The 57,671-nt window shown below is 46.6% G+C and carries 47 protein-coding genes (1 of these 47 running past the window's edge); 24 read left to right on the top strand and 23 right to left on the bottom strand.

Features of this window, described 5'->3' with window-relative positions:
* The first annotated feature begins 74 nt into the window (after positions 1-74).
* From folE to mglC, 6 genes are all read left to right on the top strand, one after another.
* Positions 75-737 (top strand): GTP cyclohydrolase I FolE, encoded by a 663-nt coding sequence (gene folE, locus M988_RS13295; protein ID WP_004096103.1) that lies wholly within the window; start codon positions 75-77, stop codon positions 735-737.
* Between the two features lie 86 nt (positions 738-823).
* On the top strand, positions 824-2,035 hold the full coding sequence (gene yeiB / locus M988_RS13290) for a DUF418 domain-containing protein YeiB (RefSeq protein ID WP_278426750.1): 1,212 nt from the start codon (positions 824-826) through the stop codon (positions 2,033-2,035).
* A gap of 224 nt (positions 2,036-2,259) precedes the next feature.
* On the top strand, positions 2,260-3,258 hold the full coding sequence (gene galS, locus M988_RS13285; RefSeq protein WP_008812887.1) for an HTH-type transcriptional regulator GalS: 999 nt from the start codon (positions 2,260-2,262) through the stop codon (positions 3,256-3,258).
* A gap of 358 nt (positions 3,259-3,616) precedes the next feature.
* Positions 3,617-4,615: a galactose/glucose ABC transporter substrate-binding protein MglB gene (gene mglB / locus M988_RS13280; protein ID WP_008812888.1), complete on the top strand. Its 999-nt coding sequence runs from the start codon at positions 3,617-3,619 to the stop codon at positions 4,613-4,615.
* Between the two features lie 145 nt (positions 4,616-4,760).
* A complete protein-coding gene (gene mglA / locus M988_RS13275) occupies positions 4,761-6,338 on the top strand; it encodes a galactose/methyl galactoside ABC transporter ATP-binding protein MglA (RefSeq protein ID WP_074388451.1) in 1,578 nt (525 codons plus the stop codon).
* 33 nt (positions 6,339-6,371) lie between these two features.
* Positions 6,372-7,382, top strand: a complete 1,011-nt coding sequence (gene mglC, locus M988_RS13270; RefSeq protein ID WP_004096093.1) for a galactose/methyl galactoside ABC transporter permease MglC — start codon at positions 6,372-6,374, stop codon at positions 7,380-7,382.
* A 726-nt stretch (positions 7,383-8,108) separates the two neighbouring features.
* Here mglC and sanA read toward each other — a convergent pair.
* From sanA to puuD, 10 genes are all read right to left on the bottom strand, one after another.
* Entirely contained in the window at positions 8,109-8,855 is a 747-nt protein-coding gene (sanA, locus tag M988_RS13260; RefSeq protein WP_008812890.1) for an outer membrane permeability protein SanA, read from the bottom strand.
* Between the two features lie 178 nt (positions 8,856-9,033).
* Positions 9,034-10,731, bottom strand: coding sequence for an NAD-dependent malic enzyme (locus M988_RS13255; protein ID WP_064574507.1), 1,698 nt, complete (start codon positions 10,729-10,731; stop codon positions 9,034-9,036).
* Positions 10,732-10,945: 214 nt separating this feature from the next.
* Positions 10,946-11,830: a cytidine deaminase gene (gene cdd, locus M988_RS13250; RefSeq protein ID WP_039189573.1), complete on the bottom strand. Its 885-nt coding sequence runs from the start codon at positions 11,828-11,830 to the stop codon at positions 10,946-10,948.
* 200 nt (positions 11,831-12,030) lie between these two features.
* Entirely contained in the window at positions 12,031-12,723 is a 693-nt protein-coding gene (locus tag M988_RS13245; RefSeq protein WP_039189576.1) for a CidB/LrgB family autolysis modulator, read from the bottom strand.
* On the bottom strand, positions 12,723-13,130 hold the full coding sequence (locus M988_RS13240) for a CidA/LrgA family protein (protein ID WP_064574505.1): 408 nt from the start codon (positions 13,128-13,130) through the stop codon (positions 12,723-12,725). Before M988_RS13240 ends, M988_RS13245 begins: the two co-directional genes overlap by 1 nt.
* A 136-nt stretch (positions 13,131-13,266) precedes the next feature.
* Positions 13,267-14,478 carry an MFS transporter gene (locus M988_RS13235; RefSeq protein ID WP_039189644.1) on the bottom strand — a complete coding sequence of 404 codons (1,212 nt, stop codon included), beginning with the start codon at positions 14,476-14,478 and terminating at the stop codon, positions 13,267-13,269.
* A 792-nt stretch (positions 14,479-15,270) separates the two neighbouring features.
* Complete coding sequence (locus tag M988_RS13225) at positions 15,271-16,551, bottom strand: NAD(P)/FAD-dependent oxidoreductase (RefSeq protein ID WP_039189578.1); 1,281 nt, start codon at positions 16,549-16,551, stop codon at positions 15,271-15,273.
* 5 nt (positions 16,552-16,556) lie between these two features.
* Positions 16,557-18,053, bottom strand: a complete 1,497-nt coding sequence (gene puuC / locus M988_RS13220) for an aldehyde dehydrogenase PuuC (protein ID WP_061060236.1) — start codon at positions 18,051-18,053, stop codon at positions 16,557-16,559.
* A 92-nt stretch (positions 18,054-18,145) separates the two neighbouring features.
* Complete coding sequence (gene puuR / locus M988_RS13215; protein WP_008812899.1) at positions 18,146-18,703, bottom strand: HTH-type transcriptional regulator PuuR; 558 nt, start codon at positions 18,701-18,703, stop codon at positions 18,146-18,148.
* Between the two features lie 12 nt (positions 18,704-18,715).
* Positions 18,716-19,498 carry a gamma-glutamyl-gamma-aminobutyrate hydrolase gene (puuD, locus tag M988_RS13210; protein ID WP_008812900.1) on the bottom strand — a complete coding sequence of 261 codons (783 nt, stop codon included), beginning with the start codon at positions 19,496-19,498 and terminating at the stop codon, positions 18,716-18,718.
* A gap of 216 nt (positions 19,499-19,714) precedes the next feature.
* On the opposite strand from puuD, the gene M988_RS13205 reads away from it, so the two are divergent.
* The 4 genes from M988_RS13205 (at position 19,715) to M988_RS13190 (ending at position 24,549) form a co-directional block, all read left to right on the top strand.
* Positions 19,715-21,133, top strand: a complete 1,419-nt coding sequence (locus M988_RS13205; protein ID WP_008812901.1) for a glutamine synthetase family protein — start codon at positions 19,715-19,717, stop codon at positions 21,131-21,133.
* 231 nt (positions 21,134-21,364) lie between these two features.
* Positions 21,365-22,687: a 4-aminobutyrate--2-oxoglutarate transaminase gene (gene gabT / locus M988_RS13200; RefSeq protein ID WP_064574504.1), complete on the top strand. Its 1,323-nt coding sequence runs from the start codon at positions 21,365-21,367 to the stop codon at positions 22,685-22,687.
* Between the two features lie 265 nt (positions 22,688-22,952).
* Positions 22,953-23,171 (top strand): hypothetical protein, encoded by a 219-nt coding sequence (locus M988_RS13195; protein ID WP_004096065.1) that lies wholly within the window; start codon positions 22,953-22,955, stop codon positions 23,169-23,171.
* Positions 23,161-24,549 carry an APC family permease gene (locus tag M988_RS13190; RefSeq protein WP_008812903.1) on the top strand — a complete coding sequence of 463 codons (1,389 nt, stop codon included), beginning with the start codon at positions 23,161-23,163 and terminating at the stop codon, positions 24,547-24,549. The genes M988_RS13195 and M988_RS13190 overlap by 11 nt, the downstream gene beginning before the upstream one ends.
* A 99-nt stretch (positions 24,550-24,648) precedes the next feature.
* Here the strand turns inward: M988_RS13190 and rarD are convergent, their stop codons facing one another.
* Positions 24,649-25,575, bottom strand: coding sequence for an EamA family transporter RarD (gene rarD, locus M988_RS13185; RefSeq protein WP_008812904.1), 927 nt, complete (start codon positions 25,573-25,575; stop codon positions 24,649-24,651).
* 129 nt (positions 25,576-25,704) lie between these two features.
* Entirely contained in the window at positions 25,705-27,132 is a 1,428-nt protein-coding gene (gene sbcB, locus M988_RS13180) for an exodeoxyribonuclease I (RefSeq protein WP_191279038.1), read from the bottom strand.
* A gap of 209 nt (positions 27,133-27,341) precedes the next feature.
* On the opposite strand from sbcB, the gene M988_RS13175 reads away from it, so the two are divergent.
* The 5 genes from M988_RS13175 (at position 27,342) to M988_RS13155 (ending at position 33,833) form a co-directional block, all read left to right on the top strand.
* On the top strand, positions 27,342-28,400 hold the full coding sequence (locus tag M988_RS13175; RefSeq protein ID WP_008812906.1) for an FUSC family protein: 1,059 nt from the start codon (positions 27,342-27,344) through the stop codon (positions 28,398-28,400).
* 452 nt (positions 28,401-28,852) lie between these two features.
* Positions 28,853-29,428: a fimbrial-like protein gene (locus tag M988_RS13170; protein WP_008812907.1), complete on the top strand. Its 576-nt coding sequence runs from the start codon at positions 28,853-28,855 to the stop codon at positions 29,426-29,428.
* Positions 29,429-29,505: 77 nt separating this feature from the next.
* Positions 29,506-32,031: a fimbria/pilus outer membrane usher protein gene (locus tag M988_RS13165; protein ID WP_064574549.1), complete on the top strand. Its 2,526-nt coding sequence runs from the start codon at positions 29,506-29,508 to the stop codon at positions 32,029-32,031.
* A gap of 15 nt (positions 32,032-32,046) precedes the next feature.
* Positions 32,047-32,781 (top strand): fimbrial biogenesis chaperone, encoded by a 735-nt coding sequence (locus tag M988_RS13160; protein WP_008812909.1) that lies wholly within the window; start codon positions 32,047-32,049, stop codon positions 32,779-32,781.
* Positions 32,782-32,783: 2 nt separating this feature from the next.
* Complete coding sequence (locus M988_RS13155) at positions 32,784-33,833, top strand: hypothetical protein (protein ID WP_064574502.1); 1,050 nt, start codon at positions 32,784-32,786, stop codon at positions 33,831-33,833.
* Between the two features lie 41 nt (positions 33,834-33,874).
* On the opposite strand, the gene proX is transcribed toward M988_RS13155, so the two are convergent.
* The 3 genes from proX to proV form a co-directional block, all read right to left on the bottom strand.
* The gene (gene proX, locus M988_RS13150) at positions 33,875-34,927 is read right to left on the bottom strand and encodes a glycine betaine/L-proline ABC transporter substrate-binding protein ProX (RefSeq protein WP_004096035.1); all 1,053 of its coding nucleotides are present in this window, start codon (positions 34,925-34,927) and stop codon (positions 33,875-33,877) included.
* Between the two features lie 139 nt (positions 34,928-35,066).
* Complete coding sequence (proW, locus tag M988_RS13145) at positions 35,067-36,173, bottom strand: glycine betaine/L-proline ABC transporter permease ProW (protein WP_008812911.1); 1,107 nt, start codon at positions 36,171-36,173, stop codon at positions 35,067-35,069.
* Positions 36,170-37,369: a glycine betaine/L-proline ABC transporter ATP-binding protein ProV gene (gene proV, locus M988_RS13140; protein ID WP_008812912.1), complete on the bottom strand. Its 1,200-nt coding sequence runs from the start codon at positions 37,367-37,369 to the stop codon at positions 36,170-36,172. Before proV ends, proW begins: the two co-directional genes overlap by 4 nt.
* 455 nt (positions 37,370-37,824) lie before the next feature.
* Here proV and dinG point away from each other — a divergent pair, with 455 nt between their 5' ends.
* The 3 genes from dinG (at position 37,825) to wzz(fepE) (ending at position 42,507) form a co-directional block, all read left to right on the top strand.
* Entirely contained in the window at positions 37,825-40,014 is a 2,190-nt protein-coding gene (dinG, locus tag M988_RS13135) for an ATP-dependent DNA helicase DinG (protein WP_064574500.1), read from the top strand.
* A gap of 90 nt (positions 40,015-40,104) precedes the next feature.
* Entirely contained in the window at positions 40,105-41,019 is a 915-nt protein-coding gene (gene ybiB, locus M988_RS13130; RefSeq protein ID WP_064574498.1) for a DNA-binding protein YbiB, read from the top strand.
* A 336-nt stretch (positions 41,020-41,355) separates the two neighbouring features.
* Entirely contained in the window at positions 41,356-42,507 is a 1,152-nt protein-coding gene (wzz(fepE), locus tag M988_RS13125; RefSeq protein WP_008812915.1) for an LPS O-antigen length regulator Wzz(fepE), read from the top strand.
* A gap of 67 nt (positions 42,508-42,574) precedes the next feature.
* On the opposite strand, the gene cycA is transcribed toward wzz(fepE), so the two are convergent.
* The 4 genes from cycA to M988_RS13105 all read right to left on the bottom strand — a co-directional run bounded on the left by cycA (position 42,575) and on the right by M988_RS13105 (position 47,127).
* Positions 42,575-43,975, bottom strand: coding sequence for a D-serine/D-alanine/glycine transporter (gene cycA, locus M988_RS13120; RefSeq protein WP_008812916.1), 1,401 nt, complete (start codon positions 43,973-43,975; stop codon positions 42,575-42,577).
* Between the two features lie 440 nt (positions 43,976-44,415).
* On the bottom strand, positions 44,416-45,000 hold the full coding sequence (mepS, locus tag M988_RS13115) for a bifunctional murein DD-endopeptidase/murein LD-carboxypeptidase (RefSeq protein ID WP_004096016.1): 585 nt from the start codon (positions 44,998-45,000) through the stop codon (positions 44,416-44,418).
* 403 nt (positions 45,001-45,403) lie between these two features.
* Positions 45,404-46,105 carry a phosphatase PAP2 family protein gene (locus M988_RS13110; RefSeq protein ID WP_064574496.1) on the bottom strand — a complete coding sequence of 234 codons (702 nt, stop codon included), beginning with the start codon at positions 46,103-46,105 and terminating at the stop codon, positions 45,404-45,406.
* Positions 46,106-46,140: 35 nt separating this feature from the next.
* On the bottom strand, positions 46,141-47,127 hold the full coding sequence (locus tag M988_RS13105) for a CobW family GTP-binding protein (RefSeq protein ID WP_008812918.1): 987 nt from the start codon (positions 47,125-47,127) through the stop codon (positions 46,141-46,143).
* Between the two features lie 368 nt (positions 47,128-47,495).
* Between M988_RS13105 and M988_RS13100 the strand changes: the two genes are divergently transcribed.
* The 3 genes from M988_RS13100 to M988_RS13090 all read left to right on the top strand — a co-directional run bounded on the left by M988_RS13100 (position 47,496) and on the right by M988_RS13090 (position 50,496).
* Positions 47,496-47,819: a hypothetical protein gene (locus M988_RS13100; RefSeq protein ID WP_008812919.1), complete on the top strand. Its 324-nt coding sequence runs from the start codon at positions 47,496-47,498 to the stop codon at positions 47,817-47,819.
* Positions 47,820-48,036: 217 nt separating this feature from the next.
* Positions 48,037-48,780 carry a GntR family transcriptional regulator gene (locus tag M988_RS13095; protein ID WP_008812920.1) on the top strand — a complete coding sequence of 248 codons (744 nt, stop codon included), beginning with the start codon at positions 48,037-48,039 and terminating at the stop codon, positions 48,778-48,780.
* Positions 48,781-48,963: 183 nt separating this feature from the next.
* Entirely contained in the window at positions 48,964-50,496 is a 1,533-nt protein-coding gene (locus tag M988_RS13090; RefSeq protein ID WP_064574494.1) for an EAL domain-containing protein, read from the top strand.
* 52 nt (positions 50,497-50,548) lie between these two features.
* Here M988_RS13090 and M988_RS13085 read toward each other — a convergent pair whose 3' ends face one another.
* Positions 50,549-52,015: a mannitol dehydrogenase family protein gene (locus tag M988_RS13085; protein ID WP_064574493.1), complete on the bottom strand. Its 1,467-nt coding sequence runs from the start codon at positions 52,013-52,015 to the stop codon at positions 50,549-50,551.
* Between the two features lie 446 nt (positions 52,016-52,461).
* Here M988_RS13085 and uxuA point away from each other — a divergent pair, with 446 nt between their 5' ends.
* Positions 52,462-53,652: a mannonate dehydratase gene (uxuA, locus tag M988_RS13080; RefSeq protein ID WP_004096008.1), complete on the top strand. Its 1,191-nt coding sequence runs from the start codon at positions 52,462-52,464 to the stop codon at positions 53,650-53,652.
* Positions 53,653-53,718: 66 nt separating this feature from the next.
* On the opposite strand, the gene yeiP is transcribed toward uxuA, so the two are convergent.
* Together yeiP and mtr are read right to left on the bottom strand one after the other, a co-directional pair.
* A complete protein-coding gene (gene yeiP / locus M988_RS13075) occupies positions 53,719-54,291 on the bottom strand; it encodes an elongation factor P-like protein YeiP (RefSeq protein ID WP_004096007.1) in 573 nt (190 codons plus the stop codon).
* 157 nt (positions 54,292-54,448) lie between these two features.
* Positions 54,449-55,699, bottom strand: a complete 1,251-nt coding sequence (gene mtr, locus M988_RS13070; RefSeq protein WP_008812923.1) for a tryptophan permease — start codon at positions 55,697-55,699, stop codon at positions 54,449-54,451.
* Positions 55,700-56,078: 379 nt separating this feature from the next.
* Between mtr and M988_RS13065 the strand changes: the two genes are divergently transcribed.
* Entirely contained in the window at positions 56,079-56,342 is a 264-nt protein-coding gene (locus M988_RS13065) for a YkgJ family cysteine cluster protein (RefSeq protein WP_008812924.1), read from the top strand.
* Here the strand turns inward: M988_RS13065 and M988_RS13060 are convergent.
* Complete coding sequence (locus M988_RS13060) at positions 56,339-56,722, bottom strand: hypothetical protein (protein WP_020303858.1); 384 nt, start codon at positions 56,720-56,722, stop codon at positions 56,339-56,341. The two genes, M988_RS13065 and M988_RS13060, sit on opposite strands and share 4 nt — an antisense overlap.
* A 215-nt stretch (positions 56,723-56,937) precedes the next feature.
* On the opposite strand from M988_RS13060, the gene dagR reads away from it, so the two are divergent.
* Positions 56,938-57,671: the 5' portion of a transcriptional regulator DagR gene (gene dagR, locus M988_RS13055; protein WP_008812925.1), read on the top strand. It continues 2,059 nt past the right edge of the window; 734 of the gene's 2,793 nt are visible here — the first part of the coding sequence; the start codon lies at positions 56,938-56,940; the stop codon falls past the right edge of the window.

Genomic DNA, 57,671 nt, shown 5'->3' with positions numbered 1-57,671 from the left:
AGTGTTGGCAAAATTCTGAACTTGATCTACATCACGTAGTGCTCAGAATTAAGATCACCTGCAGGAGAAAATTGATGTCATTGCTAAGCAAAGAAGCAGCTCAGGTTCATGCGGCGTTAGAAGCTCGTGGTCTGGAGACCCCGCTACGGGGCGAAGTGTTAGATCGTGAAACGCGCAAGCAGCGTATCAAAGAGCACATGACGGAAATCATGCAGTTGCTCAATCTGGATTTAACGGACGACAGTTTGGCAGAGACGCCACATCGTATTGCAAAAATGTACGTAGATGAGATTTTCTCCGGCCTCGATTATGCGAATTTCCCGAAGATTACCGTTATCGAAAATAAGATGAAAGTGGATGAAATGGTCACGGTGCGTGATATCACACTGACCAGTACCTGCGAACACCACTTTGTGACTATTGATGGTAAGGCTACCGTGGCGTATATCCCGAAAGATTGCGTTATTGGTCTGTCCAAAATCAATCGTATCGTCCAGTTTTTCGCTCAACGCCCACAGGTACAAGAGCGTTTAACTCAGCAGATTCTGGTTGCCTTGCAAACGCTGTTGGGTACCAATAATGTTGCGGTATCAATTGATGCCACGCATTATTGTGTGAAAGCTCGTGGAGTCAGAGATGCGACTAGCGCGACAACCACGACATCGCTAGGTGGACTGTTTAAGTCCAGCCAGAACACGCGTCAGGAATTTTTGCGTGCGGTACGTCATCACGGGTAAATGAATCTGTGACCCGAAGTGATACAGCGCCGGCCATGTGCCGGCGTTTTTGTCTGAGATGAACACTTTTTATAGGGATCGCCGCTATGTTGCAGCGTTTGCAAGCCTCTGAGCCCGATGCGGTGGTGAAACCTACGCAGCTTAAATCGCGTATTGGCACGCTAGATTTTGCGCGTGGGTTGGCGATTCTTTTTATTCTTTTGATGAATATCACCGGCTTTGGTTTACCGAAGGCCGCTTATCTCAACCCAGCCTATAACGGATTACCTGACGGTGCAGACACCTTAACGTGGGGCATATTGCACATTTTTGTGCAGGGCAAATTTTTAGCTATGTTTGCGTTTCTGTTCGGCGCGGGGCTACAGCTGCTGATGCCGAAAGGAAAACAATGGCTGAGAGCTCGTTTATCTTGGCTGGTTTTGTTTGGCTTAGTTCATGCCATTTTCTTTTGGGATGGCGATATTTTGCTTGCTTACGGGCTCATTGGTTTAATCAGTTGGCGCATGATCCGTGATGCGGGTTCCACATTGCAGTTGTTGCGTACAGGTTTAGTGTTGTATGCCATAGGGCTAGGATTATTGCTGTTGCTTGGGCTAATTGCCGGACCTGAGCCGAGCTCATTTTGGCTTCCCGGCTACGCGGCGATTCAGTATGAAGAGATTTGGAAAGTTCACGGCGGATGGGAAGCTTGGCGTAATCGCAGTGACTTGCTTAGCGCAAACCTAATGGCGTTAGCGGTGCAATATGGTTGGCAGCTTGCCGGTCTGATGTTAACGGGCGCAGCATTGATGCGCAGTGGTTGGTTGAGCGGTAATTTCAGTCAGCGGCATTATCGCCGCATGGCATTGTGGTCACTGCTGGTGGGGTTATGTATTCAAATCCCCACAACGCTGGCGCAGTGGCTTAATGATTGGGAATATCATGTTAGTGGCTATTTGCTTCAGGTCCCCAGTGAACTTGCGGCGCCACTGATGATGATAGGCTATGTATCGCTGATTTATGGATTTTGGCCGCAACTCTCTCGTTTGAAAATGGCCTATGCTCTGCGTCAGGTCGGACGTATGGCACTGAGTAACTATCTGCTACAAACCTTGTTGTGCACCACATTGTTTTATCACCCTGGGATGTTCAATCAGTGGTCGAGAAGTACATTGCTCTGGGTGGTGCCTGCGGTATGGCTAATTAATATTCTGTTCTCGCTATTCTGGCTAAGTCATTTTAAACAAGGGCCGGTTGAATGGCTGTGGCGCAAGCTTACCGTGCTGGGCTCACGCTCTGTTCAGCAAAATAACCTTTAGAGATACCTCAAAAAGCGTGGTACACAGGAAAGGTTAATGAAATGTATGAAAACGTTTTCTTTCCTGTGACATATTTCACGCAGCGATGATGAAAAACTGAGTAGCATAGCGCTGTCACACTATGTGCGTGCTTTCGACTCAGGGATCTCTATGAACGCTATTCTTCGTCCTGCACCATTCTGTTTTGCTTTTCTCTTTTCTCTTTTCCGCAACGAGCGTCAGGCATGATTACTATTCGTGACGTGGCGCGGCTGGCCGGAGTATCGGTCGCGACGGTTTCGCGTGTCTTGAATAATACGGCCATTACGACGGCTGAAACCAAAGCGGTTGTGCAGAGTGCGGTGGCCGAGTTGGGCTATCGGCCGAATGCCAATGCTCAGGCGTTAGCAACCCAGAGCAGCGATATGCTCGGTGTTGTGGTGATGGATGTCTCTGATCCGTTTTTTGGCGCGTTAGTCAAAGGTGTGGATGAGGTCGCGCAGCGCGAGCGTAAAAACTTGCTGATTGCTAACAGCTATCACGATGCTGACAAAGAGCGTAAGGCCATAGAAATGCTGATCCGCCAACGGTGCAATGCATTGATTGTCCACGCGAAAATGTTGTCTGATGAAGAGCTAGTGGCCTTTATGCATCAGGTGCCAGGTATGGTGCTGATTAATCGGATTGTGCCAGGCTATGAGCACCGCTGTGTAGGGCTCAACAATCAGGCCGGTGGACAAATGGCGACTCAACTGTTGCTGGATAAAGGCCATCGTCGCATCGGTTTTTTAGGTTCTAATCATGATATTGAAGATCAAAGAATGCGGAAGAAGGGCTATGAAATAGCTCTACATTCCGCGGGAATTGAGGGTAGCAAAGCGTGGTATGCCTATGCTTCGCCCGATTTACAGGGCGGAGAAGCGGCGATGGTTGAGTTGTTGGGGCGCAACCAGCAGCTCAGCGCGGTTTTTGCCTATAACGACGCTATGGCCGCTGGCGCATTAGCGGTGCTGAAAGAAAACGGCATCTCCATCCCCGAACAGTTCTCTATCATCGGATTTGATGATATTCCTATCGCGCGTTACACCAGCCCCAAATTGACTACGATACGCTATCCTATTGTTTCTATGGCAACTTTAGCAACTGAGCTGGCGCTGAAATCCGTGCACCAAACACCGCTTTCCCCTGAAGGGCACTGTTTTATGCCGACGCTGGTACAACGTTGGAGCGTGGGTTCTCGATAATTGTGGCATAGCTCACTTTGTCAGCAGATTGCACCATGTAACCGTTTTCAATCTGTGAGTTCATTCACAGATTATTAACATAATCGTGTCTATTCTTGTGGCGTTTTCACTGTCACAGAGACCTGCCATACGTGTAAACCGCCCTAATGCACTAGGTTTTTCGGGCGTCAAACCTAGTGCGTGAGGATTATTCTAAATGTAAAAAATATGTAGTGTTTTTAGGTTCGCGTGGGGATCTGTTTTATTGCCGCAGCGACAGTGGAACCGAAAAAGAAATGATAAAGAAGCGATAACCCAAAGGGCGTCTGAAAAATCGGACATCCGTGCTGAATTACCCTACATCCAATCGGAGCTTCACATGAATAAGAAGACGTTTACCTTAGCAACTTTGGCGGCCAGCATGATGTTTGGCGTCGCGGCACAGGCAGCAACCACCAATCTTGGTGTGACGATCTATAAGTATGACGACAACTTTATGTCCGTGGTACGTAAGGCGCTGGAAAACGATGCTAAGGCCGATCCTAGCGTTAAATTGCTGATGAATGACTCACAAAACGATCAGTCAAAACAAAACGATCAGGTTGACGTCTTGATGGCTCGCGGCGTGAAGGGGCTTGCGATCAACCTTGTTGACCCAGCCGCTGCGCCAACGATTATTGATAAAGCTCGAGCCAACGATGTTCCGGTCGTTTTCTTCAACAAAGAACCTTCTCGCAAGGCATTGGATAGCTACGATAAAGCTTACTACGTTGGGACTGACTCCAAAGAGTCCGGCATCATTCAGGGTGAGCTGATTGCTAAACATTGGAAGGCCAATCCAAACTGGGATTTGAATAAAGACGGTGAAATCCAATTCGTATTGCTCAAAGGTGAACCGGGTCATCCAGATGCCGAAGCACGTACCACTTACGTGGTGAAAAGCCTTAACGACAAAGGTATTAAAACTCAACAGCTGCAGCTAGATACGGCGATGTGGGATACGGCACAAGCCAAAGATAAAATGGACGCGTGGTTATCGGGTCCAAACGCAAACAAAATTGAAGTGGTTATCGCCAATAACGATGCGATGGCAATGGGCGCGGTTGAAGCTCTGAAAGCGCATAACAAAACCAATATTCCGGTATTTGGCGTGGATGCGTTGCCAGAAGCGCTGGCGCTGGTTAAGTCAGGTGCCATGGCGGGGACCGTATTGAACGATGCGAATAACCAGGCTAAAGCGACCTTTGATTTGACCAAAAATCTGGCTGAAGGAAAACCTGCTGGCGAAGGCACTCACTGGAAAATCGACAATAAAATTGTTCGCGTTCCGTATGTCGGTGTCGATCAGGATAATCTGGCCCAGTTTATTAAGAAATAATCGTCGACCAAGCATTTATAACAATAACCTACTAGTCCGATATTAACGGATGGTTCGTACAACGGCAGGGTTTATTTCGACCCTGCCGTTGTTTAACTGCCTAATTGAGTTGGGCTGAGAATTCGTGTTTATTCAGGTGGGCGTTATGCCAGAGAACTCTTTTACAGATAGCTCGTTGACGAAAGCCCCTATTTCCGAACAAATAACATCGGCGCCAGATCATCACGATGCAACTTATTTGCTGGAAATGGATAATATCAATAAGTCATTCCCCGGCGTAAAAGCGCTGGATAATGTCAATCTTCGTGTGCGACCACACTCTATTCACGCCTTGATGGGTGAGAATGGGGCAGGGAAATCCACGCTGTTAAAATGTTTGTTTGGTATTTACCAGAAGGATTCCGGAAGTATTATTTTTCAGGGAAAAGAGATTAATTTTAAGAGTGCTAAAGAAGCATTGGAACACGGTGTTTCTATGGTGCATCAAGAACTCAATTTAGTGCTTCAGCGTAGCGTCATGGATAACATGTGGCTCGGGCGTTATCCCATGAAAGGTATCTTTGTCGATCAGGACAAAATGTATCACGATACTAAAGCGATATTCGACGAACTGGAAATTGATATCGATCCGCGTGAGAAAGTCGCTGGCTTGTCTGTATCTCAAATGCAGATGATCGAGATTGCCAAGGCATTTTCTTACAACGCTAAAATAGTCATTATGGATGAGCCTACGTCCTCTTTGACTGAAAAAGAAGTCAATCATCTGTTCACGATTATTCGTAAGCTAAAAGATCGTGGCTGCGGCATTGTGTATATCTCCCATAAAATGGAAGAAATATTTAAGCTGTGTGATGAGATTACCATTCTGCGCGATGGACAATGGATTGCTACCCAAACATTGGATGGCATGAATATGGACCAAATTATCTCAATGATGGTTGGCCGCTCGCTGACCCAGCGTTTCCCCGATCGTGTTAATACGCCGGGGCCGGTAATCCTTGAGGTGAGAGAGTTAACTTCGCTACGTCAGCCTTCTATCCGCGATGTTTCCTTTGATTTACATGAAGGTGAAATATTAGGCATTGCTGGGCTGGTGGGCGCAAAACGCACCGATATTGTTGAGACACTGTTTGGTATTCGAGAAAAGGTCAAAGGTACGATTCGCCTGCGTGGGAAAGCGATTAATAACCATAGCGCGAACGAAGCTATCAACCATGGTTTTGCATTGGTCACCGAAGAACGTCGTTCAACGGGCATTTATGCCTATTTGGATATAGGCTTTAACTCGCTGATTTCTAATATTCGGAAATACAAAAATAAGGTTGGCCTGCTGGATAATCGCCGTATGAAAAGTGATACCCAATGGGTTATCGATTCTATGCGGGTGAAAACACCGGGTCATCACACTTCAATAGGGTCACTGTCTGGGGGAAATCAGCAAAAAGTAATTATTGGCCGCTGGTTGCTTACTCAGCCTGAGATCCTGATGCTGGATGAACCAACGCGTGGCATCGACGTTGGGGCAAAATTTGAAATTTACCAACTGATGACCGAGCTGGCGAAAAAAGGTAAGGGCATCATTATTATTTCATCTGAAATGCCTGAATTATTAGGAATAACCGATCGCATATTAGTGATGAGCAATGGTCAGGTTGCCGGTATCGTTGATACAAAAAGAACCTCTCAGAATGAAATTCTGCGTCTGGCCTCTTTGCATCTGTAATGCAGCTTCTGTCGTATTTTAAGGGTTCCGAATATGAGCGTATTGAATAAAAAAAGCCTGTTTACTTATTTCAAAGAAGGCGGGATTTACGTTGTTTTGTTGGTGCTATTGGCCATTATTATTTTTCAGGATCCAACGTTTTTAAGCCTCATGAACCTGAGTAACATTCTTACTCAGTCTTCCGTGCGCATCATTATCGCACTAGGCGTTGCAGGGCTGATTGTGACCCAAGGGACAGACTTGTCCGCTGGTCGTCAGGTCGGATTGGCGGCAGTTATCGCTGCGACGCTGTTACAGTCGATGGATAACGTTAATAAGGTATTTCCAAATATTGATACTGTGCCGATTCCGGTCGTGATTCTGATCGTGTGCGCCGTCGGTGCGGTGATTGGTTTGGTTAACGGTTTAATCATTGCCTATCTCAACGTGACGCCATTTATTACGACGTTGGGCACCATGATTATTGTATACGGCATAAACTCGCTGTATTACGACTACGTGGGAGCTTCTCCGGTAGCAGGATTTGCGCCTAACTTCTCTAATTTTGCGCAGGGGTTCCTACGCTTCGGTGATTTCAAACTTTCGTATATTACGTTCTATGCACTGATTGCCGTCGTATTTGTCTGGATCTTGTGGAATAAAACCCGCTTCGGTAAAAACATTTTTGCTATCGGGGGGAATCCAGAAGCCGCAAAAGTATCTGGCGTGAATGTGCCGCTAAATCTGATTATGGTTTATGCCTTGTCAGGTGTCTTTTACGCGTTTGGTGGGATGCTTGAAGCAGGGCGTATCGGGAGTGCTACAAATAACCTAGGCTTTATGTATGAGCTTGATGCTATCGCTGCCTGCGTGGTGGGCGGCGTATCGTTTAGCGGCGGTGTTGGTACGGTTATCGGCGTTGTGACGGGGGTTATCATCTTTACCGTTATCAACTACGGCTTAACCTATATCGGTGTGAATCCGTACTGGCAATACATTATCAAAGGCGCAATTATTATTTTCGCCGTAGCGCTTGATTCCCTCAAGTACGCGAAGAAGAAATAGTCTATCTGTAGTAAAAAGCCGGGCGAAAGTTTAATACCGGTCGCTTAAGCGTGATTTTAGGGCTAGTACACCGCCCCGCGGTGTACTAGCCCTGTGTATCTCGATCTCTTAAACGATCAGCATTAGGTGAAAGTCCGGCTTTTTTGTTTATTCACCTTGGTATTTAGCAAACCATAAAAAACATTCTTCCAGCTTATTGGGTATTCCTAAAGTGTTATTTATTATCCATTACTTATGGGGATACTGAGCGTTCATGATCCATACGTATTTACTAGAATCAAACCAACAAAATAGATCGCCATAAGTATCGCGATGATGCTATGTATAACGCTATGGTATAGGTGCTTATGGTTTATTCGGTATGTTGCATAAAATATCGATATACTTCCGATAATAATGCTTAGCGCAAAAAATAGTTTTGTATAAAAGTAATCCATATATTTTCCCATGCCTATATAGGCGATGAGAATGGTGGACGCTATCAAAAATGCCACGATAAAAATCAATAGATATGCTTTTAACTTAACCAACTATAGGCACCAAGGCTATTTAATGGATTTTCTCTTAATAGAAAGAGTTTTGCGTTTTATGAATTTGTATCTGTCTTTCTTATTACTAGATGATGCATCTCTGACTTCGATCAACGTTCGGCTGACTGTCGGCAGTGAGTTTCAGTATCGTAGCCAAGCGAAAGACAGTTAATCTTTGTCACTTTTCTCTCAAAACTTACTCCGCCGGTTTATCGGCGTTTTTTTCTTTTTGCAGCACCTGTTCAAGCTCCTGTAGCTGTTCTGGCGATACCGCCGGATAGCTTTGGGCGTCGGCCGGAACTTTATGCACCGCAGGGATTGGGATCATGGGGCCAAGAAAGCGTGGCTCACGTTTCAGAATATACAAATCGGTTAAGGCACCGAGTCTGGCACCAATTTCCCTGATCCTTATCATCATCATGTTTTTGGGCGAGGGGACGGCCAGACACTGTGCCTGAATGCCCATATGAAGCGCGATAAACAGGGCGCGTTCGCAGTGGAAGCGCTGTGTAATAATGGTGAAATCGTTGGTATCGAAAACTTTTCGCGTGCGGACAATCGAGTCCAGCGTTCTGAATCCGGCATAATCTAACACGATATCCCCGCTGGGAACGCCAGCTGTGATCAGGTCACGGCGCATGGTAACGGGTTCGTTGTAGCTTTCCAGCGCGTTATCGCCGCTCAGCAATAAGTAGTTCACTTTATTACTGTTGTAGGCGTTTAGCGCCCCTTGAATGCGGTAGCGATAGTACTGGTTGATAGTGCCGGTACTGACATACTTTGCAGTGCCCAAGACCACACCCACTTGACGATGCGGTAAATCTTGAACTTCTTCATAAATATAGGGCGCAGTTTTCCAACTAATCCAACGATCCAGACCAATAGCAGTCACCGCCAATAATATCGCGACGGTCAAAATACCGTATATCAGTCGTCTCCACATGATGATGCCTGCTGCGTCCGTTGTCGTTGTTAAATACGAGGCTACTTTACCCGCCAAGACGACGCAAGCAATCTGAAGAGGATTTTCCTAGCTTGATGATTTTTTGAACGGAATGGTACAAACGCAGCGATTATGCTGCGCTTGTACCCACTTCGTTGGCGATCTTTTACGCGAAAGGTTAGAACGATGTGCGTTTATAGATGCGGTATTGCGGTTGCCAGAAATTGCTTTCAATGGCTTGCAGCAAGGCTTCATCTGATGTCAGAACCGCAACGCCTTGGAGCTGTGCTTCTTTAGCAACTTGGAAAGCAATGGAGCGGGAAACTTGCTGGATATCTTTGACATCCGGCAGCAGCGCGCCTTTGCCTTCCAGAGCTAGAGGAGAGCAATCAGCCAAGGCTCGGCTTGCTGCCATCAACATGCCATCGGTGACACGTTTTGCTCCCGAGGCAAGAACACCTAGACCTATACCTGGGAAGATATAAGAGTTATTGCACTGAGCAATAGGGAATAGTTGCTCTTTATAGCTCACAGGGCCAAATGGGCTGCCGGTCGCAACCAGTGCAGCACCGTCGGTCCAGTTGATAATATCTTCTGGGCGCGCTTCTACGCGTGAAGTTGGGTTCGACAGCGGCATCACAATTGGGCGTGCGCAGTGGCTGTGCATTTCACGGATAATCTCTTCGGTGAAAAGGCCTGGCTGACCTGATACGCCAATCAAAACCGTTGGTTTCGCGTTGCGCACCACTTCTAGCAGTGATATCGCGTCGCTTTCAACATTCCACCCAGCCAGTGAGGCGCTTTTTTGCACCAGCTTGCTTTGGAATTCCAGCAGGTTTGGTAGTTTATCTGTCAACAGGCCAAAACGATCTACCATGAATACGCGTGAACGTGCTTCATCATCGCTAAGTCCTTCAGATTTCATCTGAGCGATGATTTGCTCTGCGATCCCACAGCCTGCGGAGCCTGCTCCGAGGAAGGTGATGGTTTGATCGCGCAGCTGGCTACCGGCGGCGCGGCTAGCAGCAATTAAGCTCCCTAGCGTTACGGCGGCGGTGCCTTGGATATCATCATTAAAACAGCATAATTCATCGCGATAGCGATTCAGCAACGGCGTAGCGTTTTTCTGAGCGAAATCTTCAAACTGCAACAACACGTTTGGCCAACGACGCTTCACGGCCTGAATGAACTCATCGACGAAAGCGTAATACTCATCACCTGAAATACGCGGGTGACGCCATCCCATATACAGGGGGTCATTTAGACGCTGTGGATTGTTAGTTCCGACATCTAGCACGACAGGTAGCGTGTAGGCAGGGCTAATCCCGCCGCAGGCGGTATAAAGAGACAGCTTACCGATAGGAATCCCCATGCCGCCGATGCCTTGGTCACCCAAGCCGAGAATACGCTCGCCGTCAGTCACAACGATCACTTTAACGTTCTGCTTAGTGGCGTTTTGCAGCATGTCATCAATGCGATCGCGATTTGGATAAGAGATGAACAGGCCGCGCGCACGGCGGTAGATGTCAGAGAAATGCTCACAGGCTTCGCCCACCGTTGGGGTGTAGATGATCGGCATCATTTCACTTAGATGCGCGTCAAGCATGCGATAAAACAGGGTTTCGTTGGTATCTTGGATATTGCGCAGGTAGATGTGCTTATCGTTATCGGTTTTAAAATCGAGATACTGACGGTAGGCGCGTTCGGTTTGTTCTTCGATAGTTTCTACAGCTTCAGGTAACAGGCCGTGCAGGTTGAAGTTACTCCGTTCTTCTTCACTAAACGCACTGCCTTTGTTCAGTAAGGGAAACTCTAGCAGGATAGGGCCAGCGTAGGGGATGTATAACGGGCGTTTACTTTCGTATTCCAATTCCATGAGTAGCACTCTTATATGTCTATTGGTCGGGCGGTATATTTATCTGAGAGAATAATACGTCATGCCGTCGATCCTAAGAGATACTATAAAGTTGTTCAATGGTTGTTATGAAAAGATGACATAAAGCTGGAGAAGTGAGAACTACGTAACAATTTTTTACAGGATTTCGCGGGAAATAAAGACGCAGAGCCGAATGGCTCTGCGAGCAAGCGGTTTAAATTTGGGTGTGTTCGACCCGAGTACAACCTAACGCGTTTAGCGTTGCTTGGGTGGCATCCCACTGTGAGAACATCGTGCTTTTAGTTTCAACCAATACAGCACGACGGATCTGCAACACATCTTTGCCGGACACGTTCATCAAGATCAGTGCCGCCTGAAGCGGAGGCAAGCTTGGGTTGAACGCGGCATTTTCAGCATAGCGACCGCAGTAAACGTTGCCATCTGCTGCTTCCAGCGCCACGCCGCTATAGGCTTGGCTGTATGGCGCATGGCTGCGGTTTGCCGCATCCAGCGCAGCTTGGGCCAGTACATCATCGCTGGCCAGTGACAGATTGTGATCTTCTTCATCCATCAACAGCGTTTTGATATCCAGATCGCGTGGCCCAAAGGCATCTGGCAGGTAATGCCCTAGCGTCGCTGGCTGGCGACCCGGTAAATGAATCGCTAGCTGAGTGCCGGTATTTAGCTCGTTCATAAACTGACGGCAGTGGCCGCAAGGCGTGTAGTTGACGGTAATGGACGCCAAGGCTTTTTCGCCGCGTAACCATGCGTGGGTGACTGCGCATTGTTCAGCATGAATAGTCTGCTGCATAGGGGCGCCCAAAAACTCCATATTGGCACCGAAATACAGGTTGCCGCTAACGCCGCGGGCAACTGCACCAACGTAGAATTTAGATATTGGCGCTAATGAGCAGGCCGCGGCTAAAGGTAGCAGGGCAAAAGCGAGTTCGCTGTCGTTCATGCCGGTCGCTTGTTTCAGGGTTTCAACCTGAGAAGCCGTAATGACAGCATGAAAATCGGCGTGATTAAGAATGGGTGAGAGCGCCGCCTGCAAAGCGGCTGGCAGTTGGCTGAATGCCGCGTCATAACGTGCGTGCATGGGGGAGCCTCTTAGTTAGTTACGGGAGAGTATTCTAGGCAAGCGATTGGCTTGTTTGTGTGATTTTTATCACTATTTTGATGTAACGGATGTAATGATTGTAAAAAATGAGAGATGTATCGCAGGGTTTTTGTGACTTTTGCTTCTTTTTCCACACTCTCACCGCAATGTGAAACGATGAGAGAGCGGAAAACTGTATTTTAGCTAAAGAGATGAATCAGGATGGGGAATAAAAAGGGGGCTAACAGCGAAGTGATTATCCCGCAGATAACCAGGGCTAATGAGCTGAATGCGCCTTCCTGAAAATCCATCTCAGCACAGCGTGCGGTTCCCAATGCGTGTGAGGCCGTCCCCATGGCTAACCCACGTGACGCCTTGGTGCTGATTCTCATCAGGTTTAATAGCATATGACCAAACACGGCGCCCACAATACCAACGAAAATAACGCAAACGGCGCTGATGGCTGGAATGCCACCAATTGATTGGGCGACAGCCATCGCAATCGGTGTAGTGACTGATTTAGGCAATATCGAGGCGGCAATTTGTGGTGTTGCCCCCATCCATAGCGCAATGACGGTGCCGGAAACCATCGCAGTAACACTCCCAATAAAACAGATAGTGATAATGGATTTCCAACGCGCGCGAATCTGGTGAATCTGTTCATAAAGCGGGAATGCTAAAGCCACTACGGCAGGTTGCAACAGGCTATTAAGCGTAGAGCTCCCCGCAAAGTAATGCTCATAGGGAATATTCAATGCTAATAGCAATGGAATAATAATCACCATTGAAACTAGCAAAGGATTTAATAACGGCATGTTGAGCTTTTGAGCGATGCGACGGGCACCGAAAAAAACCAACAGCGTTAGCGGCAATGACCACCAAATATAAGCCATTACTTTTCCTCCTCGCAGCCGTCTGTTGTCTCACCAATGATACGTTCACGATGGACCATATGAGAGCTATAGGCGACGACAACCATAATAACCAACGTGCTGATAAGGCATGACACGACGATAGGACCGAACTGCTTGACGACTACGTCATAATACTGCATCACACCGACGCCGATGGGCACGAACAGCAGCGCCATGTAGCGGATTAAAATGTTACAACCGGGCTTAACCCAATTTGCCGGCATAATCTGCGAGGCTAGGAGGGCGAATAAAATCAGCATGCCAATAATGCTGCCGGGAATGGTGATTGGCAGCAGCGTCGAGATCGCATTACCGGCGAATAAACACAGGTAAATTAATATGAACGCTCTCAAATACTGCCAGCAAACTGAAATTGCTTTTGACATCTGTGAATACCTAAGAAAGAAAACGCATTCATCATACAATTAAATTCAGAAATGTGCTACCGATCACATCATGAAAACAAGTTATCGTAATCATGCCATTTATGAAGGTTTATCTATCGAAGACGTAGCACTGGGATCAACCTTCAATGTGTTGGACAGAGGCACCGGAAAGTCGGTAGCCGTACCAGAAGAAGCCTAATCCCAGCAGCGAAACTGCCACTAGTACATAGAAAAGCGTAGTAGGTGGGGCGAAAGATAACAAAAATCCGCACAGGATTGGGTTTACGGCGCCACCCAAATTCCCCAGATTTTGTACTCCGTAGTAGCTCCCTTTTAAATGCGGAGGGGCAATAAAGTCGATAAACAGATATTCGACGGGGATAACGATCACTTCTCCGAGCGTGAAAATTGCCATTGCAACCATCCACATAGGAATGGAGCGATCGGCCAGCGCGAAACCCACTAAGCCAAAACAGAAAAATAGTGTGCCTGCGGTTAGCCAGCGAAGCAGGTTTTTATTATTCATATTTCGACTGAGCAGATACTGAAGACAAATCACTACGCTGGCGTTCACCGTCATGACGGAGCCGATCACCTGATAGGCAAACTGTGCGTTGCTGACGGTAATCAGATACTGAGAAAGATAGCCGGTGAATTGACCTGCGACCACGGCTCCCATTGTGCTACCGAGGGTGAAAAAGATTAAACGGCGATCGTGGCTCAGGATCTTAAATGTTGCGCTAAAGTTTAAGCGTTGTTCGGTAAAAACGGTATCGCCGTTATTGGGCGGCAAGCCATAGCCATCAAGACGCAGCCACAGGGTAAGACCCACGAAAAAAGCCAGCATGCCAGAAAGGAAAAAAGGCAGCATGGGGTAATAAGAGGCGGCAAATACGCCGAGCGCAGGGCCTACCGCCCAGCCAACATTGACCAGCGTGTAGTTCATTGAAAAACCGCGGATGCGTTCGCTTACCGGAAGCCATTCCGCGAAGCAGGCTTTGATGGCAATGCTAAAAACAGAATAGGCGGCGTGCAGCAAGGCAAGTACGGGTACCATCCACCACACGTTACCCAGCCAAGGCATTATGCAGAATGTCATGGCGAATAGCGCAATGCTAAGGATCATCAGGTGGTGTTTGTTAAATTTATCGACTAAGTATCCACCATAGAAGCTGCTCACAATGCCTATGGCGAGACTGATCCCTAAAATTAATCCAACGCTTTCAGGTTTTAAATGAAAATGCTCGGTCATATAGATAGTGATAAAAGGTAGGGTGATAGCACGACCAATAGTTAATACCAGTGATGATATTAGTAGCAGGGTAATTAATGGCGGAAATCCTTTCAGTCTCATGTATTGATTTCTTATTATGTGTGGTTTTACGAATGATGAAGCCGGTGACGAGCGCTATAATTATGGAGTGTATTAGAAAAATTCTAATCAGCTAGGGTAAACAATAAATTCAGTAAGTTATTTATAATTTGTGGCTTATTTGATGATCAATAACTGTCAAAAACCAGAAAGCATAAAGAAAATACTGCTTCAAAAAGTGATGGTGTAAAAGGTTTCAATGGCAATCCATTACCATTGGTTTTCGATACTAGCTTAAGTTACTTAGATGCGACAAGGAACTGCTGTGACCACTCATTAACTTGATTTTTATAGATGAATTTTATTGTAGGAAAGGGCGCTAAAGCGGTGCTAACAGTGAGGTACACGAGGCAGGGGTATGATTCTGGTTGAGATTTATTGCAGAAATCCAGCATTTCACTTTCATCAATAAGCGGCGTGGGGTCATATCTTGACTCATAATAAAAAGCCTTGGAAATCCATTCGTAATATTCATTGTAATTATAAATTAACTGCATAATATCCTCTCATCAATAATTTGAGTAAAACAAAAAATGCCAACGTGATATTTTGTTTTTAAAATGAGAGTAATGCCAGCGCTATTTTAATGTTTAATAATTACAGATTGTAATTTCCTAATATAAACTGGCCAATAAGAGACGAAATGGATGTCGGATAATGATAAAAATAATCACTCATCTCATGTGGGGTTATTTAAAGTCTATATTGCTTTTAACTAAAAAATACAAGAGCCTATACGGCTCTTGTATTTGACCAGATAAGAAAGAATTAAACGCCCAACCGATCGCGGATTGTATAATACGCTGCACCAATAGCGGTGAATGGAATCTGTAGATTTCTTCCCCCAAAGAACGGAAGGTGTGGCAGCTTAGCGAAGGCATCGAAACGTTCAGCATCGCCACGCAGGACTTCTGAAATCAGTTTCCCAGCCAAATGTGTACAGGTGACGCCGTGTCCACTATAGCCTTGCATGTAGTAAATATTGTTCTCAAGTCGGCCAAATTGCGGCATGCGTGATAGGGTGAGCAGGAAATTCCCTGTCCAGCGATAGTCGATTTTTACCCCTTTTAGCTGCGGGAATGTTTTCAACAGTTTTGGCACAATCAGATTGTCGATATCATCAGGATCGCGTGCACCATAGACCACACCGCCACCGTATAGCAGACGGTTATCCCCCGTCAGACGGTAATAATCGAGCAGATAGTTACAGTCTTCTACGCAATAGTTCTTAGGCAGTAATGACGCAGCAACCTCTGGTTGTAACGGCTCGGTGGTAACAATCTGCGTTCCGCATGGCATGCTGCGACGCGCTAATTCAGGTTCTACTTTGTTACCTAAATAGGCATTACCTGCGACGATGACGTATTTTGCCTGTACCTGACCTTTTTCGGTGATAACGGTTGCAGGCGTGCCGTGGTTGATCTTTACTACCGCAGACTGTTCAAAGATACGACCGCCCTGTAAGCGAATAGCTTCTGCTTCACCTAGCGCCAGATTTAAAGGGTGAATATGACCACCGCTGTGATCCAATAAGCCACCGACATAGCGGTCGGACGCTATTTCTTCACGCACTCGGTCTGAATCCAACAATTCGAGTTGAGTATTGCCGTAGCGCTCCCAATGGGCTTTCTGCTCGATCAAGGTGTGATATTGCTTGTTATTCAGCGCAACAAAAATACCGCCCGGTTGGTAATCGCAGTCGATCGCGTAGCGCTTGATACGTTGGCGAATAATTTCAGCACCTTCAAACATCATGCTGCCGAGCATTCTGGCCGTATCCATGCCATAGCGTTGCTCGATAACGTCAATATCGCGACTATATGAGTTCACCAGTTGACCGCCGTTGCGGCCGCTAGCACCAAAACCGATACGCGCAGATTCTAATAGCACGACGTCGTAGCCAGCTTCAACCAGATGCAGAGCGGAGGATAATCCCGTGTAGCCGCCGCCGATAATGCACACATCGCACTGGACGGATTCGGTTAACTGCGGATAGGGCGCGTGTGAATTCGCGCTGGCGGCATAATAGCTATTTACATGTTCTGTCATGATATTTACTCCAGCGAAATCCAGATGGTTTTTAATTCGGTAAATTTTTCTAAGGCATGCAGAGACTTATCGCGTCCGTTACCGCTTTGTTTATAGCCGCCGAACGGTACGGTCATGTCGCCATCATTGTAGTTGTTCACAAATACCGAACCCGCTTTGAGGCGGCGAGACATGCGGTGAGCTTTAGACAGATCGCGCGTCCAGATCGCCGCACCTAAGCCATAATCGCTGTCGTTGGCGAGCTCTAAAGCCTGCTGTTCAGTGGTAAACGTTGAAACGGCAAGCACAGGGCCAAAGATTTCTTCGCGCGCAATGCGCATGTGATTGCTGACATCGGTGAATATGGTCGGGCCGAGATAACTCCCGTGATCGCCTTGCGCGTGATCGCGCCCATCGAGATACAGCGTGGCGCCTTCGGCAATGCCTTGCTGAATATATTCTTGGACTTTAGAGCCGTGCTCAGCATCAATGAGCGTACCCATCACGCTTTCAGGATCGAGTGGGTTACCTGGCCGATAGGCCGCAGCCTGATCGCGCAAGGCGGCAAGAAATTCCTCTTTGATGCTTTCTTCTACCAGCAAGCGCGTACCCGCAATGCACACCTGTCCTTGGTTATAGAAAATGCCAGCCGCTGCATTGGCCGCGGCTTTTGACAAGTCGGGACAGTCAGCAAAAATGATGTTGGCACTTTTGCCACCGGCTTCCAGCCATACGCGTTTCATGTTGGAGTCGCCCGCGTCTTTCAGTAGCTGTTTTGCTGTACGAGTAGAGCCGGTAAATGTCAGCACATCGACGTCAGGATGGCGGGAGAGTGCCTGTCCTGCGTCCTGCCCGAAGCCTGAAATCACGCTAAGCACACCGTCGGGTAAGCCAGCTTCTTTGGCTAACCCCGCGATGCGCAATGCAGTGAGTGGCGATTTTTCTGAAGGCTTGAGTATGACGCTGTTGCCCACCGCCAGTGCGGGGCCGAGTTTCCAGCAGGCGAGTAGCAGTGGGAAATTCCAAGGTACAATGGCAGCTACCACGCCAACCGGTTCACGCTCAATCAAGGCCAGCGCATCTTGGCTGGTTGGGGCAATTTCGCCATAGACTTTGTCAATTGCTTCGGCATACCAACGCAGTGAGCGAATGGCGCCAGGGATATCATCGCGCAGGCTGTGGCGTATCGGCTTGCCGGTATCCAGTGTTTCCAGCAACGCCAGTTCCTCGTGATGTTGTTCCATCAAATCAGCCAGCTTCATCAATATGGATTTACGCTTAGCCGGGGTAGCGCGTGACCAGTCGCCGCGTTCAAAAACGTCTCGCGCTGCGCTAACAGCCTGATTCACATCGTGCTCATTTCCTTGAGCGACGCGCACCAGCTCACGCTGACCCGCAGGATCTTCCACTGAAAACTGTGCGCCATCGGCGGCCTGCTGATAACGGCCATTGATAAATAGTCGATTCTCAATCTCTAGGGCCTTCGCCCGTTGCTGCCAGTACTGCAAGTTGTGAAAGTCCATGCATTCCCCTTAATTGCCGCAGTGACAGGCTTCTCCGTGCGTTAGCCGTGAGGCCTGTATTTGGGTATTTATCTATGTAACTAACATATGCATTAGAAAGTCGTCGGCGTATGGGCGCTGATAATGCGGCATATACGCGCTGACGTATTACTGAAGCTATGGGGAATGCCAGTGTTAATGGCATAACTCTGTCCCGCTTCAAGGTGATATACCTGACCATTAATTGTCAGCATCACTTCCCCTTCCAGCAGGGTGCCAATTTCTTCACCCTGATGTTTTATGCGTTCACCGGTTGTGGTTCCGGGTTCGTAAGTCTCAATCATCATGGCCAACGTGCGGTTAGGGTTTCCGTTATGAATCAGTTTCATGGAAACCCCTTGGCTGCCAATTTCGATTAAGTCTTCGGCGTTAATCACAACCTGTGGTTCATCCGGTTTTTCCTGTTCGGCAAAAAACTCCGACAGCGACAACCCATAGACCTTGAGCAGTTTTTGCAAGGTGCTAATTGCTGGGCTGACTTTATCTTGCTCAATGGTGCTAATCGCACTGTGCGTTAATCCAGACAGTTCAGCTGCCCTGCGCTGTGACAAACCCAGTTGTTGACGGATATGTGACAGGCGTTTTCCTGGCGCCAAGCTGACATCGCTCATATGCATACTTCCTTATTGATAGTTCTTGTCAGGCTGGCTGTTTTTTTCAGCACTGGCTTTCTGACAAGCGGTGATAAAACCTTCAAACAACAAGCGGGATAGGGCGTATTCATCGCTGTTCCATTCAGGATGCCACTGCACGCCTAGAGCAAAGGGGTGATCGTGAACGCTCACGGCTTCCACTAATCCATCCGATGCTTTGGCTTCAACGCGCAGCAATGGCCCCAGCGTTTTTGCGCCTTGGCCATGCAATGAGTTAACCCAAAACTTGTTGCAACCCGGTACTAATTTTGAAAGCAAACCCCCATCTTGTACCAGCACTTCATGAGAAGGGGCATATTGTTGCTCAAGCGGTAACTCAGGATCTTCGCGGTGTTCCAACAGCTCAGGCTGTTCATAGAGACGTCGATAGAGCGTGCCACCGGTTGCCACCACCATTTCCTGTAACCCTCGGCAGATGGCGAAAAGGGGAATGCGCCTTTCGAGTGCGATGCTAATTAGCGCCAGACTCAAACTATCACGCCCAGGATCGGCGTCAGGCTCATCGCCGTTTTCACCATATAGGTGCGGCTGCACATTGCTTGGGCTACCCGGCAGCATAATGCCATCCAGATGAGGAAGAAGCGTTTCCAGTAATTCCGGCTCTGCTAGCGCATGGGGCAAAGCGACTGGCACGCCACCGGCATTCAATACGGCATTTAGGTACTTTTCTTGCAAGGTCTGCGTTAAGTGTCCGTGCACCCTGTTCCTACACATGACAACACCGATTACCGGCCTGTTAAATATATTGCCCATACCACCCTCTCCGCTTGGTCTAAATTATGAACACATTGCTTCCATACAGCGCTTTTCCGTTCAATATTTTCTCAATCTAGCAGTGGTACGTCCAATATTCAAACTAATTGCAACACTTGCGAAACATTTTATTTGCATCTACATTTCAATTGTGGACATTATATCGAGCAACTCAAAGGGTCAGATCCACGGTCTTCAATCAATGGCGGGTGAATCATGCAAACCAATATCGTAGAAGTTGAAAATTTTGTTCAGCATAGCGAAGAGAGACGAAGTAGCGCGTTTCAACGCGAAGTTAAAAATTATTTGGAACGCTATCCCTCGACGCAGCATGTGGATGTACTCCTAACCGACCTTAATGGCTGTTTCCGCGGAAAAAGAATTCCTGTTGCAGGTTTGAAAAAACTGGAGAAAGGGTGTTATTTCCCCGCCTCAGTGTTTGCGATGGATATTCTTGGCAACGTGGTTGAAGAGGCCGGTTTAGGACAAGAACTAGGCGAACCGGATCGCACCTGTGTGCCGGTATTGGGTTCGTTAACGCCGTCAGCGGCAGACCCTGAGTTTATCGGTCAGGTTCTTCTGACCATGCTGGATGAAGATGGTACTCCCTTTGACGTTGAGCCACGTAACGTACTGAATAATGTCTGGCAGCAACTACGCCAGCGCGGATTATTCCCCGTGGTAGCGGTAGAGCTGGAGTTCTATCTCATCGATCGACAACGTGATGCGGAAGGGTATCTACAACCGCCATGTGCGCCGGGGACGCAAGAGCGAAATACGCAGAGTCAGGTTTATTCCGTTGATAACCTGAATCATTTTGCTGATGTCCTCAGCGATATCGATGAGCTGGCAAAACTGCAACAAATTCCTGCCGATGGTGCCGTTGCTGAAGCCTCCCCAGGGCAGTTCGAAGTTAATCTTAACCATACCGATAACGTTTTGCAGGCTTGCGATCATGCGCTGTCTCTGAAGCGACTGGTGCGTATGGTGGCTGAAAACCATGATATGCATGCCACATTTATGGCAAAGCCTTATGAAGAACATGCTGGCAGTGGGATGCACATCCACATCAGCATGTTGGATAACAAAGGTCAGAATGTGTTTGCCGATGATGACGGCGAAGATTCTCTGCTATTGAAGAAAGCGCTTGCCGGGATGATGGCGTTAATGCCTGCCTCAATGGCACTGCTGGCACCTAATGTCAACGCTTTCCGTCGTTTCCAACCGGGAATGTACGTACCGACTCAAGCCTCTTGGGGGCATAACAACCGAACCGTAGCGCTGCGCATTCCGTGCGGCGATCGTGACAGCCACCGCGTTGAATATCGCGTAGCGGGCGCTGATGCTAACCCCTATCTAGTGATGGCCACGGTTCTTGCTGGCATTTTGCATGGCTTAGACAACGACCTCACGCTGGCTGAGCCGATCACCGGCAACGGTATTGAGCAGGAAGGTTTACCTTTCCCGATCCGCCAAAGCGATGCGCTGTATGAATTTGAAGAACAGCAGGCGCTGCGCTCACTGCTCGGAGAGCGTTTCAGCCATGTTTACCATGCTTGTAAGACCGATGAGCTAATTCAGTTCGAGCGTATGGTGACTGATACTGAAATTGACTGGATGCTGAAGAACGCCTGATCCCTTTATTTTTCAAACTGTAGATGTGTTGGCTGCCTTTAATCCCTCAGTTACTGACTGGCGTCAGCTTCAGGGGATTCATTCAGATGCCGCCTTTCTTCACTTTGAAATCTTTCGGGGATAGCCGGAAAAATGTTGTAACTCCACCTTAATTCCTCTTTTGTCAGAGGGCAGTGCGTACGGTGGGGGGAAGTCTGTATTCGAAATTCAAATTCAATTACGGAGCACATCATGTCTGAGAATCACAATCTGTCCGGTAATGGCACCAACCAATCGTGGCAGACGCGCCGTGAGGAAGCGGTGGCGGGCGGAGTTTCAACCTTACTGCCAGCGTTCATTCAAAAAGCGCGCAACGCTGAGCTGTGGGACATCGAAGGCAATCGTTATATCGATTTTGCAGCCGGGATCGCGGTATTAAATACCGGACATAACCATCCCAAAGTGATCGCGGCGGTGCAAGAGCAACTGACTCGATTTACTCATCCGTGCTTCCAAGTGACGCCGTATCCTGAATATGTTGAGTTGGCTGAGCGTTTGAATGCGCTGGTGCCTATTAAGGAAGCGACTCAGACACTGTTATTGACGACGGGAGCCGAAGCGGTTGAAAACGCCGTTAAGGTTGCGCGTATCGCAACGGGGCGCGGCGGTGTGATTGCGTTTCGCGGCGGTTTTCACGGACGCACCCTCATGGGGATGGCGTTAACGGGAAAAGTAGCACCGTACAAACAGGGATATGGGCCATTCCCATCGGGCATTTATCATGCGCCGTATCCTGCGCCATACCTCGGCATTACTGAACAACATGCTTTGGATGCGTTAGATGCCATTTTTGCCGCCGATATTGCGCCGACCGAAGTCGCAGCTATTATCATCGAACCGGTGCAGGGTGAAGGCGGTTTCTATGCGGCTCCGGCGGGCTTCCTCAAATCTCTGCGTGAGATTTGCGATCGGCACGGGATCGTCTTGATCGCAGACGAAATTCAGAGCGGTTTCTGTCGTACAGGTAAGACCTTTGCTATTGAGCATACCGGCGTAGAGCCCGATTTAGTGACTATGGCGAAAAGTCTGGCTGGTGGTTTCCCGCTGTCTGCGTTGGTCGGCAAAAAGCGTTTAATGGAAAAAGCGTTGCCGGGCGGATTAGGGGGAACCTATGCCGGTTCGCCGGTGGCGATTGCAGCGGCGCTGGCAGTGACGGATCTGATTAAGGATGAACAACTGAATCAGAAGGCACAACAGGTCGGTGAGCAGATCACCCGCGAACTACATGCGTTGGCTGAGCGTTTTGACTGTATTGGTGACATTCGCGCCGTGGGTGCGATAGTGGCTATGGAGTTAGTTGAAAACCGTGATGCGACTAAGCCGAATAAAGCACTGACTTCGGCGTTGGTGAAAGAGGCTGGTAAGCAGGGGCTGATTTTACTCTCCTGTGGCGTGCGCGGTAATGTCATTCGATTCTTAGCACCGCTCACAGCAGAAAAAGAAGTTATAAAAGAAGGTATGGAAAAGTTGGCTACGGCACTTTCTGTTGTCGCTAAAAAAGTGCAGAATGCATGACATAAAGATAACCGGCAGTTTACTGACGGTTATCTTTTTTTTATCACTGAAGCGATGCGTAACACAACCCATCGATGGTGAACAAACGATGAACTGCCCGAACAGCTGATTGGGCAGATTCCAAATACAGAGCGCGATCGGTTGATTTGCGCGATAGCCAGAGCAAAAGCATTACTCGCGGCTGTTTTCCACTACCGGACCACGGAGCGTTCAGGCGGTAGTGGTTTCAATGTGACGTATCGGGATACGTCTAGAGGATATAACGATGGTGCATGTTTATGTTTATCCGCCGCGCTTGGGCGAACGCCTGAGCCGCAGCGAATACGGGCCAGCTCACTGTTTTTCTGGCGCTTTGCTAAATGAACAAACTTATATCTGTAGTCGATTATCCCGCCGCCTAATACGACGTTTCCCCGCGGCCTCTCTGAATGACGTTAATTTGTTACCAGCAGAGGACAAAGGGGGAAACCGTCATGGCGATTAGAACTCCTTCTGTTTCTCAGGCGACTGCACATGAAGCAGGCAAGCCTCAATTACGTAAATCTCTAAAGCTCTGGCAGATCGTTATGATGGGCTTGGCCTACCTGACGCCAATGACAGTGTTTGATACCTTCGGCATTGTTTCCGGTATCAGCAACGGCCATGTGCCGATGTCATATCTGTTTGCGCTGGCCGGAGTGCTATTTACGGCAATTAGCTATGGAAAACTGGTACGTCAGTTCCCGACGGCGGGTTCTGCCTATACCTATGCGCAAAAAGCGATAAATCCGCACGTAGGTTTCTTGGTGGGCTGGTCATCGCTGCTTGATTATCTGTTTTTGCCGATGATTAACGTGCTGTTGGCAAAAATCTATCTGTCGGCGATGTTCCCAGAAGTTCCCCCTTGGATTTGGGTCGTTGGTTTTGTTGCGATAATGACGGCGGCTAACCTGAAAAGTGTGAGTTTAGTGGCAAACTTCAACACCATTTTTGTTCTGGTGCAGGTTGCCATTATTTTGGTCTTCATCTTTCTCGTGGTTCAAGGGCTGCATAAAGGGGAAGGGGTGGGAAAGGTGTGGAGCCTACAGCCTTTTGTCAGTGAAAATGCCCACCTGTTGCCGATAATCACCGGTGCCACCATCGTGTGCTTCTCCTTCCTCGGATTTGATGCGGTAACTACGCTGTCTGAAGAAACCAAGGATGCGGCAAAAACCATTCCGCGCGCGATATTCTTGACCGCGCTGTATGGCGGGATCATTTTCATCTCGGTGTCGTTCTTTATTCAGCTCTTCTTCCCCGATATCACGCGATTTAAACAGCCGGATGAGGCGTTACCGGAAATTGCGTTATACGTCGGTGGCAAGCTGTTCCAGTCAATCTTCTTGTGCACCACCTTCGTGAATACGTTGGCTTCGGGTTTGGCATCGCACGCCAGCGTTTCACGCCTGCTGTACGTGATGGGGCGTGATAACGTATTCCCAGAGAAGATTTTTGGCTATGTACATCCCAAGTGGCGCACGCCAGCGTTAAACGTGATCATGGTGGGATTGGTGGCTCTGTCGGCCATTTCGTTTGATTTGGTGACGGCCACGGCGTTGATTAACTTTGGTGCGCTGGTCGCGTTTACCTTTGTGAATCTTTCAGTCATCAGCCATTTTTACATTCGCGAAGGACGTAATAAAACGTGGAAAGATCGCTTCCATTTTCTGGTATTGCCGATGATCGGGGCGCTCACCGTGGCCGTACTGTGGCTGAACCTTGAGAAAAGTTCACTGACGATGGGATTGATTTGGGCAGCGCTCGGCTTTGGATATTTGGTTTATCTGACCCGACGCTTCCGTAAACCGCCACCGCAGTTCGAAAGCCAACCGCAGGCGGAATGATACGGGTAGAAGTCATATCGGGGAGTGAAAGCTCCCCGATTTTTTACCTATAGCGTGGCCAGACCGGAGGATGTTTATTGAGCGGTTAGGGTGGGTGAGTTAATGTCCCGGATGGTTTCTTTTTCCCCGTACCATATCTGTGGCCAGATGTCGGTAACGCCAATGCTGGCGGAATAACTCATATACACAAAATGCCAATCCTAACCATATCAAGGAGAAACTGATCATTTTCGGCATACTAATTGGCTCACCGAAGGCTAATACGGCGAGCAAGAATTGTAGCGACGGCTCTACATATTGCGCTAAGCCAATCACCGTCAGCGAAGTGCGTTTGATTGCGGCGGCGAACAGTAAAAGTGGTGCAAAGGTGACTGGGGCGGTAAGCGCATAAAGTACAAAGGTTTTAGTGCCGGAACCCGCTAAAATGCTGCTGCCTGTCATGTGCAGCCAAATTGTGATGGCAATAGCCAGCGGCAACATCCAAAGGGTTTCCAGCGTTAACGCGGTCATGATGTCGTAACGGATAAATTTACGCACCAGACCATAAAAGGCAAAAGTACTGCCCATCGCCAGAGCCAAAATGGGGATGTGTCCCAACAACACGATCTGATAGGCCAGCCCTGTTATCGCGAGCGCAACGGCAATTCGCTGAAAACGGCTTAGTTTGTCGTGCAGAAAAATCACGCCAAGGGCAATTGAAAATAGTGGATTAGTGAAGTAACCGAGACTGGCATCTAAGACCAAATTGTGGGTGAGGGCATAGATAAACGTGGTCCATGATACGCTCATGATAGCGCCGCCCAGCAGACAGCAAAACAGAGAGCGCTTGTCCTGCCAGACTTGTTTCCACGTTGTGCGATTTTTGAAGAGCAGACGTAGCAAAAGCAGCAAAGGAATAGACCAAAACAGGCGTTGCGCTAGCAGCTCTAATGCATTGGCATCCGGCAGCATTTTATAAAATAACGGAGTGATACCCCATAAAATAAACGCCAGAACGGCCAAGGCTGGCCCGTTTTTTAGCCACATAATAACGACCTGTTTTTTGTAAAGTCTATTGTAAAATAAAGATAAAATCGGCTTCTGATGCTAATACTACCCGCTGTTGAAAATACTGTGGGTGATATAGCTCACCCTAAAACATAAAACTCATAAATATTAATTGACTAGCTGACGCGCGTATTCAAAGAGCTCTTTGAGTTGGGCAAGCTTTTCAGGTTCGTCTTCATGGCGGTTATACAACTCTTCAAGTTGATGGATATACGCCTGTAATCGCTCCGGTGTTAGCACTGCTTGGCGGTGGAGTTGCCAGCGACGTTGCTCATCATCGGTAAGCGTCGTGGGGAAGTTGCGGGCGCGATAGCGGAACAGCAAAGGCAGAACGCGTTTATCGTTAAACGTGAGGTCGAGAGCGGGAAGATTCTGTGGCAGCGTCTCTCTTATAATCTGCATGGCGCTTCGGTCTGCGTCGCTGAAGAACCCGTCATAAAGCTGTGCATCAACGTCATCTGACGCTTTAAAAGGCTCGGCCTCAGCGAAAACGGCAACGACTTTATCGCGCAGTTCTGGGTGATTACGCAGCAACTGCAAGTTATCCATACAACGCTGGCGGTCTAAGCCAAGGCGTTCAGCGTTTTCTGGGCGCAGCGTCTGATCTGGAGCCAAAACCGGACACTTGTTGATATGGACTAATTTAAGCGGTGCAGGCGGTTGGTCGGAACGCAATTCACTACGACGTGTATAAAGACGTTCGCGCAGAGCATCGGTATCGAGTTCCAACAGTGGTGACATATCACCGGCAAGATCGCACATGATCACGGCATTTTTGTTGTCGGGGTGCCACGCCAGTGGCGCAACTAGGCTTGTGTTGCCACGCAGCGCACCAAACATTCCGGAAATATGGACTAAAGGTTTCATGTTGGCGATATCAAGTAGTGCAGAAACCTTATGCTTATTTCTCAGTTGGAACAGGTAATCAAACAGCTTAGGCTGAGCTTGTTTAACTAACTTCGCCAGTGCAATGGTAGCGTACACGTCGGCCATCGCATCATGCGCATTTTCGTGTTCGATACCGTTGGCTTTAGACAAATGCTCGAGCTTGAAGCTCGGCAGACCTTCTTCATTTTCTGGCCAGTTAATCCCTTCAGGACGTAAGGCGTAGCAGGTACGCAGCACATCGAGTAAATCCCAGCGTGAATTCCCGTTTTGCCAACTATAGGCGTAGGGATCGTAAAAGTTGCGATAAAAGATATTGCGGCTTACTTCATCATCAAAACGAATATTGTTGTAGCCCATGATACAGGTGCCAGGCACGCTAAATATTTGATTGATCTGGCGAGAAAACTCGGCTTCGCTAACGCCTCGTGTTAAAGCGACCTGAGGAGTAATACCTGTGATCATCACGGCTTCTGGCTGTGGCAGATAGTCGTCTGAGGGGCGGCAGTAAATGACCAGTGGCTCTTCGATAATGTTGAAATCAGCATCGGTACGAACGCCCGCAAATTGGGCTGGTCGATCTAGCGCGGGATGTTGACCAAAGGTTTCGTAGTCGTGGATGAGGAAAGTTGGCGCGGCCTTGCTCAAAATAACATCTCTTATCGGGAAACAAAGTGATAACTAGTGTAACCGCGAAATCAGCTAAACCCAATGCTTGCGGCGGACTGTGCGGAAAACATCGCATTAATCTTTTATCTGGTTTAGCTAATCGGTGTTTGCTATTTAATTTTCTTTCCGATATTGAGTACACTTGAGCAAGAAAATAATTTCTATATGTTGTACTTCTGAAGGTATCCCCAGTGCGTCTTAATCGAGCAATAAGTCCCCTTGAACATGTCATTTATGGTCACTATAAGGTCGTGCATGGCGTGCGTATGGCGCTTGCATTTGTACTCACGTTTTTAGCCATTCGATTGTTGCATGTGCCTGAAGCTACGTGGCCGCTCATTACAATGGTGGTGGTGATGGGCCCCATCTCATTTTGGGGGAACGTGCTTACTCGTGCGCTGCAGCGCATTATGGGAACTGTATTCGGTGCAACCTCTGGGCTAATTGCGCTGTATATTGAAATCTATTCGTTACCGTTGATGCTAGTGTGGTGTGCATTGGTGATGTTTGTGTGCGGCGTACTGGCTTTGGGTAAAAGGCCCTATATGGGGCTGTTGATTGGTATTACGTTGGCGGTCGTCTGCGGGGCAGGGCCAGGGGATATGAACACTGCGCTATGGCGGAGCGGTGATGTCATTATCGGTTCGTTACTCGCGCTATTTTTTACTTCCATCTATACACAGAGAGCTTTTGTTCACTGGCGATTGATGATGAGTAAAGAGCTTAAAAACATGAGTGACTTTTACAGTGCGCATATGTCACCCAACATATTAGAACGTCCACATTTGTCGGCAAAACATCAGCAAATCCTTAATGAACTCGTCAAGGTTCGGACACTCATCTCACCCTGTGTACGTGAAACTCGCATTAATAAAGATGTGTTTGATGCCATTCAAGTCATGAGCCGAAATTTGGTGTCTACGTTGGAGCTATTGACCGATGCCTACTGGGCGACGCGCGAAAGTCATTTCATCATGCTGAATGCTACCACGTTGCGGGTGTTCCAAAAGCTCTCTATCAATACATTGAATGCGTTATCGAGCGCATTACTGAGCGGCAACATTGACGATGATCTGAGTGACCTACCGGAAATGGGCGCGGTTTCTGTTGAGTTGAAGCATCTGATGGAAAATGCCAAAGCGGCGGAAAATATAGAGGCGCCTATCTATGGCTATGTGTGGCTGAATCTGGAGTTGGCAAAACAGCTCGATGAGCTGAGAGATTTGGTTAGCATGGCGTTAACGAAATAAGCGTGTTTTATAAAACGGCTTAATAATCTTAAGTCGTTTTATATAAAGCCAGCCTTCTTAAGCGCAAAGCCTGTGACAAGACTTAAACTATATTGAAATGTAAATTCGAAATAATAGCTAAATATGTCACAGAGTTTATGGTAGCATCCCTCTGTGTTCTTAAAAATAAAATAATAATTATCCATAAACATGGCATTAAATAATGGTTTGACTACATTTTTTGTGGTTGGATATATATAAATTAAAAATTCAGTTTTATATTCAATGTTTACATTGAATATAATTAGCGATTCTTCTTTGTAAATTAACAAGAAAAATAAAGTTAACCCCGCTTTTATTTGTAATATACCCTCGTTTTAAATTAACTACTTGGCACCCATTCGTTTATGGGGTGCTTATGTCGTTATTGTTTTACTTGGGTAAGTCAATTTTATAATAAAGGACTATGTCGCATGTTTAAGAAAACGTTGTTAGCGGGAATCACAGGTGTTGTACTTTCAGGCGTTGTTTTTAACGCCAGTGCTGCAGGTGAGGCAAACCAAGGCTCCGGTAAAATTACTTTTACTGGTGAGGTGATTGAAGCTCCATGTTCAATCAAACCGGGTGATGAAGATTTAAAAGTCAACTTGGGTGAGGTTGCTACTAATGTATTAAATAGTACTCAGCAATCTTTAGCTGAGGATTTCACCATTCATTTGCAGGATTGTATTCTGACAGATAGCAAGGGCGTTGTGGTTACCGATAAAGTGAAAATCACTTTCACTTCACCTAACACTGATACCACAGATACAAGCCTGATGGCTAACACATTGCAAGGTAACATCGGTGCTGCTAGCAATGTCGGTGTGCGTATTCTCGATTCGGGAAATAATAAGTTAACGTTGGGCTCAGCGGTAACCGTGACCTTCCCTGATTCAAGTTCCTATCAAGAGTTAAATTTTAAAGCTCGTATGGAGAAAATCGGTACTACGACGGTAACACCGGGTAACGTACAGGCTCAGGCTAATTATATGCTTGATTATAAATAAAATCACATAACCCATTGAAATCAAACCGGTGAGACTGTCACCGGTTTTTAATAATGCTTTTTATACAAAATGTGTTTATGTGCAAAAATAAAAAGACCGGCTATTTAAATTTATTTCTTTTCATAAAGAAAGCGTTATGTTCAGTTGTCTTTTCGGCATTAGTGCCTTCGACTGTGTTGGCCACTGAGTTTAATACGAATTTTATGGATGTAGACGATCGTGACAATATTGACCTTTCTCAATTCGAGAAGAAAGGGCAGATCCCTGCTGGGCAGTATATTGTTCAGGTATCGATCAATAAAAATGTGTTACCTAAAACATGGACACTAGAATGGCTCGCTGCTGATAACGAAAGCGGAACTCAGTTGTGCTTGACCGCCGAACACCTGCAGCAACTTGGCTTTGACGAGACGTTTATTAAACAACTTCATGAATGGAATCAGCAGAAATGCTTGGACGTTACCCGTAAACCAGAGCTCTCGGTTAAGCTCGATAAGGCTAATATGCTGTTGAACTTAACGGCTCCACAGTTATGGATGAAATATCAAGCCAAAAATTGGACGCCGCCAGAGTATTGGGATGATGGTATAGCAGGCGCATTGTTAGACTATAACGTATATGCCAGCCGATACGAACCTCACGATGGCGATAGTACACAAAATATGAGCTCTTATGGAACGCTAGGATTCAACCTCGGCGCTTGGCGTTTTCGCTCTGATTATCAGTACAGTGAAGATTTTATTAACGGTAAATCGAGCGGTAGCGAAGCCACGCTTTCCCGCACTTATCTCTTTCGTCCTATCCCCGCGATATCATCAAAATTTACTGCGGGACAGTACGATCTTGATTCCGATATTTTTGATACCTTTCACTTTACAGGCGCTTCGTTGGAAAGCGATGAACATATGCTACCGCCAGATTTGCAAGGTTATGCTCCCCAAATTACAGGTATTGCCCAGACCAACGCCAAAGTGACCGTTGAGCAAAACGGCCGTGTGCTCTATCAGACAACCGTGTCACCAGGCCCATTTACCATCAGTGATTTAGGGAATACGCTGCAAGGACAAATGGATGTGACGGTAGAAGAAGAGGATGGGCGCAAAAGTACGTTTCAAGTCGGTTCTGCATCGGTCCCGTTTCTCACCCGTAAAGGCCAGGTGCGATATAAGGCCTCTGTTGGAAAACCGACAACGACCTCGCACAACGATGTGAATAACCCTCTTTTCTTGACCAGCGAATTCTCATGGGGCTGGCTAGGCAATACGTCACTTTACGGCGGTGCGATTCTGACGGCTGATGATTATCAATCGATTAGCTCGGGGATCGGTTTTAATCTGAATGAGCTGGGTTCTATATCGTTTGATATCACGCGCTCTGAAGCCGAACTGGGCTACTCTGAAACACCACAGGAAAGAAAAGGCGGTTACAGTTATCGAGTGAATTACGCTAAACGGTTTGAGTCTACAGGCAGTCAGGTCACGTTTGCCGGGTATCGTTTCTCAGATAAAGAGTATGTGACGATGACTGAATATCTCAATTCACAGGATGGGGACGAGAATACCGATGATGAAAAAGAAAGCTATATTCTCTCCTTTAACCAAACGATCGAATCGTTTGGTGTGAATGCATACTTTAACATCTCTCGAGATACATACTGGAATTCTAATAGTGATACCCGTTATTCGCTCTCGCTAAGCCGCAATTTTGAGCTTGGTGATATCAAAGGTATTTCTGCCTCACTATCGTTAACGCGTACCCGCTGGGATGGCGAAAACGAAAATCAATATTATCTTTCTTTCTCTGTTCCTCTCGGGCTAGGCAGCAGCATGTCATATAACGTGCAGCGCTATGGGGATAAAACCGCACAGTCTGTTTCTTATTACGATTCTTCTGACAAGAACAATACGTGGAACGTTTCCACATCCGCGGATAACGATCAAATAAGAGATGGAAAACCCGCTTTGCGTGGCGGTTACCAGCACTATTCGCCGTACGGTCGCTTTAATTTAGCGGCCAGTGTCCAACCGAACACATACAACTCGCTGAATGTGGGTTGGAATGGTTCTGCCACCGCGACTCGCTACGGCGCGGCGCTGCATGATTATACCAGTGGTAACAATGCTCGCATGATGGTGGACACTGACGGCATTGCTGGTGTTGCGCTCAATCGCAGTCGTACTATAACGAATGGCTATGGCATCGGTGTCATTCCTTCAATCAGCAATTATCAAACGGCAACATTGCAAGTCAACAGCAACGATCTGCCAGAAGGCGTTGATGTGAGTAATTCGGTGATTCGCACCACTCTTACTGAAGGCGCTATTGGCTATACGGCACTAAGTGCGACCAAAGGTTATCAAATTGTGGGTGTTATTCGCCTTGCCGATGGTCGTTTTCCTCCACTGGGTGTCACCGTTGTTGATGCCAAAACGAACAAAGACGTTGGATTGGTTGCCGAAGAGGGGTTCGTTTATCTCAGCGGTATTCAGGAAGGAAGCATGTTGCGTGTTGCGTGGTCCAGCAACATCTGTGAAATCACCCCACCTAATCAAAGTAATATCAGCGAGGCAGCCATTATATTGCCTTGTAAGACTGTTCATTAATTCAGGTTTAATAAGATGAAAGTAAGCTATTCATTAGTGTCACTTATTTGGTTGCTCGGTGTGAGCAGTATGATAAACGCCGCGGTGCTTCCCGATCGTACCCGTTTAGTGCTGAATGAAACGGATAAAAGCGTGTCGGTCCGATTAACGAATAAGAGTGAAACGCTCCCCTACTTGGCCCAGTCATGGATTGAGGATAGCGAGGGTAAGAAAACACGTAATTTTATCTCTCCGTTGCCACCGCTACTGCGCTTAGATCCTAGAGAACAGAGCCAAGTTCGGTTAATGGCGCTTCCGCCGTTGGCTACGCTGCCGAAAGATCGAGAGAGTCTGTTTTATTATAATGTCCGCGAAGTTCCCCCGCGCATGGAAGATAAAAACGCCATGCAAATTGCCATGCAAAGCCGGTTAAAACTTTTCTGGCGGCCTAAAGCAATAGTCCTGAAGGCGGGTGCTGTGATGACATGGGATAAAGTCGATATTTCTCAGACGGCAAACGGGATTAATTTTAAAAATAATACGCCTTACTACGTAACGGTTGGCTATATTGGCCTTGACGGTAAGACGCTTATCGCGGGCGGAAATAGCATTATGGTCGCCCCTTTTGACCAAGAAACTATGACAGTAAAGAATTTGCCGTCTCGTTTCCAAATTGGCTATGTCGGTGATTATGGCGGTCTGACCCTCTACAAGATTAGCTGCAACTCAGTGCAGTCAGTTTGTCAAAATACGGCTGTACTGAAGGAATAAATATGCGCAATCTTCTCTTTTTGTTAGCTCTTGTCTCTGTATTCTCGTCATCCTCTGCCTGGGCGTTAGATTGCTATAAAGACAATCATGGCGGGCCTATTAGATTTAGTGCCATGTTACCTTCGTTCATTATTCCAGAGAATGCGCCATTAGGAAGCAAAGTCTGGGAGAGTGGTGACGTTAACTTGACCGTGTATTGTGATAACTCCGCCGATTGGACTCAACATGCTCCAACGGAAACTGTTCATGCTTGGATTAAACTTCCAGAAATAAACAGTAGCGATGTGATTGATAACCCCTATTTTACCTTTGGGGTAACTTATGAAGGTGTTGATTATGAAACCACAGGGTTTGGAATTGATACGGGAAAATGTTTAGATAAATCATCCAGTGGTAACTATGCTGGTCATACTCCCGTATGCAACGGAGTGGATTATCAAAAAAATATTAGTTTTAATGCCCGATTTAGATTGTATATGAAGCTTAAAGCGATTCCTGCGACCAGCGATACTGTTTACGATTTCGGCAGTATTAACGTCTTACAGTTTGATGGCTCGGGAGGCGCAAACCTTCAATCAAATGCAAAAAATCTACGTTTTAATATCGATGGATTGAGCAACGTGCGCTTTTTGGATTGTAGCGTAGACATTAAGGTTTTTCCTGAAAGTCAGGTAGTGAGTTTTAAGCAAATTGATAATTCATCTATTCGTACAAGCCCTGCAACTGAGCCTTTTAGTATCTCGACCATTAAAGATATGAGTGCAGGTTGTACTCAGCAGTTTGATGTGCAAACCAGTTTTTATACGGATGATGTACTTTACGATGCAACGCATCTTGATATGGATAATGGTTTGCTGCTGAAAATCATCGATGAAGAAGATCATGCTGCCATTGAATATAACCAGTACAAGGCGTTTACCACTTATATTCCTGGACAGGGCTCAGATACGATTACACATGAGTACACTGCGGAATTAACAAAAAATCCGACTAAAGAAGTGTCGATAGGGCCATTTAGTAAGGATCTCATTATCAAACTTAATTACCATTAAACTTTTAGTAGCATGGCGCGCTAGGCGCCATGCCATAAACATTATTTAGCCGTGTCTGCTGCTTTTTTTGCTGCATCAACCCAGCCATCAAATGTGGCTTGGTGGGCTTTGATCCAACCGTTAACGTGGCGTTCAATATCTGCTTCTGAGTTTTCACCCTGATGCATGCGCAGGTTCTGTGCGTTGACATCAGCAATGGGTAACTTCATTTCGGCAAACAGTTTAGCCGCAGCAGGGTTTTTCTCTGCGAAGGTTTTGTTTGCTACGATCTGCATATTGTTGACTGGGAAGCCGTAGTTAGCACCGTTTGGTAGCTTGGTGTCGACATCTTTCAGGCTGCCTGGAAGAGCAGAGAATGGCACTTGTAACCAGACAACGTCACGTCCTGGTTTTAGTACATCGCTGACCCAATACGGTGTCCAAGTGTAATAAAACACAGGCTTACCTTCTTTAAAGCGAGTCATTGTGTCTGCAATCAGCGCGGAATAATTACCTTGATTGTGTTCGACGGTGTCGTTTAAACCATAGGCTTTTAACTGATAGTTAATTGATGCTTCGCAACCCCAGCCTGGAGTACAGCCTGCCAAATCGGCTTTGCCATCGTTATTCGTATCGAATAACTTGGCGATTTTGGGATCTTTCAGCTGTTCAATATTGGTGATGTGATATTGATCGGCCGTTTTTTTGTCAATCAAATACCCTTGTGCCGCACCCGTTACATACTGGCCTTCGCGATAGAATTTCTTATCGCCTCCCGCGCCGTTGTACATATCTGAGTGAAGCTGATCCCAGTTTACCGCTAAGAAGGTTGCATCACCTGCGGCAACCGACGTGTATGCGACGTTGTAGTCCACCTCTTTGGTCGGCTGCACGTCGTAGCCTAGTTTTGTCAGCGCCTTGCTCACCAGTTGGGTCTGGAAAGTCTCTTCGGCAATACTGCTCTGAATTGGCTGTACAGACACGCCTTTACCCGGCAGTTCAGCAGCCTGAGTGGAGAAGGTGGTAGATAGTGTACCGAATGCCAGAGCGGTAATGGCCAGCATAGATGCGATACGTTGTTGTGTTTGCTTATGTTGTTTTGTTTGTTCTGTCATGAATATTCCTGTTTATTTTAGGTGGAGGGAATACGACTGCCCAAATCTTCCCCATAGAACGGTAGGGTGGAAGAGTGAGAACCCAAATCGGGTTACTGGTGATGTACCTCCCTCAATGAAGAGGGAGGCTGGGGACGTGTTATCCGCGTTTAATAAAAAGACGTGCGACTAGCCCAATAGGACCGCTCATGTACCAGCCCTGCATACCGCGGCTGCGGCGATCGCGACCAACAGATTGAGTGAGTCGGTCGAGGATAATCGCCAGAATGACGATGCCGACACCCCCGATGGATGCCAGTCCCATATCAAGGCGACCGATACCGCGTAATACCATCTGACCTAAGCCGCCAACGGCAATCATCGATGCAATGACGACCATGGATAGTGCTAACATTAGGGTCTGGTTTACGCCCGCCATAATGGTAGGCATCGCCAGCGGTAGCTGAACTTTAAACAGCATCTGTCGTGGACTTGAGCCGAAAGACTCTGCTGCCTCAATGAGGTCAGCCGGCACTTGCTGAATACCTAAGCTGGTTAAACGCACAATAGGGGGGAGCGCAAAGATGATAGTGACCACGACCCCCGGTACGTTACCGATACCAAACAGCATGACGATAGGCACCAGATAAACGAATGCCGGCGTGGTTTGCATCGCATCCAGCAACGGCCTGATGACGCGAGCAGCTCCTTTGCTGCGAGCCAGCCAAATACCTAGCGGTAAGCCTATCAACATGCAGAAGAACAGCGATGTGAGCACCAGCGCCAATGTCACCATTGCCTGTGACCAAGCACCGATCGCCCCAATGGCCACGAGACCAATCAGGGTAGCTGCCCCCATTCCTAGTCCTGCACATTGCCAAGCAATCAGGGCAAATACTAAGATTGCGATAGGGGCAGGCATACCTTGTAAGATGTTCTGGAAGCCGCTGAGGACAAAGTCCACGGGCATACGGATCCCTTGAAATACTGGGCGACCATGGCTGACAAGCCAGTCAATACCGTGAGTAACCCAACTATCAAAGGGCACCCAGGTGTGATGGAACGGGTCCATCAGATTAAAATGCTCGGCTTCAGGCGTCGGCGCGCTGCTTAACCAGTCGCTGCTTTGTGCCGCGTGATTACTGGCGGCATCCGTCGTTGCCGGTGATGAAGACCATGCGTCTGCGCCTTGCGATGCGGAGGTGGCGTTGCTGGCGGCTGATTCTGCGGGTTCGGTTGCCCATGGATTACTCGTTGCGTCACTCATTGATTAGGGCCCTCTTTGTCAAGTGCTTGAAGTAGCGTACCTTTATTGATAATGCCGATAAAAATACCGTCAGCAGAGGTTACTGGAACCCCACAAGGGGATTGAGCAACCAAAGAAATTAACTCGTTGAGCGAAGTATCTGCATCAACGGCTTCTGGAGCTGATAGCAGGGCAGAATCTAAGGACTGACCTTGAGAGAGCGCTTGCTTTAATGATTCAACGGACACGATACCAATATATTTTTGGCCGCGTTCCACAACATAACCATAATCATGATCTTCATCCTGCAGTAATTTCAATGCAGAGCGAGGACCAAATCCTGGTGTTTTTCGAATCAGAGAGAGATGTCGGCGACGAGCAATATCTTTCGCACTAAACACCTGACTAATATCCACACCTTTAAAGAAGGTCTTAACATAATCATTGGCAGGATTATTCAATATTTCTTCTGGTGTTCCGACCTGAATAACTTCACCGCCTTGCATAATAGCAATTCGGTCGCCAATACGCATGGCTTCATCCAAATCATGTGAGATAAATACAATGGTTCTCTGTTGTTGAGATTGAAGTCTTATTAATTCGTCCTGCATTTCCGTACGAATTAAAGGGTCTAACGCAGAGAAAGCTTCATCCATTAAAAGAATATCAGGATTAATTGCCATTGCCCGAGCTAAGCCCACACGTTGGCGCATACCCCCTGATAGTTCATCAGGGTAAGAATGAGCATGACTTTCCAAACCGACCTGACGTAAGGCCTCTAGTGCTTTTTGATGACGCTCAGCCTGAGGCACGCCGGATAATTCGAGCCCAAAGGCGGTGTTATCCAATACGTTTAAATGAGGCATTAGTGCAAATGATTGAAAAACCATACTAATTTTACTGCGGCGAATATTGCGCAGTTTCTCTTCCGAGACTCGAGCGATATCTTCACCGTCAATCATGACTTGGCCACGGGTCGGTTTAATCAGACGATTGAGAAGGCGTACCATGGTGGACTTGCCGGAACCTGAGAGTCCCATGATGACAAATATCTCGCCTTCTTCAATGGCCAGACTGGCATTTTTAACGCCAACGGTCAGACCTGTTTTTTCAAATATTTGGTCTTTATGCAGACCTGATTCAATAAGTTTAAATGCCCGCTCGGGATGTTCCCCGAATACTTTATATAGATTCTTAATTTCTATTTTAATAGTCATGCAATAATAGAGTGTCCTATAATAATGATAATTAAGTCACAGATTATTTAATGCAAATAATCCAAATGTTTTGAGCGAAATCGTCTAATACCCTAACATAATGAGATGATGAGACAACCCCTAAATCCAGATTAATACCTTATTTGGGGTTTACATAACCAAAAATATTCGTTATGGTAAAATGCTGCTGCGCTTTCGTCCTGATTTTAACGTTGGTCTGTTTTTTGGTTATTTGTGCTATTGTTTGCATAAATTAATGCTGGAATATTTTTTAGTAGATAGATTTACCCAAGCATATAATTTTGATAGGAATGATCCTAATATTTCATTTATTATATGCTTCTTTATAAACATTATTATCCACTGATATTCTCATCGTTCGACAGAATATCAGGCTGATTTTTTGCCTCAAATATGAGAAAATACGCCCCTGTTCCTCTCTGCTTCGAGTATCAATGGCTCTCTCTTCCGCAACCAAAAATCAAATAACCCAGTGGTATAAAGCTCTTTCAGATCATATCCCTGATTTCATCCCGCGCCCACAGCAGCGGACGATGATAGCGGAAGTAGCAAAAACGCTAGCCGGTGATGACGCACGCCATTTAGTGATTGAAGCGCCGACGGGGGTGGGAAAAACGCTGTCATATCTCATTCCTGGCATCGCGATAAGTCGTGATCAAGAAAAGCCTTTAGTGGTGAGTACTGCTAACGTTGCCTTGCAAGATCAAATCTACAGCAAAGATTTACCTTTATTGCGTAAGATTATCCCTGACTTGAAGTTCACCGCTGCGTTTGGACGCGGCCGCTATATCTGCCCGCGCAATTTGGCTGCGATGGCGAGCGCCGAAGGTATGCAGGGCGATCTCAAACTGTTTATTGAAGATGATTTGCAACCAAGCACCGCTGAAGAAAAAGTGTTGTGTCAGAAGCTTAGTAAGCAATTGGCAGGCTATCGCTGGGATGGACTACGTGATCATCTCGATGAAAATATTGACGATAAATTGTGGGGAAAGTTAAGCACCGACCGTGCAAATTGTTTAGCGCGCAACTGCATGTACTTTCGTGAATGTCCTTTCTTTATCGCCAGACGTGAAATAGAAAGCGCTGACGTCGTGGTTGCCAATCATGCGCTGGTGATGGCCGCGCTGGAAAATGAATCTGTTCTGCCAAATGCCAAGGATTTATTACTGGTGCTGGATGAAGGCCATCATCTGCCCGATGTTGCCCGCGACGCATTAGAGATTGACGGTGAGATCACTGCCATATTTGTTAATAGCCAGATTGAAGGCATTGCGCGTCACATTGAGCAGTGTGGTGCGCAATACAGTCCAAAGAATCGGCCTAAACTTATGGATAGCGAGCGGTTGAAAGCGCACTGTGAAGAGATGCGACAGCTAACCACCGACTTTGATCGCATGGCTTCATCTTTACTTCCTGTAGGAAGCAGTGACCCTAACTATCGTTTTGAGATGGGGGTATTGCCAGAACCCATGGTGGATATTGCCGTGCGGCTTTATAAGCTAACCGATGGGCTCCGCGGTTTGGCTGAATTCATGATGAACGATTTACAGGAAAAAACCGGTAGTCACGACATTATGCGTTTGCATAAGGCTATTTTGCAGATGAGCCGTAGCTTCAGCTATTTGGAAGCCATGACCAAACTGTGGCGTTTGACAGCCATGGATAAAGCCTCAAACGCGCCTATTTCAAAATGGCTGACGCGCGATGTCTTCGATAATGTTCAGCATATTTATCTGCATTGTGTCGGAATCAGAGTGTGTGATCAGCTGGAGAAAATGCTTTGGCGAAAAATACCTCATGCCATTGTTACGTCGGCAACGCTACGATCTCTGAATAGTTTTAGTCGAATAAGCGAATTATCTGGGTTGAATGAGAAAGCTGGCGATCGTTTTGTCGCCTTAGATTCCCCGTTTAATCATCCTGAACAGGGGCGTCTTGTTATTCCACAAATGACGCTAGAGCCGGCGATGGCGCAGGAAGCCGAACATTTACGGCAGATGGCTCATTTTTTCCGACATGAATGGGAAAGCGGAAAACATACTGGCATGTTGGTGCTGTTTGCAAGTCAGAGAGCGATGCAGACTTTTCTCAGCTTTCTTCCGGCGTTACGGCTAGGTTTGCTGGTTCAAGGAGACCAACCGCGTTACCGGCTGGTAGAAGAGCATTGTCGACGTGTACGTAAGGGCCAGCAAAGTGCGCTGGTGGGATTACAATCCTTCGCTGAGGGATTAGATCTAAAAGGTGAGTTGCTGACGCAGGTACATATTCATAAAGTGGCGTTTCCCCCCATTGATAGCCCAGTCATCTTGACCGAAGGCGAATGGCTGAAGACCTTGAAACGTTATCCATTCGAAGTGCAAAGTTTGCCGGGAGCTTCGTTTACTCTGATTCAGCAAGTTGGTCGTTTGATCCGTAGCCACGAATGCAAAGGCGAAATTATTATTTATGACAGACGGTTACTGAGTAAAAGCTATGGCGCACGATTGTTAGGTGCTTTACCGGTGTTTCCTATTGAACAGCGAGCGATGCCCGAGGGCGATTTACCCGCGCTTCCGAAATCCGAATCGAGTAAAAAAACGAGCAATGCAACGCGCGCAAAGCGAAACGCACGGCGCCGAGGGTGAATATGCGAGGTATAATTGTCAGCGTGAATAATGCCACGTAGTATCCAATATATGATGTGAGTGTAAATTGGATGAGTACGAGGTGTTGCTGTGGACTATGCACAAATTATCAAAGAGGTTGGTCGCGGTAAAAATCATGCTCGCGATATCAGCCTGGAACAGGCAGAAGCACTATTTGATGCCATGTTGGCAGGAAAAATTCCTGAGTTAGAGCTCGGCGGTATTTTAATTGGGCTGCGCATTAAGGGCGAAGCTGAGCAGGAAATGCTTGGGTTTTATCGCTCGATGCAAAAGTGGGCTCCCAAGCTGGAGCTTCCTAAGGGAATGCCAATGCCGGTGGTGATTCCTAGCTATAATGGCGCGCGCAAGCAGGCAAATCTCACCCCGTTGTTAGCCATGTTGCTCGCAAGAGAAGGTGTACCCGTTTTAGTACATGGCGTCAGTGAAGATCCTAGCCGCGTCACCAGTGCTGAAATCTTCCGTGGGCTAGGTATTACAGCAACTCAGAATTTACAGAATATCGATTGGCATACGGGTAAACCGATATTTATCGGCGTAGAACATTTGTCTCCAGAAATGTACCAGATCCTTTCATTGCGGTGGCGTATGGGGGTGCGCAACAGTGCTCACACGCTGATTAAAATGATTAACCCCTTTGCCGGTGATGTATTACGCATTGCAAGCGTGTCTCATCCTGAATATATCCAACGGATGTCAGGACTATTCAATCAAACGAACTCAACGGCGTTGCTTTTGCATGGAACCGAAGGCGAAGCCTATGCTAATCCGCTACGTTGTCCCCAAATGCATTTATGCCGTAATGGTAATATCAGTACCGTGGTTACTCGGGAAATGGGGGAGGGAGACGCTCCTGAATTGGCAGAAGCGAAGAGTATTGAGTCAACAGTCAATTGGACTCAGCGTTGCTTACGTGGCGAAATCACTGTTCCTCGAAGTATACAACTTCAGGTTGAAGCTTGTTTACGCGTAATTAGTGTTAGTTAATTGTTGCTGAAAGTTTCTTGCGGATTCTCTATTTGTATACTAAGGCGCCTATTTATAGGCGTTTTTTCTATTATTGAACTTTGGATTAAGCTGTGTGAAATGAATAATGTTGTTGTCGCAAAACCCCATTTATTAGACTTATCAACCAAATACAATAATTATATTGGTTTTAAGTGCTGTTTTATTTTGATTTTTAGTTAAAAATCATTAATTATATTTAGTGCCAATATCTCTGATATCTATATTATTTTTTCTACTGTATTCTTTTTATTAGAATTATCCTAAGTTAGCATCCATTACATTCTACGCACGGATTTCAGATTATTTTTAAACAATATGGCTACTATACATCACACTGATATTGACCCTGTTTTAAAACGCCCTGATAACGATTTCCCCGCTCATTTTCAACGCAATGATGAAATTGACTTAATTGAATGGTTCCTTATTGTTTTAAAGTCAATTAAAACAGTTGTAATTATCACGCTATGTTTTGCTCTGCTCGGATATGGGGTTGCCAAGATTCTTCCGCAAAAGTGGACAAGTGATGCAGTCATTATCCCTCCACAGGGTGAAGAACTGACCTCTCTGGATGCGCTGAAACCCCAACTGTCTGTGCTGGGAATTGATTTTAACGTCGGTGAGAAAGAGCTTCTGAGTCTCTTTGTTCGAGACTTTGACTCACAGATTTTACGTCGAGAATATCTTGTTAAAACCGATTTTTACAAACGCCTCATTGAGAACGTTGATCCTAACGATGAATTAGCCAAGCGCCGCATTCTGGATGGTTTGGCGACAAAAGCGTTTGCGTCCTTCAGTAGTGAACTCAGCAAGACACCAAGTGAAACGGCTTATTCTTACTACAAGCTGTCGTTTACTGCAGATACCAGCGAAGATGCTCAGAAAACACTGCAGGGATATATTTCCGTCGTAAACGCCTCGGTAGAGAAGTTTATCGCCAGCAAAATTCAGCGTCAGATTGACCTGAGCCTGAGTAGTGAAGAAGCTAAATATGAAATGGCGCTTTCACGGCTAAAAAATGCGCAAGAAGTGAGCATTAATCGTTTGGGATATTCATTGTCAATTGCTGATGCTGCCGGCGTTAAACGTCCTCTTTACAGTAATGGTACCGCCATTAAGGATGATCCGGACTTCTCCATTGCTTTAGGATCTGATGGCTTAAAGCGTAAGTTAGAAATCGAGAAATCTATCAGCGATCTTGCTCAACTGAATTCCGGTTTGCAGGATAGTAAGTTAATTATCAATAAATTACGCGAGCTGAAATTAGCCGATGTTAACTTCACTGCTTATAAATATCTGATGATGCCCAACGAACCTGTGAAAAAAGATAGTCCAAAAACGGCGCTGATTGTGCTCTTGGCTACCTTGTTAGGTCTTATTGCTTCAGTCGGGTTAGTAACGGTACGCCACGTCGTGAAAAGTCACCGTGGAGGACAAGCGGTTAGAATGAAAGAGATCAACAGCTAGTCTGAAAGCGCTGATGAAAAACGGGCCGAATGGCCCGTTTTTTTATGCTGCTCATTGGCTGGCGAGATTAAGCTCCACGACGTTTACGAATAAACATCCATCCCATTCCTAAAATAATGAACCACAGCGGTGTCACCATCAGTGCCTGACGGGTATCGGCCTCTAGGGTTAACAACACAATCACGAACACAAAAAACGCTAAACAAACCCAGCACATCAATTTGCCCAATGGCATTTTGTAGATGGATTTCTCGTGTAGGTGAGGGCGCTGTTTACGATAAACCATGTACGAACACAGAATGATAGACCATACAAACATAAACAGGATGGCTGAAACCGTGGTGACCATCGTGAATACGGTAACGACGTTAGGGATCAGGTAAATAAGAACCACTCCACCGAGTAGGCAAATACAAGAAAAGGTTAAACCGGAAGAGGGCACCGCGCGTTTAGATAGCAATGCGAAGCGCTTAGGTGCAACGCCATCCTGCGCTAAACCATAAAGCATACGGCTGGTTGAAAATACGCCGCTGTTAGCGGAGGAGGCCGCTGAGGTTAATACGACGAAATTAATAATACTCGCAGCGGCAGGTAAGCCCGCCAACACGAATAATTCTACAAACGGGCTTTTATCGGGAACAACAGAGCTCCACGGGGTTACCGACATAATCATAATTAACGCAAAGACGTAGAACATGATGATGCGGATAGGTATAGAGTTGATGGCGCGGGGTAGGGATTTCTCTGGATCTTTGGTTTCAGCCGCCGTGGTTCCAACTAGCTCAATACCCACAAAAGCAAATACGGCAATCTGGAATCCCGCAAAAAATCCGCTTAAGCCTTTCGGGAACCAGCCTCCGTCATTCCATAAGTTACTAAAGGAAGCCACGCTACCAGTGGGGGATTCAAAGTGCATTAAAACCATGCCAAGGCCAATGAGGATTAATGCCACGATAGCGACGATTTTTATCATCGCGAACCAGAATTCCATTTCCCCGAACATTTTTACCGTTGCTAGGTTTAATCCCAGCAGCAATAGCACAACGGCAAGAGATGCGACCCAATCAGACAGACCAGGGAACCAGAACTGTGCGTAGGCCGTTATTGCAACAACGTCAGCAATTCCCGTCACTACCCAGCAGAACCAGTAAGTCCAGCCAGTGAAATAACCCGCCCAAGGCCCTAATAAATCGGCAGCAAAATCGCTGAAGGATTTGTATTCCAAGTTGGATAAAAGCAGCTCACCCATGGCTCGCATCACAAAGAACAGCATAAAGCCGATAATCATGTATACAAAAATGATCGAGGGGCCCGCTAAGCTGATCGTTTTGCCTGATCCCATAAACAGCCCCGTGCCGATGGCACCACCAATGGCAATGAGCTGGATATGACGGTTGGTGAGATTGCGCCGTAGGTGTTCTTCGCCTTTGGCTGGGCTCGTAGCCTCAATTTTTATCTGATCTACCATTAATGTCTCTTCCTTCTACCTGTCTGTCAGTTGTGTGCCTTGAGCTACGTCATTACGTATACATTTGTGCGTAGGACGATAGCGTATGGCATTAGGCTCTGGTGGCCTTTTAGATACATTGCGGAATAGAACGACTATTACGCAGGACATCAACGATATTAAGGAAGAAAATAGCAATTGAATACTAATAGATGAACGTAATGTTAATTATTTGTTTTTTTATAGATCTTGATCGGCAGTGAATTGTGAGGCATTTCAAATCTATTAAGATAAAACATCTGCTTGATCACAAAATCACCGTCACAATGGCGCAGTGTATAAGGCTATATGAAGGACATTATGAGTAGGGCGGAATAATTTGATGTTATCCAGACATAAAAAAACGCCACCGAAGTAGCGTTTTTATTGGGCATTCAGGACAAGGTGTTTGTGCGTCTGGACTAGCTATGTGCCGGGTTGGTCAACACTCGGCGAGCTTCGCGGTAGCGACCTTTCCAGTAGCTGTCGTTCAGGCTAGAGATCGTCACACCACTGCTGGTGGAAGCGTGAACAAATTGATCGTTGCCTAAGTAGATACCCACGTGGCGGCCTGTTGATCCCGCACGGAACAGAACTAAATCACCGATGCGTAACTTTGTACGTTGGATTTGACGGCCCGTATCTTGTTGTTCTGATGTTGAACGCGGCAGGTCTAAACCAAACTGTTCACGAAAGGTACGTTGAACAAAGGCGGAGCAGTCAATGCCGCGTTTGCTGTCGCCACCTAAACGGTAACGAACGCCTTTCCATGTTGCATATTGATCCATGATTTTGGATTTAATATCCACATTACGAACCATTGCTTCAAATTCATCCTGAGACGCTTGAAGTAAAAGACCATCTTTGTCTTTAACTGCATGAGTATCAGTTTGTGCGTAACGATCAGATGAAGAATGATTTGCACTACATGCCGACAGAAGTACTGCGGCGGCGATAGCAGGAGCTAATCGCAAGATATATCTCAGAATCGGTTGAGACTTGACCATTATTGAAGATTTTCCTTTTTGTCCTTAACGACGGAGTCGCTATCTAAGAATGCCATTCAAGAGACTAATAACAGGTTTCCCACATGACAATATTTACATATGAGAACTGTGTGTCAGAGCACACTTTTATCACTATTTTTCTCAAAAACTCAGAATCTATGCACAAACGCTGAAAGATTACCGGATCGAAACGGCTTTGGCGAGACTTTTTATCTATTTTATAGGATAAGACGCTACTGTAATAATATGTAATATTTGAAGATTATCAAAATAAGGGGAGATAATTAAGACAAAGGCGCAAGAGGGATAGATGGTATAGGAATTGTCTGAATGAGAACTTATGCAGTGCTGCTTTCCTCCCCCTTAAATGTGACATTTTATTTCGGGGGGAGGCCAAGAATCATTATGGTCGATATTTGCCGGGTAAATGCTTGTCTAACAGGTTGAGCAGTGCACCCGACGCTGGCGTTAACAACCACCAACTTAGCCCAACCAGCACCACACTGAGCGAGCCGACAGCAATATCGCTAAACCAGTGCGCACCAATCATTATGCGTGGCAGGATAAAAATAACGAAGATCCCTAATGCAATGATGAAAGAGCGCACGGTGAAATAGCGAAGCATAAATACGGCAAAAATGATGAGCATCATGCCATGGTCGCCGGGGAAGCTATCGCGAGAACTATCTTTGGTATTAATCCCCGTCAGCTCGCCGACTCGATTGATATTCTCAAAAAAGTGAGTTGGGCTAGCGCGTTGCACTGGCAGCAAATGACCCAGTTGATTGAGAATCACGGCAGTAAATAGGATCACAACGCCTAAAATAAGCATGCGTCTTTTCCCGTAACCATCGCGCTTCACGAAAAACGAAAGGTAAAGCAGTCCCATGCTCAGCAAGGCAATGGCGTCGAACGCACGATTATTGGTATAGGCCACCAAATATAAGAATGTACGATTGGTCGCGAGATGTTCGTTAAAAAAGAAGAAGATCGACGAGTCAATCGGGAACCAAAAACCGTGATTAGTGGGCAAATACCAAGATAGAAATAAAGCTATACCAAGGATATTAAACAAAATAATCCATGGTAGATTGCGACGAGCCATACGCTAAACCTAGACCTATTTAAGAATTCAAAAAATTACGATATTGCTTTAATTCGAGCTTTAAGAAGCGCGCTTTGTAACGTATTCCAGTCCGTTTCCGCGTCATGTATGAGTTCTACACGACTGTCTAACGGCGAACCTTGACGAGTTTCGATATGAAAATCATCACCTTGACGATTTACAATCAAAGTACCTTCAGGAATGCGCAGCGTTCCTTTCACACGTATCACTGGAGCTAACCGAACCCATTCGAGCACAGCCACGGTATCAAAGATTGTTTCTGCACTGAAAACCCATCCACAGCTGAAATATCCCTGTCCTTGATTAAGAGAACGACGCCAGTTTTGTCCATCAGGCAAACGTAAGGCAGCAATACCCGATGATGGCGCTTTACTGTGATGGTGGTGCTTTGCATTAGGCAATTCAGCCAGATTTTCACGTGCGCTATTTAGCAAGGCGACCTCAATTTGGCCTTGCTCTGCCGTAACAATCTTTCGCCCTTTGCCTGATTCCTGTACCCAGCGCGCCAGTTGCTCTCGGTCATGGTCACTGTACACATCTTGCTTGTTTGCCACGATGATATCGGCAGCAGCAAGCTGATCGCGGAAGTTTTCATTGCCGGTGTACTTTTCATCGCTGAGTTGGCGAGCATCAAGAATGCACAACGTCGCATTTAGCTCAAGCCACGCTTGATAGACATCCGACATCAGTAGATTAAGAATCTGCTTAGGGTGGCCTAAGCCCGTGGGCTCTATCAACAGCCGATCGGGTTTTGCCTGTTGCAGCAGCATGTTCAGACCAACCTGCATTGGCAATCCGTTGACGCAACACATGCAGCCACCAGGGATCTCTTTAAGCACTGCACCTGTATCCGCTAATAGGGAGCCGTCGATACCGATTTCGCCAAACTCATTAACCAGAACCGCCCATTTTTCGTTTTCGGGTTTGTTGGCTAATAAGTGTCGCAAAGTGGTCGTTTTACCACTGCCTAAAAATCCGGTGATGAGATTTACTTTCGTCATTTAATACCCCGATTCAACCACTTTACGGCTGCAATTTTACCATATTTCCCCATTTTCTCAGGATGGAGAAAGTGCTGTCATGCTAAACAAAAGTTAAACGAAAATAAAACCTGATCAGGTCTATTTCGGTTTTGGTTAGCGTGTAGACCTATCCATTTTCTTTATTTAATGCTGATAGTTTTCTCTATCACGTGGTTACCTACCGTAATTCAATGAGTGTACATATATTCCTAAGGATTCTTTTTAGGCTGCCGTTGGTTTTTTCATCGGCTGCTATCTTTAAAACACCATCGGTTCATGTGAGTGCGATCTTCGGTGGAGTGATGACTAGCTAGCAGCAATTTGTGTGGGAAATTAATGAGGTGGCCATGAAAATTTCTCGGTTATCGATGTTTTTCGCTGTCGGCTTGGGATTGCCTTTATTTGTTAGTGTTGTAACTCCGGTTCATGCGGTAAGTACTGGCGTCATTCATTTTGTTGGCGTGATTGTTGAAGATGGATGCGACGTTGCATTAGAGAAAAATCATGTAAAAACACGCTGTGAACGCAATGGAAAAGAGGAGAGCTTGAGTCGACCTATTAGCCAGATTAGTACCAGACCTTCTGAACTTCCGGTCTCTGTTGGAACCAGCCAATTAAAATGGATTAATGAAAGCCACACGTTGGGTGTGCTTACCATTAACTATCACTGACAACGACTCTGTATCAGAAATAACCCATCTTTAATTTGGCGTAGATAAGGCAGACTTATCTACGCCTTTCTATTCGTGCGTTTTCGCTTAGGTGATTTCTTTGCTGTGATACAATCAGACCAAATCGTCATAGTGTTCCTATCATTTGAGTATTTGGTCTGGCCAATTATGGTGTTAATTTATCCTCATCAGCGTTTACGGTAGAGAAGGTAGCAGCATGAGATTGTATCAAGAAGTCGGAAATACTCTGCGTAATCTGATCGCGCAAGGTGCGTATCCTATTGGGGAGCGGCTCCCCCCAGAGCGCGATATTGCTGAACAATTTAGTGTCAGCCGCAGCGTGGTGCGTGAGGCACTTATCATGCTGGAATTGGAAAAGCTGATTGATGTACGTAAAGGTTCTGGTGTGTATGTTGTGGCTCTACCGCAGAGCCAGCGTCGCGCTGCTGTGACAGATCTTGATGAAAATACGTATGGACCTTTTGAATTGTTACAAGCAAGACAGTTGCTTGAGAGTGAGATAGCCGCTTTTGCGGCTGTGCAGGCCACCAAGGCTGATATCATGAAAATGCGCAAAGCGATTGAACAAGAACGCCAATCACTGTCGCTAGGCACAGTAGATGAAAGTGCCGATGAGCTCTTTCACTGTCTGCTTGCTCAATCAACCCAAAACAGCGTGTTAGCCAGTATGGTGCACGATGCTTGGCAAGCGAGAAAACATAATCCGATGTGGAGTGGCTTGCATGTTCATACCAGCGACTTTAGCTATCGTTGGAACTGGCTAGACGATCATCAAAAAATTCTACATGCCGTACTACGCCGTGATGCAAAGTCGGCAAAACAAGCCATGTGGCAGCACTTGGAAAATGTAAAAACAAAATTGTTGGAGATTTCCGATCCTGAAGATCCAAGTTTTGATGGATTTTTATTTGAATCAACGCCTGTGTTACCCAATGAGTGATCTTATACTGTAACTATTGGCATGGTATTACCGTGATTTTCCCCTGCGCAATGCCAATGATTTAATGTTTTTTTCTTATAAAATTGTGTACCAGATAACCATACCCAACAATAAATGGCTATTTATGGCAGTTTATCGACATAATGAGCAGAACACTCATCATGAGTTGCTGGTAACTGATATATGACTCAACTTTTTCGCACGGTTAACTTTCGACCTGTAGCTCGACTGCTTGTCTCTCTACTGGTTGCAACTCTGATCCTTATTATTGCCGTAATGACTATTTCTTGGCAGATTTCACGAGGCATGGAGCGGGATATTGCACAGCGGCTGCAACGTGCTGTAGCGCAATTTGACGCGACGCTACAGAATGCTGAAATCGCGGCGAACGCCGTGCGTGGCTACCTTGGAAAAGAGTGTTCGACTGAAACGCAAAATGCGTTGCGCTACCAAGTCACGGTGGTTCCTGATATCCGTACGGTCAATCTGGCTACGGGCAATAATGTATATTGCTCTTCGCTTGCAGGTAAATATTCGACGGCGGTAAATACCCCTAAATATGTGGGGGGGATGTTGTTGATGCTCAATGGTAATCCCGTCACGCCTAACCGTTCGCTTATCGCGTTTCGTAAATCCTATGGCGAACATAGCGTATTAGTGGGCATCGATGGGTATTATCTTAAAAATGTTCTAGAGCTGCTTAAGTCACCAACAGAAATCCATCTTTTGGTAGGTACAAGTTGGATGGACAGCTCTGGGCATGTCTCTAATGACAAATTCCAGCCCCACGGAACCAGTTATTTTCAGACATCGAAGCATTTCCCTTATTCAGTGGCAACAGAAATTCCTTATTCCACGCATTGGGAGTATGTGTGGGAATACTCGTCGGGTAGTATTATTTTATTCCCTCTGTTGGCTATTTTATTAGGGGTTATAACCTACCGCACTATGGGCCGCGTTAACTCGCCGTTATCAGAGCTAAGAAGCGCGCTGAAAAACCACGAATTTATTCCTTATATCCAGCCTGTTGTGAGCTGTGAAAATAATGATTTGACTGGATGCGAAGTATTAATGCGCTGGCGCCATCCACAAATGGGAATGATCGCACCTAACCAGTTTATTCCATTGGCCGAGGACTCCGGTTTGATTGTGCCTATGACTCGCGATTTAATGGCGCAGGTGAGAGACTACTTTGCCCCCTTAGCTGAGCAGTTGCCATATAATTTCCATTTTGGAATTAACATCAGCGCTAGCCATTTCAAAGATCTTAGCCTCGTCGACGATTGTCGCTTGTTTATCAACGCGTTTGAAGGCTATAAAATTCAGCTTGTGCTGGAGCTTACGGAACGTCAGCTCATTGTCCCCAGTGAACTCACTCATCGCATATTCCACGAGCTCCATGAACTTGGCGTTAGGATTGCGCTAGATGACTTTGGTACAGGCCATTCTAGTTTGGCTTATCTGAGAGAATTCCAAATAGATATCCTTAAAATCGACCAAAGCTTTATCCGCATGATTGGCTCTGACGCGCTATCAGGTCATATTGTAGATAATGTGATTGATTTGGCTAAGCGTTTGCAGTTGGTCACTGTTGCTGAAGGTGTGGAAACATCAGAGCAGGCAGAGCATCTTAAAAAATACCATATCGATTACCTGCAAGGATATTTGTTTGGCCGGCCAGAGGATCAGAAAACCTTTAGTGATAAATGGTTATAGCGAAATGCTTTGGTAGGAATTGGCTATCCTAAACAGGATAGCCAATAGAGATTTACTTCACTAAAGATGCGCAAGTATTAGCCGCACCATTTTCAACGAGCGCTAAATAAGCCTTGGTCACTGCCTGCACAAATGCAGATTGTTTTGGCAGTTCGTCACCGAAAACGGCTTTAATTCCCAGCAGCGCCTGAACGCGCGCTTCACCTTCTTGGCTAGCAGCAACCGTTGCTTTCAATGTGTCTAACATTGGGTCACGAATATCAATGGTTTGGTGATGGTCATCAACGCCCCCCACATAGCGCATCCAACCCGCGACACCCAATGCCAAGCATGGAAATGCATGATCATGGGCGATATGCCAGCGAATGGAGTCCAGCATACGCTGAGGTAACTTCTGAGTCCCATCCATCGCTATTTGCCATGTGCGGTGCTTCAGTGAGGGATTGCTATAACGCTCAATCAAACGATCGGCATACTGCGCCAAGTCTACGCCGGTAACGCGTAACGTTGGCGCTTGCTCTTGCAGCATCAAGCGGTGTGCTGCAGTTCGATAGGCGGGATCCTCCATGCAGTCGTTGATGTGCTGATAGCCAGCCAAATAGCCTAAGTAAGCAAGAAATGAGTGGCTGCCGTTGAGCATGCGCAGCTTCATTTCTTCATACGGGAGAACATCTGTAACGAGTTCGGCGCCGGCGATTTCCCACTCAGGACGGCCTGCGACGAAGTTATCTTCTACGACCCACTGGATAAACGGTTCGCATGCAATTCCACAAGGATCTTCAATGCCGATCGCCTGTGCGACTTCTGCCAGCGTTTCCTCGGTTGCCGCTGGTACGATGCGGTCAACCATGGTACTTGGGAAGGTCACGTTAGCCTCGATCCATGCAGCCAGTTTTTGGTCGCGCGCATTGGCTAAGCCTAATACTGCATTTTTCACAACGTGACCGTTTTCTGGAATATTGTCGCAAGACAGCACGGTAAACGGCGGCAAATTGCGCTCATGACGTAGACGTAAGGCTTCAACAATCACTCCTGGCGCAGAGATTGGTGCCTGAGGTGCAGCTAAGTCTTGTTTAATCAGGGCGTTGTTGAGATCCAGCTTTCCGCTACCCGGCTCAATGCAGTAGCCTTTTTCCGTTACGGTTAAGGAAACAATGGCTACCTGAGGCTCAGCCATTTTCTCAATAACGGCCTGAATTCCGTCGAGATCCGAGTGCAGCGATTCATGCACGGAGCCGACAACGATAGCCTGATTTTGCTCTGCACCTTTTTCTAACACGGTATAGAGATGGTTTTGCTCACGTAACTGCTCGATCAGCTTTTCTCCACCGAACAGGTTAACTTCGCAATAACCCCAGTCCCCGCCTTTTTGATTCAGCACACGATCGGTTAACAGCGCCTGATGGGCGCGATGGAATGCTCCAAAACCAAGGTGAACGATACGGCTTTTGAGTGCGCCACGGTCATAGGTTGGCTGTTTAACGCCGTCTGGCAAAGAATGATTTGCTAGGTTTTTCATGCTGAACTCCATTAGAAGATGTACGCGGCAGACGGATAAAAGCCTGTCAGCATCAGAACGGTGAAGTAAAAGGTGTTAGACCACTTTGCTTGCCAGCAATACAGTGCGCTTTTTCAGCACGGAAGTGTTCAAGCTGTATATAAACCAACGCGGTCTGACATCTTACAAGATCGTCAAAGTGGCTTGCAGTCTAAAGTCATATGACAGAAAATGAAATTGGTTAGTCCAAAATTCTAGAATATTCGTGAAGTGGATCAACCAATAGTGGATTGGGTTTTGACAGAAAAACGCCAAAGAGTAAGGTAAAAGCTAAATGATACCTGTGTGGTTTTGGTATAACAGCATTACGAATTTACTGACTTAGCGTGGCATTTGCTGCCAAATCTATCACAGAGAATCCTCAAAACACGATTACTTGTATTTTCACCCGCAGAAGGTAGAGACAGATGGAACAAACTTGGCGTTGGTATGGCCCGAACGATCCGGTGTCATTGGATGATATTCGTCAGGCTGGAGCAACCGGCGTAGTGACAGCATTGCACCATATCCCTAACGGAGAAGTTTGGACAGTTGAAGAAATTGAGAAGCGTAAAGCGATTTTAGCAGCAAAAGGACTGACGTGGTCTGTTGTTGAAAGCGTGCCGGTTCATGAAGAGATCAAAACCCAAACCGGTAATTATCAGCAGCACATCGACAATTATAAACTGTCTCTGCAAAACTTAGCAGCCTGCGGCATAGATACTGTGTGCTACAACTTTATGCCAGTTCTGGATTGGACACGCACCGATTTAGAGTATGAGCTGCCAGACGGCTCTAAAGCCCTGCGTTTTGATCAGATCGCGTTTGCCGCTTTTGAGCTCCATATTCTTAAACGTCCGAATGCGACGGAAGATTACACCGCAGAAGAGCAGGCGCAGGCCAAAACCTATTTTGACAATATGAGCGAAGCGGATATTGCCAAGCTTACGGGCAATATCATCGCTGGTTTACCAGGAGCGGAAGAGGGGTATACGCTGGACCAGTTCCGTGCACGTTTAGCTGAATATGATGGTATTGATAAAGCCAAGCTGCGCGAGCATATGGGATATTTTCTGAAAGAGATCGTCCCAGTGGCAGAAGCCTGTGGCCTGAAACTGGCGGTACATCCTGATGATCCACCGCGTCCGATTCTTGGCCTGCCTCGCATTGTTTCCACCATTGAAGATATGCAATGGCTAAAAGACACCGTAGATAGTATCTACAACGGTTTTACTATGTGTACTGGTTCTTACGGCGTGCGTGGCGACAATGATTTGGTCAAAATGATTGAGACCTTCGGCGATCGCATTCATTTCACACATTTACGTTCTACCTGCCGTGAGCAGAACCCGAAAACCTTCCATGAAGGTGCGCATTTGCAGGGCGATGTTGATATGTACGCGGTGGTAAAAGCCATTCTGACCGAAGAGCAACGTCGGCAGAAAGCGGGAAATATGCGCCCAATTCCGATGCGTCCAGATCACGGACACCAGATGTTGGACGACCTGAAGAAAAAAACCAATCCGGGCTATTCGGCGATTGGTCGGCTGAAAGGTTTGGCAGAAGTACGCGGCGTCGAATTAGCGCTTAAGCGTGCGCTATTTCCAGAAATGAAGTGATTTTAGTCGTTTGAAATGACAAAAAAAGGGATGCCTCGGCATCCCTTTTTGCTGTTTTAACACAGATTAGTCAGCGCGGCCCATAAAGCGACGTTCTTCAATATGGATACGGATTTTTTCACCGCTGCTCAGGTATTCTGGAACCTGAATCGTCAGACCCGTGCTCATTACCGCAGGCTTGGTGCGTGCGCTTGCAGAACCGCCTTTGATACTTGGGCTAGTTTCAACAATTTCCATATCGACGGTTTGAGGCAGCTCAAGCGCTAGAACTTGGCCATCCATTGTCAGTACCTGAATACCTGGCATGCCGCCTTCAGGAATAAACAACAATTCCTCTTCAATCTGATCTTTTTTGAAGGTGTACGGGGTGTAATCTTCGTTGTCCATGAAGACGTATTCGTCACCATCGATGTAGGAGAAGTTAACCTGACGACGGCTTAGAGAAATCTCCTCCAGAATGTCATCGCCTTTAAAGCGTTCTTCAACTTTCAAACCGGTACGAATATCGGAAAAACGCATTTTGTACAGTGTGCTAGCGCCACGAGCGCTTGGGCTTTGTACATCGATATCGCGAACCAGCAGCAGTTTGCCGTTTAAAGTCACCGCCATACCGCGTTTAATTTCATTAGCTCTTGGCATAGAAAAACCTTGTTTATAAGTTTGCAAATTCAGTCTTTAGCTTGTGGCGACACGTTACCCGCGCCGCGTTTTCTAGGCAAGAGGCGGAGATAAAAAAGCAGAAATATTTGGCTTAAAAAGCCGGAGCGAGTGCTCCGGCATCAGAGTTTTTGATGAGTTATTGATAAACTGGTAACAAGTTGAGTAGCGACAGAATATGAGCAACGGCGTTAATGAGGCCAAAAGCAATAATGAATAGAATCATTGCTGAGCCCCCCGGTGCTCGATAAGTTGCTTTAGGGAAGCGCTTACGGCTGGCGCGTGCCATCATTGCAGGCACAATAACGGCCCAAATGGTAGCGGCTAAGCCCGCAAAACCGATGGCATAGAGGAAGCCATTTGGGAAAGCGAGAGCGCCAATTGTCGGGGGAACAAAGGTAACCAACGCTGCTTTGGTTCGCCCTGTACGAGTATCGTCAAACTTAAAGAAGTCAGAGATAAAGTCGAACAACCCTAAGGAAACCCCCAAGAAAGAGCTTGCCAGCGCCATGTAAGAGAACGCATTCAGTAGCTGATTCACAATGTTGCTGCTGGCGACGTTACCCATTTGCTTAAGCAAACTACCGATGTTCCCACCTTCTGAGATGATTTGTTGGAATGCTGCTCGGGTAATATTGCCTTGAATCACATACTGCCAAAAGATGTAAATCGTTAATGCGATCAGGGTGCCCATAAACAGGCTGCGCACCACCGATTTTGCATCTTTATGGTAGTACTTCACTAGACCAGGGACATTGCCATGATAACCAAACGAGGTGAGTAGATAAGGCAACGAAGCTAGCGCATAAGGCAGGTAGCTGGCTTTATCATCACTGCTATTAAACAAGACTGATGCGTTGACATGGGTAAACATATCGCCGGTTGAAAGCAGGAACGTAATGACCATCCCGCCAATCAGAATCGTGCTCAAGCGATCCACCGCACGGGTGGATAACCACACAATAAAAGCAACAATGATGGCGAAAACCAAGCCTGCAGCCGTTTGTCCCACGCCAAAGTAAGGCTCCAGCGTATGGGTAATAATCGAACCGCCCGCAGAAATATAGGCGTAGGTCAGAATATACAAAACAAACGTAATCGATAACCCGTTCAGTGAGTTCCAGCCTTTACCTAGCAAATCGCCAACCATGGTGTGGAAGCTAGCTCCTGCAGGATAGTTTAGGTTAGCTTCTAAGATCATTAGGCCAGAAATATACATACAGGCCCAGGTATAGATCAGCAGCAAGACGGAACCCGTAAACCAGACTCCTGCGGTGACCACCGGAATAGAAAACATTCCCGCGCCTACGGCGGTTCCGGCAATAATCATCGCGCCCCCAAGGACTGACGGGCGGCGTATTGTTTGAGTCAAGGTATTCTCCATCGTCATGCTTTGCTCCTGATTAGCGGCATGCTAATTCTTGTGTACTAGCTCAATGGTACGCAGTGTTTGCAGAGAAGTAAACAGCGTTATTGCATTAGAGGCGAAAGAATTAGCTGAATATCCTGTTATTCCATACGAGCGTGGGTCAAATCTGCGCCATCCTAATCAGTCAATTGCTGCTTTAGCACGGATAGAATAATTCTTAAGACATGATATGGGCGTCTGTGTGCTGGAAAATTAAGCGACGTGACGACGTTTTAGCAATCAGAATGGGAGAGGCTAACTATCTCTGCAAATCGGTTTAAAAACCTGTATAAGAGTTAGGCGGATTGTCCGCGCGCTGATCCTGTCACAGCTATTTAAGACAGCCCACCGGAGATCCTCGATGGACTGCCGTTCCGACTGCGGAGCTTGCTGTATCGCTCCCTCAATCTCGAGTCCTATCCCTGGAATGCCGCAGGGTAAACCCGCCAATACGCGCTGTATTCAGCTTGACGATGATATGCGGTGCAAAATCTTTCTATCACCGTTGAGGCCAAAGGTGTGTGGTGGGCTTCAGGCTGCTGAAGATATGTGTTTTGGTCATCGCGATCAGGCGCTTATCTATCTCGTCAAATTAGAACAAGAGACTGCGCCTGATATAATTTAAATGGCTTTACGGATATATTTATCTTGGCTGGATAAAAAATAAGTCAGAGATAGCATAAACAAAAAGAGGATTATTTGACTATATTCTCTTATTGGATGTTCTACGTTGAAATTATTTAAGGCTAAAAATAAAGTTATCCCTGTTGATATTGCAGCGACTACTCTTGTCGGGAGATAACAAATAATAAAAATGAGTATGCTGAATAATAGGCAAGAGCCCAACTCACCGATACCGGTAAAATCTCTGCCACTGATATGACGGGCATGCTGACGAAAAATACCCTCGTATATAGGTTCTTTCATAAAGTATGACACGAAAGTGAGTATAACCATTCCTATTGATAATAACGTTTTAAACATAAGATATTTTAACAAATCCATATTAACATCCGTTGTCATTCATAAAGACGCTTAGGGCAATACAGCAATGGTCAGTCCTACTGTTAGCCTAACTGTAAACCGCTATTGTGAATTCCCCGTGAAGTCACCCTTCAATATGATTTATTTTCGCTGTAATCTCAGTTGCCGCACGTTAAACTTTCGCCGTTTGTGATATGTTTAAAAATCGTGACTTCAGGGATGGGTTAGATCTCCGCATGAAACGTATTGATAAAATTTGCCAAGAGTTAGAACGCCTAACATCAAGCCTGAGTAAGAGTGATTTGCAAAAGGAGGTTGCATTTACCGCAGAAAGTATCGGTATTAACCTTGGGCTGGCTCGCAACTCAGTGAGCAAAGATCTTAACCAGCTGTGGAATGAGCAGCGCGTTATTAAAGTGAAAACCCGTCCGGTTTATTTTTTGCATCGTCAAACGATTGAGACGCTGCTCGATAGCCCTTTGCCAGACCATTTATCTGAGGTTCGTTTCGTCAGTGATTTGTTACCAGTGGAGCACCAATCCACATCTAACGATCCTTTTGCCGCGCTTATCGGTTTTGACCGTAGTCTTAAGCTATCGGTGGAGAAAGGAAAAGCGGCGGTGCTGTACCCAAGCGGTTTGCATGTGTTGCTGACTGGTCCATCAGGGGTAGGGAAGACCTATTTTGCCGAATTGATGCACCAGTTTGCCTGCCAGCAAAGCGGCAATAGCACACTACCGATGGTCTATTTCAACTGTGCCGAATATGCACATAACCCGGAATTACTCTCCTCACATCTTTTTGGCCATCGCCAAGGGGCATTCACTGGCGCGAACAGTGACAAAGTCGGTCTAATTGAACAGGCAGACGGCGGCTATCTATTATTAGATGAAATTCATCGCCTTCCCTACGAAGGGCAAGAAAAACTATTTGCTCTGTTGGACAAAGGTGAGTTTAGAGCACTGGGATC

The organism is Hafnia paralvei ATCC 29927 (assembly GCF_001655005.1).
GTDB lineage: Bacteria > Pseudomonadota > Gammaproteobacteria > Enterobacterales > Enterobacteriaceae > Hafnia > Hafnia paralvei.
Note: the sequence above shows the minus strand (reverse complement) of the source record. Positions and strands in the feature narration are given on the sequence as shown.

Excerpts from the sequence above, each read along its gene's own strand:
- folE (WP_004096103.1), top strand. The coding sequence starts at position 75 with ATGTCATTGCTAAGCAAAGAAGCAGCTCAGGTTCATGCGGCGTTAGAA.
- yeiB (WP_278426750.1), top strand. The coding sequence starts at position 824 with ATGTTGCAGCGTTTGCAAGCCTCTGAGCCCGATGCGGTGGTGAAACCT.
- galS (WP_008812887.1), top strand. The coding sequence starts at position 2,260 with ATGATTACTATTCGTGACGTGGCGCGGCTGGCCGGAGTATCGGTCGCG.
- mglB (WP_008812888.1), top strand. The coding sequence starts at position 3,617 with ATGAATAAGAAGACGTTTACCTTAGCAACTTTGGCGGCCAGCATGATG.
- mglA (WP_074388451.1), top strand. The coding sequence starts at position 4,761 with ATGCCAGAGAACTCTTTTACAGATAGCTCGTTGACGAAAGCCCCTATT.
- mglC (WP_004096093.1), top strand. The coding sequence starts at position 6,372 with ATGAGCGTATTGAATAAAAAAAGCCTGTTTACTTATTTCAAAGAAGGC.
- sanA (WP_008812890.1), bottom strand. The coding sequence starts at position 8,855 with ATGTGGAGACGACTGATATACGGTATTTTGACCGTCGCGATATTATTG.
- M988_RS13255 (WP_064574507.1), bottom strand. The coding sequence starts at position 10,731 with ATGGAATTGGAATACGAAAGTAAACGCCCGTTATACATCCCCTACGCT.
- cdd (WP_039189573.1), bottom strand. The coding sequence starts at position 11,830 with ATGCACGCACGTTATGACGCGGCATTCAGCCAACTGCCAGCCGCTTTG.
- M988_RS13245 (WP_039189576.1), bottom strand. The coding sequence starts at position 12,723 with ATGGCTTATATTTGGTGGTCATTGCCGCTAACGCTGTTGGTTTTTTTC.
- M988_RS13240 (WP_064574505.1), bottom strand. The coding sequence starts at position 13,130 with ATGTCAAAAGCAATTTCAGTTTGCTGGCAGTATTTGAGAGCGTTCATA.
- M988_RS13225 (WP_039189578.1), bottom strand. The coding sequence starts at position 16,551 with ATGACAGAACATGTAAATAGCTATTATGCCGCCAGCGCGAATTCACAC.
- puuC (WP_061060236.1), bottom strand. The coding sequence starts at position 18,053 with ATGGACTTTCACAACTTGCAGTACTGGCAGCAACGGGCGAAGGCCCTA.
- puuR (WP_008812899.1), bottom strand. The coding sequence starts at position 18,703 with ATGAGCGATGTCAGCTTGGCGCCAGGAAAACGCCTGTCACATATCCGT.
- puuD (WP_008812900.1), bottom strand. The coding sequence starts at position 19,498 with ATGGGCAATATATTTAACAGGCCGGTAATCGGTGTTGTCATGTGTAGG.
- M988_RS13205 (WP_008812901.1), top strand. The coding sequence starts at position 19,715 with ATGCAAACCAATATCGTAGAAGTTGAAAATTTTGTTCAGCATAGCGAA.
- gabT (WP_064574504.1), top strand. The coding sequence starts at position 21,365 with ATGTCTGAGAATCACAATCTGTCCGGTAATGGCACCAACCAATCGTGG.
- M988_RS13195 (WP_004096065.1), top strand. The coding sequence starts at position 22,953 with ATGGTGCATGTTTATGTTTATCCGCCGCGCTTGGGCGAACGCCTGAGC.
- M988_RS13190 (WP_008812903.1), top strand. The coding sequence starts at position 23,161 with ATGGCGATTAGAACTCCTTCTGTTTCTCAGGCGACTGCACATGAAGCA.
- rarD (WP_008812904.1), bottom strand. The coding sequence starts at position 25,575 with ATGTGGCTAAAAAACGGGCCAGCCTTGGCCGTTCTGGCGTTTATTTTA.
- M988_RS13170 (WP_008812907.1), top strand. The coding sequence starts at position 28,853 with ATGTTTAAGAAAACGTTGTTAGCGGGAATCACAGGTGTTGTACTTTCA.
- M988_RS13165 (WP_064574549.1), top strand. The coding sequence starts at position 29,506 with ATGTGCAAAAATAAAAAGACCGGCTATTTAAATTTATTTCTTTTCATA.
- M988_RS13160 (WP_008812909.1), top strand. The coding sequence starts at position 32,047 with ATGAAAGTAAGCTATTCATTAGTGTCACTTATTTGGTTGCTCGGTGTG.
- M988_RS13155 (WP_064574502.1), top strand. The coding sequence starts at position 32,784 with ATGCGCAATCTTCTCTTTTTGTTAGCTCTTGTCTCTGTATTCTCGTCA.
- proX (WP_004096035.1), bottom strand. The coding sequence starts at position 34,927 with ATGACAGAACAAACAAAACAACATAAGCAAACACAACAACGTATCGCA.
- proW (WP_008812911.1), bottom strand. The coding sequence starts at position 36,173 with ATGAGTGACGCAACGAGTAATCCATGGGCAACCGAACCCGCAGAATCA.
- proV (WP_008812912.1), bottom strand. The coding sequence starts at position 37,369 with ATGACTATTAAAATAGAAATTAAGAATCTATATAAAGTATTCGGGGAA.
- dinG (WP_064574500.1), top strand. The coding sequence starts at position 37,825 with ATGGCTCTCTCTTCCGCAACCAAAAATCAAATAACCCAGTGGTATAAA.
- cycA (WP_008812916.1), bottom strand. The coding sequence starts at position 43,975 with ATGGTAGATCAGATAAAAATTGAGGCTACGAGCCCAGCCAAAGGCGAA.
- mepS (WP_004096016.1), bottom strand. The coding sequence starts at position 45,000 with ATGGTCAAGTCTCAACCGATTCTGAGATATATCTTGCGATTAGCTCCT.
- M988_RS13110 (WP_064574496.1), bottom strand. The coding sequence starts at position 46,105 with ATGGCTCGTCGCAATCTACCATGGATTATTTTGTTTAATATCCTTGGT.
- M988_RS13105 (WP_008812918.1), bottom strand. The coding sequence starts at position 47,127 with ATGACGAAAGTAAATCTCATCACCGGATTTTTAGGCAGTGGTAAAACG.
- M988_RS13100 (WP_008812919.1), top strand. The coding sequence starts at position 47,496 with ATGAAAATTTCTCGGTTATCGATGTTTTTCGCTGTCGGCTTGGGATTG.
- M988_RS13095 (WP_008812920.1), top strand. The coding sequence starts at position 48,037 with ATGAGATTGTATCAAGAAGTCGGAAATACTCTGCGTAATCTGATCGCG.
- M988_RS13090 (WP_064574494.1), top strand. The coding sequence starts at position 48,964 with ATGACTCAACTTTTTCGCACGGTTAACTTTCGACCTGTAGCTCGACTG.
- M988_RS13085 (WP_064574493.1), bottom strand. The coding sequence starts at position 52,015 with ATGAAAAACCTAGCAAATCATTCTTTGCCAGACGGCGTTAAACAGCCA.
- uxuA (WP_004096008.1), top strand. The coding sequence starts at position 52,462 with ATGGAACAAACTTGGCGTTGGTATGGCCCGAACGATCCGGTGTCATTG.
- yeiP (WP_004096007.1), bottom strand. The coding sequence starts at position 54,291 with ATGCCAAGAGCTAATGAAATTAAACGCGGTATGGCGGTGACTTTAAAC.
- mtr (WP_008812923.1), bottom strand. The coding sequence starts at position 55,699 with ATGACGATGGAGAATACCTTGACTCAAACAATACGCCGCCCGTCAGTC.
- M988_RS13065 (WP_008812924.1), top strand. The coding sequence starts at position 56,079 with ATGGACTGCCGTTCCGACTGCGGAGCTTGCTGTATCGCTCCCTCAATC.
- M988_RS13060 (WP_020303858.1), bottom strand. The coding sequence starts at position 56,722 with ATGGATTTGTTAAAATATCTTATGTTTAAAACGTTATTATCAATAGGA.